Origin of the sequence: Puia sp. (assembly GCF_035546395.1) — a bacterium.
Classification (GTDB): Bacteria; Bacteroidota; Bacteroidia; order Chitinophagales; family Chitinophagaceae; genus Puia.
Genome location: NZ_DASZXR010000008.1, coordinates 1 through 57,671, shown reverse-complemented (window position 1 = coordinate 57,671; position 57,671 = coordinate 1). Strand labels below are relative to the sequence as shown.

Genomic DNA, 57,671 nt, shown 5'->3' with positions numbered 1-57,671 from the left:
CACGACCCGCCAGCCGCCGCGCCAACTCATCCTTCGCCGCCCCCAACGCCTGCGCCTTCAAAGCAGCCACCGTATCTTTCAGCACCCGCTTCGCACTATCCGCCTTCGCCTGGGCAAAACTCACCGCCTGCTGCTTCAATGCATCGGCCATATTCCCCGCAGCGCCTTTCAGATCGGTCTTCAACTGGGGGTTGGTTAGGGTGCCTCCCAACCGTAGATCCAGGTTCACCGTCTCCCCCGGACTAATGTTCACCCCTTTGGACGCAGCCTGCGACGCAAGGTTATTGATGAGTGCATTGCCAGCGCCACCCAACAGGCTCCTCGGCAGCTTCATATTTATCGCATAGTCTATCGACTCATCGATCCCATGCATCCCCCCTACCTGCATATCGATATCCTTCACCTTGACATGAAAGGGCTTCACCAGCACCTTCCCATTGGCAAACTCAAAGCTATTCCTGATGTCCTGCAACGCCACTTCCTTGAGCTCGCTGACATTCAACGTCGAGGCGATCTTGTCCAACGGTGGGAAATGACCAATCAGCCCCTGCAGAATTTCCAGGTTCCCGCCTCCCGTCAGGCTATTCAGCTCCGGCTTCAGGTCCTTCCCCAGGTTGCCCTTCACCGTCAGGCTCGAACTAAGCGTCCCCGAGATGAATTTGCCTATCGGCGCCAACTTCTGCACGGTGTTGAACGCGTTAAACGTCTTCTGCACCTCCAGCTTCTGAACGTCATAACTGAAGCTTATCGCCGGATTTGTTTTGTTCTCCTTCGTCGAATACGACCCGCTCATCGCAATCGTCCCATCCAATGCCTGCATCCGAATATCCTTCAGCGTCACCGTCTCATCCTTTACCAGCAGCACCCCCGTCACATTATTGTAGTCGGTCTTGTCATAATGCACCTGGTCCACCGCCGCATTCAGGGTGAAGTCGATGTTCGCCGGTACGAGAAATACACCCCTCTGGCCGCTCCCCGCCGTCCCAGACGCCGCGCCCGGAGCAGACGCCGCCGTCGCACCCGCAGCCGCCGAATCCGCGGGCATCCATTTATTCAAATCGATCTTATCCGCCTTCACCGTCAACACCCCACCAAGGGTTCCACTCTTCAGCGCATAGCCCAGCAAATTCGACAACGACCCCTCCGCCGAAAAATTCGTCTGCTGAACCTTCCCGCTCATTTCGCTGAGCGCCACATTTGCCGGATTCCACCGCAACATTGCCTTATGGATCTCCACCCCGTCCGAATAAGCCTTCGACCGGTAGCCCAGGTCCGCCAACGCAATCGTCCCGGCCGCAAAAAAGCCCTCCAACTGCTGCTTTTGCGCCGCGACCACGCTCCCCCGCACCTGCACATCCGCGTCGACGATCCCCTTCAGCAAAGTCCCGGGCTCCAACTTGACCAGCTGAGTTACCCGCGACAGATCCAGCTTCCCTTTCGCCGCCGCATCGATATACCGGCTGGTCATCGGGTTCTTGAGCAGCAGCCGGAAGTCAAAGGGCGCCCCCGCCATCTCGAGATGACCCTGCCGGAGATCGACCACCGTGTGATCCGTTATCCCATCGGGATTGTCCACCTGTAATTGTAAGTTGATGTTCTGCACCGCCTGGGGCAGGTCCGGATACTGAAAGAAACCATCCTTCACCTCCATCCGGACATGATAGGCAGGTATCTGCGAAGGACTATACGTCCCTTTCACCGATCCCTCCAACGCAGCCTGTCCCCTGGTCTTGATGGCCCCGAAATCCTTCTTGTAGATGGACGGCACCAGGGACAGCAAATTCTTAAACTCCGCCGAAGGCATCTTGAACCGGATATCCATCGCATACGTGCTGTCATTCACCAGTTGGAACGATCCATCGCTGGACAGTTGCAACGCGTTGACAGTGACGCCATCGGTTCGCCAACCGAATTTCATCGCCTTCGCATCCACCTGGATATCGGCGCCGATATTCACCGCATTATCGTTGAGATAGGGTACGCCCCCATAGCTAAAGCTCACCGCCCCGGCCTTCGTGTCGGTGGATAGCGTGAACAGGTCGGCGGTAAAGTCCCCGCTACCGCTATGATCCAGGTGCGCAACCGTCGTATGGATATCCCCGCCGGCATCATCATAGCTGAGATAGCCGTCGCGGATCGTGTACCGCTGCAACTCCATTTTGAACGCTCCGCCACCTCCCTCGCCGCCAGCCTTAGCCGTCGTGTCAGGCTTTGTGATGAGATAATTGGCCTGGCCGTCCTTCATAACCATCAGGTGGATCCGCGGCTGATCGAGCAGAATAGAATGGATTGTCATGTTCGAGCCCCTGATCACACTCATCAGATCCACGGCCACGTCGATGTCCTTCACCGCCGCAAGGGTATCACCCTCGAAAACGCCGGTGCCCGTGACCCGGAGATCGCTCAAGGCCAGGGATACGCGGGGGAAATGGCGAAAGAACGACAAGTCGAGGTCCCCGAAATCGACCTTTGCCGTAAGCCGGTCGTTGATCTGTTGCTTGACGATCTGGACGATCTTTCCTTTGAACAGGAAGGGGGCGAGAAAAAGGATCAGCAAGAGCACGGCCAGGCAGATCCCGGTGATTTTCAGGAGGCGTTTCATCATATAGGTCAGTTGAGTACTGCAATTTAATAACGCAAACTCAACTCCACCAACTTCTGCTCCGTATAATGCGCGCCGCCGCCAGCCGGGTCTTACTGCCTTAGCCTCAGCCAGGTCTCCGAATGTATTTACTTGGTTGTCAAAGTATTATACAAAATTAGCGACTGACAATCCGTGCCCCAATCTTAAATCAAACATTTAGGCACTAATTTCGTTGTTATAGTATCGAACTTGTACTATTTTGCAAAAAAACAACAAAATAACCTATGTTGCTGGAATTTAGGGTGGCAAACTATCGCTCAATCGGCGAAGAACAGGTCCTCAGTTTTGTTCCGGCACCGAAACAACGGGAATATCCGGAAAACATCCTGTCGGCTGCGAAATACAATTTGCTCAACGCCATAGGAATCTATGGAAACAACGCCAGTGGCAAGAGCAATCTGCTGCTTTCCATCAGTCTGCTGGACAAGCTGGTGCATTTGTCAGCCCGAACGTCATCAACCACTCCACTTCCCTTTGATCCTTTTTTACTCCGGGAAGGCTGGACCGAAAAACCTACCCGATTGGAAATTTCGTTCATTCTCGAGGCAAACCGGTATCGGTATGGGTTGGAATTTAATAAAAATGAAGTCCTCCATGAATGGCTCTATCGCAAAGGAACGGGGCGTGAAGTCGAACTATTCGAACGCAAAAATGACGTGATCGATGTCTCATCAGGGTTTAACGGGAGCCCCAAATTGATCGATGCTGCTATTGAAGCAACGCGCAACAACGCGTTGTTTCTTTCGATCTGCGATATGTTGAATATAAGTGAAGCCAAGTCGATTTTTGGCTGGTTCAGGAAGCTGAACATGTTTAACGGACTGAATACGGAGGAATTGATGATCGATACGGCTAGCCTGCTCGACGTCGATCCGTACAAGGAACTCATCCGGAACTACTTTTTGCATTTGAATATCGGCATCGAGGATTTCGCAATGGTGACCAAGGAATTCGATCCGGCCGATCTCCCCCCAGGCCTTTCTGAAAACCAACGAAATGCCTGGATCGAGCGGTTACAAGGAAAGAAAGGCTTCAATATCATGGCTGCGCATCGGTATTACGATCGCGGCGGCCAGCCGACCGAGGCCAAAATCAATTGGATGCTGGATAAGAATGAGTCATCGGGAACGACTAAGGCGTTTCAGATCAGTGGTCCCATTTTTTGGACGCTTGTCAACGGTGGCGTGTTGATTATCGATGAGATCGAGGCAAAACTGCACCCGCTTATGACGCTGGACATCATCAACTTGTTCCTGAATAAAGACACCAATCCCAATCAGGCGCAACTGATCTTTGCCACACACGATACCAATCTGCTGTCTTCCTCCAAACTGCGGCGCGATCAGATCTATTTTGCCAAAAAGAACCGGTGGGAGTCAACCGAGATTTATTCTCTGTCGGACATCTTTTATGCTGGTTCAAACGACCCGGAAAAGCTGGAAAAAGAACGACCGGACCGGGACAAAGAAAAAAGATATATGGAAGGTCGTTACGAAGCGGTACCGGAATTCGGGACCCTTGATCCGATTAAACCACTTCTTCAGAAATGGCACGAAAGGGCAAATTAGCTTCCGCTCCAAGGGACGAGGAAGAAAGGCCGGTACGCCTGCGCAGGTATCGCTATCTGCTTCTGATCGTTTGTGAGGACCAGAAGACTGAAAAGCATTACTTTGAAGGGTTCAAGCCTCTCTTCCCCGAACGCACGATCTACCAGCGAACGGTCGGAACCGGCCTCGACCCCAAAGGGGTAGTCGAGCGGGCGCTTACCGAAAGAGAAGCACTGCAGGAAGAGGCAGGTAAAGAGGTTGACAAGACCTGGGTAGTCTTTGACAAAGACGACGCAGATATCAGCGTCGGTAGGCGGGCCCGGTATGAAACGGCACTCGCCCTTGCAAGAGAGAGCAACCTCACCCTGGCGGACAGCAACGAATGTTTCGAGGTCTGGCCGCTGCTACACTTTCAGGATATCCCCGGAGATAAGCCGATCCCGAGACAGCAGGTATATCAGTTGATCCAGGACGCAGTGCGCTTGCATCCCGATTACGGCGAATATACCTATCTTCATGGCAGTACGGAGATCCTGGATATTTTGGTACGGATCGGCGACGAAAGGCTGGCCATCGAGCGTGCAAAGGCTTTACTGGTCCATCATAATCAGAAGCCAAGGATCGAATGTAATCCCAGCACTCAGGTACATCTACTTGTGGAAGACCTTCGCGCCTGGATTGCCTATTATTCTTACATACCGGACAACTCCTGATTCATGCCAACTACTGATCGTCAGCGAGTCGTATTGGATCCATGTTCACCCACGTGCAGGGAGACTTCGCAAGATAGGCAGTTGTCAAGTAATACTTGACAGCTCAGCAGAAAGGAGAAAAGAAACGGGGCGACCCTAAAGCCTGCCCCGTGCCAAATGCCTTCCAGCAAAAATGCTTCAATTCAACCTCTTCTCCAACCTTTGCAAATACCCTGTCCAACCCATCGAACAAGCCTCATAACACTCCACCTCCGGCACCAAGCCCTCATGCACAAAAGTCACCACCGTCTTCTTCCCGTCAGAAACAGTAAACCCAAACCTTGTCCCCTCCCATTCCTCCGGCTGATCCAAAAAGCTAAGATTGGCCTTCGTCACCAACCAGGTCACCTTCTTCCCCGGAACCAGTTCCACCACCTTCTGCTCCGTATAATGCGCGCCGCCGCCGGCCGCAAAGGAAAAGCTATCGTTCACCTTCTCGCTCTTCCCCTCAATCGTCTCTTCGTAGAGACCGCTCCACCACTGCGGTATCTGCAACAACAATCCGAAGACCTCTTCCGGCCGCTTGCCCGTCTCAAAACTGTACGTGAAATTTTTGTTTGCCATGATTCAATGTTTAATGCAGCAAAGCTACTCCCGATTCCCACTCCCCGCAGGGGGCGAAATGGACATTCCAGTGGGATAATTTGGACAGCCGGGTACCGGCGGGCAACAAGCCCGCCGGTACCATGCACATTACATCTTAAGAGAAAGATTCCGCAGTCCTACGCACTGCCGTCACCTTTGCGACAGAGTAGGAAAAATCCGCCGGTATCCCTATTTTTAACCGGACTATTAAACCCCTTCTCATGTTTTTCCGTAAAAAGCTCGACTACGACCAACTTTTCGCAAAGTACCTGGACTCCGACTTCGTCCTATTTCCCGTCGCCGAAAACCCGCCTTCAAAAAGCGACTTAACGAATTTCGAAAAGCAGTTTTCCATATCCCTCCCTGGCGAATTCAGAGACCTTTACAATTCGCGGCTTGGCGGGGTATATATTGAAGTTAAAGAAACCATCTGGCCAAGGCCCAAAGCCTATGAAGCAGGCCCATTCTGGTCGTTCCTCTACGCACTGCATGTATACAGCTTCTCAGCCGACAGCCCGGAATGGCTGAACATCCACAGACAAGCCGAAGCATTCACAAAAAACGTAAACCCCAATTACGTCCCCTTCCTAAAGATCGTCGGCGACGCTGACGTCTACTGCTTCGACAAAAGCGGCTCCATCTTCCAATGGGATCATGAACTCGACCAATTCAACAAGATCGAAAAATCCTTCAACCAACTACTCGAATACGAAATAGCCGAACTCAAGCGGCGCAAAGGCCAAAAAAAAGCCGGCAAGCCATAAGCCCGCCGGCGCAAACGCCATAGCGCAAAAAGATCTAAAGACTCAACGCCACCTTCCCAAACAACCTCATCCCATTGAATCCCATCTGCACCGAATCCCAGGGCCCGCCACTCTCATTATCCTCCGCCCAACCCTTCGCGAGCGGATTCACCCCCAGATTCGGATGCACGTTGAACAAATTATCCGCCCCCACAAAGATGGAAACCTTCTTCGAAAACTTCCAGGAGAAGTAGACATCCGTCACCACCTTCCCCCCAAAATCAAACCGCTCCGGCACCAACACATTCTGATCGGCATCCGTCGGCACCTGCGGGTTGATCCCCGTCTGGTTCGGATTATCATCCGTCGCCGATCCAAATCCCAACAATGTGATCTTCCCAAAATACGTCAAATGCGCCCCGGCCCCAAACTTCCCATGCGTGTAGTCGCCGGACAACGCAAACTTCACCTTCGGCGCCGACGCGATCAAAAAGGCCCGCTCCCGATCGCTAAAGAATGTCTTCCGGTTCAACTCCGTCCCATTCAACGCATCCGGCACATGCACCGCATCGATATTCATATCCTGCACATTCCCCGCCAGCAACAAATGCAACCCATTACCACCACCCCAACGCGTGGAATAATCCGCCACCACATCCAATCCATAATTCGTCGTATTCACGGCGTTGGCGAAAAACTGCACGGTCGTCACCTGCGAAGGTATCTGCGACGTAAACGAAGCCGGCAATGTCGTATCATATCTCGAGAACAACCCCGACAACACGATTCGGTTCTTCACCTTCACCAAATACCCATCGACAGTGAAGGTAAGCCCCCGGCCTGCCTTCCAGCTGAATCCCGCCGAAGCATTCACCGAAGTCTCCTGCTTCAACTCGGGGATCCCGGCCGCCCGGGTAATTGGATCATCGTTGGAAGCAATCCGCGACTGGATCAGCTGCCCGCCGCTAAACGAGGTCAACGTATTCGAAAAATAAATTTGCTGCAGCGATGGCGCCCGGTAGCCCGTCGAAATAGAGCCGCGAATGTTGAAGTCCGGCGTGATCTTGTACCGCGTCGCCAGCTTGAACGTCGCCACTGACCCGAAGTCCGAATAATGTTCAAACCGTACCGCTCCATCCAGCAGCCACTCCCGCGTCACATTCAACTCCGCATCGGCATACAACCCGAGGTTCGACCGCGTCTTCGCCTTCACATCCGCGGGACTGAAACCCGGGAAACCCTGCGACCCCGACGCCGGGGTGCGTAACGAATCACCGGCCCCATCGCCGACCAAATTTTGGTAAACGACCCCGGAAGAATCATAGCTCCCATAACTTCCATATTCCCCCTTATAAATAGCATACCGCTCAAACCGGTATTCGGCGCCCAAACCCAGGTTCAACCCCTCGGCCACCGTCTTAAAGCTCCGGTTAAAATCCAAATTCACCGTATTCTGCAAAAAGTTGAACCCGCCATCGTCAAAATGATTCGGCGTGTTGGATCCCACATTGGACGCGTTGAAGGTCTTGTCGCCGTAGTAATGGAAGTCGTTTCGACCCAAAGTATTGGACAGATCCCAACCCCAGCCGTCCCCAACATCGCCACGAAGCCCCAGGGCGATCGACGCATCCTGCACATGGGTCTGGATATGCGGGTTGAAATAGGTCTCTCCATCATTCGCGACGCGCAGGATGCCGGGCGAAGGGATCAGGTTGCCATTGGCATCCACCGGGAACCGCTCCGGCTTGGCGCTATAGTTCCGGGAGTAAGCATACGCATCGGATGACTTATAATTAAACCCGCCAAACGAATAGAAGGTCGTTCCGCGGGAAGCATTCAACGGCACCTCCATATTATACATTACCCCCCCGGTGGTCAGCGAAGCATCGCCAAAAGCCCGCCGGCCGGTGTTCAAAAAAGGCAGCGCATTCTTGTCCGTCTGCCAATTGGCCGTGTCCACCTGGCGATAGGTCTTTCCCTGCTTGAGGAACTCGGCCCCCACGTTGATAAAACCCCCGTTGCGACCCAGGGCCCACCCGTTGTTCAGGGAAGCCGTCACCGTATTCCCATCGATCGCCGGACCCGAATAATATTGATTGCCCGCATTGAACTTCCGGGCGTTGAATTTATAGTCATCATACCCGCTCCAACCCGCATTCACGGCCAGGTGCCCCACGTCCTTCTTGAGAATGATGTTGATGACGCCCGCGATGGCGTCCGACCCATACTGCGCCGAAGCGCCGTCCCGCAGGATCTCGATCCGATCGACGGAGGATTCGGGAAAGGAATTCAGATCGACCCCCGAGTTGCCCCGGCCGCGCGTGCCGAACAGGGTGACAAAGGAAGTCTGATGCCGGCGTTTCCCGTTGATAAGGACCAGCGTCTGATCCGGTCCCAGGCCGCGCAGAGTACCCAGATCGACATGATCTGCGCCGTCCGCACCGCTCTGTTTATTGTAATTGAAGGAAGGCGCCGCCACATTCAGAATGGAAGTAAGATCCATCTTCGCCGTCGGCATATCCACCTGGTTCACCTTTATGACATCCACCGGCACCGGCGTTTCCAACTTCGCCCTGGGCGCCCCACGCGTCCCGACGAATACTATCTCCGACAACTCAGAAGATGCATTGACCAAACCAACCGTCAGCTCCGTCCGGCCCCGCACCGGCACCGATTGCATACTATAGCCGATCAGGGTGATCTCCAACACATCATCGGCCTTCGCGGTGATCTTAAAGGTCCCATCATTGCCCGTCGAGGTCCCGACGCCCGACGACTTCACTTTCACCGAAGCCCCGGCAAGCGGTCCCCCGTCGCGGGAGTCGACAACTTTACCCGTAATAGTGGATTGAGCATGCAAGCAATAGGAAATCAATAGCAATACGAGGAGCAGGAGGGTGTTTCTCATACAAGCTGGTTTTGGTTATAGGGAAGATAACGATAAAAAAAGGGCTAAACAAATCAAGATTGCCCCAATATCGTCCGCGCCTGCCGCAATTCCTCCCGGTTACACCCCACCGTATCCGCTATAGTTATCAATGCCCGGAAATAACCTTTAGCCTTTTCCTTATCCCCTGCCTTCCAGGCCGCCAGCCCTGCGCCATACACCCCATTGAATCGCCGCGGATGTCCCCGCAGATCCGCCTCGTACTGTCTCAACGCCTCGCCTGGCCTTTCGGCCGCCAACAAAAGGTCCGCCAACAATTCCCGCGCCGGGATCATCTCGCAGGGCGTCACCGGGTGTTTCTCCGTCGAATCCTCCAGGTCCGCGGCCATCAGCATCGCCGCCACCGCATCCCGCACCCTTCCCGCACTGAACGCCATCCACGCCTCGACCGCCTTTTGTTGTATCTGCACCTGACCCGCCTTATACGCATCTTTCCCGGCGAGGAGCCGGTCATGTATCCGCCCCAACGCCGCCAGCTCGGCAGCAGCGCTATCCAGCCGGCCCGTATGCGCCGCCCCCAGCCCCCGCGCAAAATGCACGATGGCCTCCTGCCAGGGATAGTCCTTCCAGGGAAAACCTTTGGGCCCCACGGCCAGGCTCCCGCCGGGGTCCGCATCCTGCCGTAACGCCGAACCCGCAGCCAGACCCGCACCCGATCCCGCGCGAGGCTCCGGATCCCGCTGCACCGTCAACCGCGCCGCAGCCGCCCAATCCCGCCGCTCGAGCACATAACGGACAGGGATCGCCGCAAACGCATAGGCCACCTTAAAATTCAGGGGATACACCGTATCGATCGTCGCCAGGTAGTCCCGCAGTTGCAGCGCCAGGCTGTCCTGTCCCCGCTGCAGGTATGCATAGACCAGGTAATCCAGGCCATGCAATTCTTCATCCCAATGACCGCGTATACCCGCCGCCTGTGCATAGCACTTCGCCGCGTCGACCGAAACCAGGTTGCTGCGGATGTCCTCGTCCCAAAGTCCCAGCCGCGTAAAAATATGGGAGGGCATATGCAGGGCATGAGCCGAAGAAGGCGCCACCTCGGCATATCGTTTCGCCACCGGCAAAGCCAGTTCCGCCAGCTCTGGATAGTCGTACGTGTGTATGATATAATGGATGATTCCCGGATGGTCGGGCATCTGCCGGTACAGGTTGGTCAATATCGCGCCGGCCTTGCGCTGTTTGCTCCGTCCCTTATCCGCCGGGTCCGCCGCCGCCGTCAGCGCCAGCGTATACAGGATCACCGCCTCCTTATCGTCGGGATAGGCGTGGTATAAGGTATCCATCGCCTGCTCCCATCGGAGACAGCGTTTTGCATTCTCTACCTTCTCCCATTCGCCGTAAAATGCCTGCATCGCGCGGATATAGTCCCGCTCCCGGGGCGTTACCCCGTTAATGCCCGCCGCGATGGCCAGCGCCCGCGAACCTTTTTTCAGTTCGGCTACCGTGGGCGGCGCCCACAAAGGATGAAAATTGCTCATGGCCACACCCCAGTACGCCATGGCGCAGGCCGGCTCACGGGCAATGATACCCGCAAACACCTTCTCCGCCTCATCGTATTCGAAAGAATGCAGCAGCGCCATCCCCTGGTTGAAGGCCGCGGCTTCCGTGGGGGTCGAAATGGCAAATACGACCGTGCCGAACTCCTTTTCGGGAGGCCCGCAACTTATCAACTTCCCCTCCTTCAACTGCAATTCCCGGATCATCGCTACCGAAGGGATCGAATGAGCATCCTTACAAGATAACGGGAACAGAAGAAGGAGGATTGACAGTTGCCGAAGGGTCAGTTTGAAGGCCGGGATCGCCATGTATTAAAGTTACGTTTCTTTTATGTTGGATGCGATAGTGCCCGCGACGCCGATCAGTAAGCGGCTCACCGGCAATTATCAATTTATTGGGTATTTAATTTTCAAATTAGTTATTTATTTGGCTACACACTAGTCAATAATATAGATATATATATGTTTATTTATCAATAATTTATATTACTTTCAAAAGTTATGGACAAATATAATTTCCTATTTCTGTCCATATGTACCTCAAAATATACCTTTGTGGACAATTATACATTTCAATCTTGTCCACAACTTCATGGCGCAAACCATCATCGGCAGGGAAGCTGAAAAGCAAATTTTGCAGGGGCAACTGACCTCTGGTGAAGCTGAAATGATCGCGATCCTGGGTCGTCGCCGGGTTGGCAAAACATTTCTCGTCAGGAATTTCTATGAGAAATACCTGGTGTTCGAATTGACGGGGATACATGAGGCGAGCCTTGAAACGCAGCTGCTTAATTTCACAAACGCACTTCAACAAGCAACAAAATCCTCAATTCCGCCGGCAGCTCCGCGCAATTGGATACAAGCCTTTTCGTTTCTCACTGAATTCCTCAAAACAAAGCTACAAAGGGAACCCGTGGCTGTATTGTTCGACGAGTTACCCTGGATCCATACCCCAAAATCGGGGTTCCTATCCGCTTTTGGCCATTGGTGGAACACCTGGGCATCCATTCAGCCGCAGTTGAAAGTCGTTATCTGTGGGTCTGCCGCCTCCTGGATGATACATAATATCATCAACGACCGGGGAGGTCTGCACAACAGGGTAAGCCGGACCATCCGGCTGCATCCTTTCAACCTCAAAGAAACCGAGGACTATCTCAATAGTCGCGGTATCATCCTGGATCAATACCAGATCCTTCAGCTTTATATGGCAATGGGTGGTATCCCTCAGTATTTAAAGCAGGTTGACAAAGGTGAAAGCACCAGCCATGTTATAGATAAACTCTTTTTTGATAAGAACGGGCTTTTAAAGGATGAGTTTCAGAACCTTTATCGCTCTCTGTTTGCAAATGCGTCCCACCACGAATCCATCGTCCGCGCCTTGTCAAAAAAAAACTCCGGCCTGACACGGGCTGAATTGATAACGGCATGCGGATTCGCCACCGGTGGAACAACTACCCGGTTATTTGAAGAATTGGAAGAGTCAGGATTTATTACGCAGTATATTCCTTTTGGCAAGACTTTGAGAGACGCCATCTATAAACTATCGGACGAATACTCCCTATTCTATTTGAAATTCATTGAAAACACCCGCACAAGCGGCGCCGGCGCCTGGCAGAGAATCGCAGCCGGCCAGTCCTACACCAGTTGGAGCGGTTATGCCTTTGAGGCCATTTGCCAGAAGCATCTTCGTCAATTGAAAAAGGCTCTGGGAATTGCCGGGGTGCACACAGAAGCCTCGGCATGGCAATACTCACCGAAAAATGAAGGAAAAAAAGGAGCCCAGATCGACCTGCTCCTCGACCGGCAGGACCACTGCATTAATCTTTGCGAGATGAAATTCAGCAAAGACGAATTCAGGATCGACAAGGCCTACGCCGGTGAACTCGAGAACAAAATAAGGTCGTTCGTCAGCCAGGCAAAAACGAAGAAAACAATCTTCCCTACGATGATCACGCCGTACGGCGTCGTGAAGAACGAATATTACACCAGGCTCATACAGTCCGAGGTGCTGATGAAGGACTTGTTCACGCCATAAAAGGGAAATAGCGACAGCCCCCTACTCCACCTTTCCCAGTATCTCCGTGATCCGCCGCATACACTGGATCATCTCTTCGCACTCCGCCGCCGGCAGCTTTTCCAGCATCTGCCGCACAAATTCATTGGTCATTTGATTATGCTTCTCGAACTCCCGCCGCCCAAGCGCCGTCAGGTGCAGCTGATACGACCGCGCATCCGCCGCCGAAACCCTCTTGGTCAGGTATTTCGCCCGCTCAAACCGGAGGATGATCTTACTCAGATAACTCTTATCGATATGCAACAACGGCACGATCTCTCCGGCCGTGATGCCATCCTTCATCGAAATAGCCTGCAACACCCGCGTCTCCGGCAGGGTCAGGTCGCCATCCATCCACTTGCGGTTCAACACCCCGATCATCGCCGTATACCACCGGTTAAAGGCCCGCATTTCGCTGATATGAGACTCTTTCATACCGGAAAAATAGGTCAAAACTAATTAGTGGACAAATTCCACTAATTTTGTATTTTTGAGTATGACACCGAAAACGCACCCCAATCGCGAAGCCGGTCCATCGAAAGACCTCGAATTCCGGATAATGACCGCCGCTGACCTCGACACCATCGCCCCGCTGGCCAACAAATTACATCCTCACCTGGACCTCGCCACCGTCCGCGCCTCGATGGCGGAAATGTTCGAATTTCCCACCTATCACTGCTTTTGCCTCTTCCAGGCGGGCCGCCCCATCGCCCTGTCCAATGGATGGATCACCGTTCGTATCTATTCGGGAAAACAATTGGAAGTCGACAATGTCGTCGTCGACCCCGACCTCCGCTCGCAAGGCGTCGGAAAATTCTTCTTCGCTCACATCCAGGAATGGGCGCACAAAAACGGCTGCCACACGATCGAACTCAACACTTTCGTCCAGAACAGCAAATCCCACAAATTCTATTTCAACGAGGGATACAAGATACTCGGGTTCCACTTCCAGAAGATCCTCTAGCTATTGGCATTCGGGCGCAGGTACAGCTCGTCCTTCTGAAAGTCCACGATCAGGTCATAGCGCCGGAGCAGCCCGTTGCCGAAACAATTGACCGGGAACCCAACCGGCTGTTGCGCCCCCATCAGCATCGCCGGGACCTGCGTCGCAACGAATCCATTCAACCGCACCGCCGGAATGGTCACTTTTCGCATGGTGAAGTTCCGGCCCCTGGGATCGCGCACCACCTGCGTCCCCGTCACCGGCAAATCCGCAGGGAAATGATTTTGCACCGCCCAGCTGCTATCCACGAGCAGGCCCTGGTCTGATCCGGTGTCGAGCAGGAAATCGCCGGAATACTCTTTCCCGCCGATGAGAAAGGTTCCCGCCGCGCAGGGAAAGCTCCGGATAAAATCCAACTTCGATCGCTTATAGCCTTTCACTCCTCGCGGCATCCGGGGATGGATCACCATTATCCCCCGCTCGTAATTCAGCTCCACCACCTTACCCTCGAATACATCCCATCCGATCCGGCCGTCCATCTCGTGCGCCGTCACGTCCGTCGCGGCGATCACCGGGTCATGCCAGGTCAGGGTCCCCATCCGCAGCGTCGAGACCTCGTTCAGCTTCCGGTAGTTGGGTTTCGCAGAGCCGGCCAATACCTCCTCGCGGTTGGGCAACAGGGCGGTCCGATGCAGGATCGCGTCTTTTGTCAGGTGGAGGCCGAAGGCGCTCAGATCGAAGTGCATGCTGACGGTGTCGTGGCCGTCGATGATTGCCCTGACGGCGATGGCGCTGTAGGCCGTCAGTTTGAAGGGGATGGTGTCTGGCTTTGCCGGCGACGCGCCACCACCCGCCGCCAGCACCGGCGAAATAGAACTCTCAATCCGCGTAAAGCACGAATCCTTCCCCTGGTAAACGATCACAAAATCAAAGCGGCTGCCAGGTGTAACCCTGACCCGGATCGAATCTACGTCCGTATAAAAAGTCACATACTTCGCTTCCCTCATCCGGTCGGCGGAATACGTGTCCGGCCGCAAGGCCGGATTCAAACTCCAGGTGTCCTTGTCAAAAAAGGCGCCGTCCCGGATGGAAACGCTTTTGGAATTCGCGCGAATAACGGGAAGGGATAACTGCGCCGAAGCGCGCGCAACAAAAAACCAGCACAGGAGGAGGGCTAAGAATTTCATAAAGCTAATATAAGCACAAAACATTCTATTGTTTTAGTGCAAACGCGATCACTATTCAACTCTATAAAAATTCAGCTCCGGCAAGGGTGGCACACACCTATTTGTCAGCGGAAGTCGCTTCCACCACATATTGGCAGGCGTTATGATCAAAAAATAAAATAAACCTATAAGTTGATTTTATGAAATTAGTTCCTATATTTGCACCATGTACCGATGAGGGACTCTGGTCAATTTGGCTGGATGGCCGGACTCAAAGTGAATTTGAAAGATTCTTCAGTTGTGTATCCAGAATGCAGTGGCTGTACGAATTCTTCGAACAGAATGAGGCAGATCTCGCCAGCGGTTTTTTTGGTGAAATCTCTATCGACACCGCCATACTCTGGACATTGGCCGAAGCGAAGGATTTTGAAAATGCGATTTTTACGCATGCACAGCGGGGTTCGGCGGGTAATCCAATTAACCTCCAGCACCTTTTTAAACCATTGAACAATTTCGAGTATACGATAGCCGCGCACCAAAAAAGCAAGGCCCGGATCGACAAAGGCTGGTTACGGCTGTACGCAATCCGGTTGGCTGAAAATTGCTACCTGGTAACCGGTGGGGCCATTAAACTGACTCGTGATATGAAGAGGGCCCATTTGCAGAATGAACTCAAGAAATTGGAACTCGCTAAGCGATATCTTCATGACAATTTAATATTGTTTCCGGAAGATTTAAACACCTACAACAATGAATAACCTAAACGAAAAGCTAGCCAGGTTGGCAGCAAAGGAGCCATCAACCTGGCTAGCCGACGCGGAGTACCGTCTCGCAAATCACGAATGGCTTATGAAATCGGGTGCCATCGCCGTGCGGATATTAGGAACCCTCAAAGCACAAGGTCTTTCCCAAAAAGAATTAGCCGAACGCGTAGGCGTCTCCCCGCAACAGATCAGCAAAATTGTAAATGGTCACGAGAATCTGACGTTGGAAACCATCTGCAAGTTGGAGGCGGCACTAGGTATCCAGTTGATAAACTTGCCGACCGGCGACGACAGTCGCCCGCTGAAAAAGAAAAATCCGGCGGCTTAGACACTCGATCGCCAGGAGAAACCCGCCGAAAAAACAGCCTCAAAACTGAAAATAAATAAACGCATTCCCACTCTCCTGGCTCATGATCAGCAGGATCACCATCACCCCCCAAAGCACCCCCACCACCCACCAGGGCAGCCGGTAAAGAATATCCACCAGCTTCCAGTCCCGCAGCCGCCAATGCAGTATCAATAGCCCCAAAACGATCACCCCCACTTTCCACATATCCAACGTAGCCAGCAACGGCTTCCCCTCATGAACCAACCCCACCATACTGCTCAGCATCGCCCCCGCGCCTTCAAACGTCGTCGCCCTGAAAAACACCCAGGTGATATTGATCAGTAAGAAGGTGAACAACACATACGGCAACCCACCCAGCGGCAATTTTTTCCCCGCCGCCGCCGGCGCCGGCTTTGGCAGCACACCGCCCGTCGCCGAAGAAGGAGCTTCCCCGGCAGGCGCCGCCACGACGATCAGCGGCTCCGGCTTCCGCCGGCCGGTATAGAGCCGCTCGATGCACAAATAAAGCCCGTGCAACCCACCCCACACCACAAAAGTCCAGTTGGCCCCATGCCAAAGCCCACCCAGCAGCATCGTCACCATCAGGTTGATATAAGTGCGAATACTACCCTTTCGGTTACCCCCCAACGGGATATAAAGATAGTCCCGCAGCCAGGCCGAAAGAGTGATATGCCATCTTCGCCAGAAATCGGAAAAACCGATGGCCCCATACGGCCACCGGAAATTGACCGGCAGCACGAAGCCAAGGCAGAGCGCCACCCCGATCGCACAGGTGGAATAGCCCGCGAAATCCAGGAAGATCTGTCCCGCAAACGCCAGGGTACCCATCCAGGCATCCAAAGCGGGCATCGGCCCCCGCGCACCAAACACCGTATTCGCCGGAGTCGCCAGCATCGCGTCGGCCAGCGTGACCTTCATGAACAGCCCCAACGACAACAGGAACAAGCCTTCCATCATCTGCCGCTTGTTGGCCCGTCTCGGGGTCAGGAATTGCGGTACCAGCTGCGGCGGTCGCACGATCGGCCCTGCCACCAGGTGCGGGAAGAAGGTCACGAAGAGCGAAAAATCCAACAACGACTTCACCGGTTGGCTCTCCTTCCTGAACATATCTATCGTATAACACAGCGTCGTAAACGTATAGAACGAAATACCCGCCGGTAGGATGATATTGGGCTTCGCCGGATGATAGTCGACCCCGAACATATTCATCAGGTGCACAAAATTCTCGAGTAAAAAGGCGCCGTACTTGAAGAAGCAAAGCATTCCCAGGTTGCCGATAAGACTGATCACCAGCAGCAACCGTTTCTTATGGATGTTGGTTTGCGTATACAACGCCCGGCCCACGAAATAGTCCACCACCGTCGACAACCAAAGAAGCAGGATGAACGGCGGATTCCAGGCGGCATAAAAAATATAGCTGGCCAGCAGCAGGTTTATCTTCTTCACCTTCCACGAAAAGGGAAGATTGTGCAACAGCAGCACGATCCCGAAGAAGAGGATGAAAATGTAGGAGTTGAAGACCATATAGGTGTTTGTAGAGGTTAGAGAAGGGGTTTACGTACAAACGATTCCGGCAATCGGCGGATCAGCGCCTTCGTATACAGCACCGCATCCGCCGGCGACAAATGCGACCATTCCGGGCAGATGAAATGATCGGTCGCCGGATCGTCCGCATAGTGCACTCCGCTGCTATGCGTGGCATCCAACAAAGCCTGCCAGAACATCGCCCGCGGCATCGCCATCTTCTCCACCCGCTCCAACATCCCACTCGAAGGCGGCCGCACAAAGCAGACATCCCCACCCCGCGCCCGGATCTTATCCACCGCCGCCACCGTCCGTTGGATAATGGCCAGCCTCGTCGCTTCCGCCCCGGTCGTATCCGGCGGCCGGCTGATCATGAAGCTCCAGATACCCTTCACCTGGTTCTGTATATTGGTGTCCGCCACAAACACCGGCGCCATCTTATCCTGCCGGTCAAAGCTCACCCGCTGAAAGCTCCAGGGAAAAACAAGGTCCGCATAGACGTAAGGCCGGTTAGCGATCTGCCACTCCGCCATCAGCCCGTTCAGCGAGAGAAAGTCCTTGTCCAGGAAAACGAGCTGCGACTCGAGCGCGTGGTTGAGCTCGAAACTGGCGCGTTGGGCGGGCGTCCGGCCCCTATAATAATCTATATACTGTTTCTGCTCCCGCCGCACCGGCGAATTATCCCCGGCAAAGAAGACAAATTCCATCGCGTCGCAGACTACCTTCCCCGCGAATTTGGGGTCCGCCGCGAGATCCTCCAGGATCGGCAGGGGCGAGTTCCCCTCCATCGCCAGCTGCACCGCATTCCGGCCCGTCATCGCTTTCCAGGTGTCGATATCCAGGTCGTATTTGATCCGCGAACTGCCGATGAATACCGTCGTCCGATCCGGCGACTCATACACTTTGGCCCGTTTGTCCGCCCACAGCTCCTTGCCCTCATCGTAAGAGATGGCAAATCCCCTGCTTCGCAGATGCAGCTCCCAGGCCACGAAAAAAATGGCGACCATGCCGGCCATAAGAATAGCCGCTTTCGAAAGCGTTTTCATGCTTTTTGTTTGTTAGTGAAGAATAAAGAAGGGCCGTCCGGATGACGCAATGCAAAGCGATCCGCAATGCATGGCGGTGCCGGTGATCAAAACCGGAGTCGGTAGCACAAAGTGTGAGTCGGAAAGGTCAGATATTGCGTGAAAGCCGTAGCCAGAGATAGGCAGGAAAGGTTTTCTGAGCTAGACAGGGGGTAAGGTACAAAAACCTTTCTTCAAGTCAATAAGGGAAAGAAGGGATTTTTTGACTCCTTCGCCTTTTCGGGATAATCCGCGATCATGTTCGTCCCTTCGCTCGGGTCCCGGGCCAGGTTGAACAACTCCTTCGCCGGCGATTGCCCGGCATTCGTGATCCTGCCCCACTGGTAGCCGGTACCTCCCGGCATTTCCAATCCCCCTGCCGTACGGCCTCGCAGGCCCAGATGCCACTTACCGATCATCGCCGTCGAATACCCCATCTCCTTCAGCATCTCCGCCAACGTCGCCTCCTGCGGCGGAATGCCGGGCGGCGAGCCCGGCCCGATCGAAGTCGGCAGGTGCATGCGAGAAGCATATCGCCCCGTCGGCAGTGAAGCCCGCGAAGGCGTACAGGAAGGACCCGGAACGACATAATTCGTGGCCTGGAAGCCGCCAGGCAAGCCGGCTCTTGTGTAAGCAACAGGTAAACAAACAGTTGCATTGAAGAATAAAATATCAACAAACAAGTATAAATTAATACTTAATTTCCGTAATTTTATACTATGGCGAAAAACCGACAAAAAGACGATCCAGGTCGTGTCAAAACTAAAACGGGCAACTCCAGGCTTCACCCCGGTAACAGCGAACGCGCTTTGGAGGTGAAAGAAAGCGAACTCGAAGAATATGTTGTCCGCTCGGTGAGGCGTATGCAGACCGCGCCGGCAACTCATATCGGAGGCCGTCGGGGCCGGGTTGTAGCAAACGGTGAATCCCTTGAATTCAGCGAGGGAGACTCCGCGTCCAGGGGGCTGGCGCTGGTCGTCGCCATGCCGGAAACCCATTTGACCTCATTTGAAAAAATAGATCTGATCCGGCAGGGGATCCCCAAAAAGTCACTCGAGTATTTCAAGCAGAAGTCGGGCCTCGACTATGACCAGCTGGCGAACCTGCTGTCGGTGGCCAGGGCGACACTGATCAATAAAAAGGCCAATGAAAAGTTCAATCAGGCGCTCAGCGAACGCATCCTCCGGCTGGCGGATATCTATTCCCAGGGATATGATGTGTTCGGAGACCTGGAGCACTTCAACACCTGGATATTCCGCCCGAACCGCTCACTCGGGGGCAAAGCTCCCTACGACTTGCTGGACAACGACTATGGGCGGGAAGAGGTCGGCAACCTCATTGGCCGGATCGACGCCGGCGTCTATTCATAAATTTTTTGCATGATCGTCTACCGAATCGGCCGGACCAGGTATGCAAACGATCTGACCGGTGAAGGCGCGCGGTTGTTCGGCGGCCGTTGGAATCACAAAGGCGTCCCTTGTCTGTATACGTCCGCCAGCCGGGCGCTCGCACTGCTGGAATATACGGTGAACGTTAACGTGGATGATATTCCGCGCGCCCTCAGCTTCACGACCCTCGAGATCCCCGATGACTCCATACACGAAGTGGCCGTGAGCCATCTCCCGGGCGACTGGCGGGCAGTCCCTTCGCCGGTATCCACCAAAGCGTTCGGAACCGCCTGGCTTTCTTCCCAGGCGCAAGGCGTATGGCGGGTACCCTCAACCGTTATTCCATCGGAGTTCAATTATTTGCTGAACCCTCTACATCCCGGGATCAGCGCGGCAAAGATCCTGGCAGTCGATGATTTTGTCTACGATGTCCGGATCAAGATGGTGTGACCGGCATTCGCCGCGTACCGACTGCTGACTTTATTCATTATATAGGCCAAAGACTTCCAAAATGAGATACCCGATCGCCGTCCTCCTCTTAATAACCTCTTTCACTGCGAACGCCCAACGCCCGGCCGACAACGCCGGCGACCGCCTTCGCCACCGTGTCGACTCGATCGTCGAAGCCGCCATCCGCGCGGACCTTATCCCCGGCGCCGTTGTCCAGATCCAAAAGGATGGCAAGATCGTTTACTCCAAAGCCTACGGCCTCTCCCAGAAATACGATTTCGACCATCAGCCCCTGCCTGACCCGCCCGCCGCCAATACGGCCACCCTCTACGACCTCGCCTCGCTGACGAAGGTGATCGGCACTACGACCTCACTGATGTTGCTGGCCGATCAAGGCAAGATCGGCGTAGACGATCCCGTCAGCAAATATCTGCCGGGCTTCGACACGGGCGCAAAGGCCGCCATCACCCTCCGCCACCTCCTCACCCACAGCTCGGGCATGTACGAATGGTACCCGCTCTTCTATTACTCCGCCCACCGTGACTCTACGGTGCGATTCATCGAAGCATTGCCCCTGCGCTATCCCGTCGGCCGCCAGCGGAAATACAGCGACCTGGGGTTTACGCTGCTCGGCGCCGTCGTCGAAAAGGTCTCGGGTATGCCGCTCGACCAGTTCGAAAAACAATACGTCTTCCAACCCCTGGGCATGGTTCATACCACGTACAATCCGCTCAAGAATGGCCGCACCGGCAACATCGCCGCCACCTCCCTCGGCAACCCCTATGAAATGCGGATGGTGCACGACCCTTCCCTGGGATTTGCGGTACCCGGACTCGACCCCAATTCCTGGAATGGATGGCGCCACTACGTCTTGAAAGGGGAAGTCAACGATGGCAATGCCTGGTATGCCGGCGAAGGCATCTCCGGCGCCGCCGGTCTGTTCTCGACCGTGGGCGATATCCAACAACTCGCCGACATGCTGCTGAACAAGGGAACCGTCGGCCGCCGCCGATTTCTTTCCGCCAGGACGATCGACTCCTTTCTCACCCCCGACACCTTTCACAATGGCCTGGGCTGGATGATGGACCCGGAAAATGCGTTTATGAAGAAAGCGCCGGCCGGCAGCTTCGGCCACACCGGCTTCACCGGTACCAGTATCGCGGTCGTGCCGCGGGAACATTTGTCGGTGATCATTCTGATCAATCGCCAGAATGTGGGGCTGCAACCCAACGGCGTCTACTATAATCCCAACCCGATCCGCGCGGGCGTGTTCGAGGCGGCGATGGATTGGTGCCGGGGTTCATCCACCGTTGCTTTACTCCACACAGCGGAACCCTAAATGCTCCAGCCCACTGTCCTCGCTACGAATTCTATTGAATGACAATCAACCTATTACCAATCTTGCTTTGCCAAAAAAAAGGTCTAATTTTGTAGTTAGCATGACAAAGCTCACCCGTTATACAAGTTTTCAGGAATTAAAGGCGAGTGAGGATATCCTTCCGCCGCAAACCAGCAACTCCAGGCGCGAATTGGAGATGAAGGAATTGCTGTCTATGTTGAAAGATAATTCGTCGCCTTTGAGAAATGCCGATCCCAATGAAAATTTGAACGAATCAAATCGTGGAAAATAAGATAATTGACGGCGTAGCCGCGATTTGCAAAATTCTCAACACACACCTTGTAGAATATTTGATCATCGGTGGTGCGGCAGTTGCGCTTCATGGATTCTACCGATTATCACATGATTTGTCTGGCCGACCGATGGAAAAGCCCGACCTTGATTTTTGGTACAATCCAACATACGATAACTATTACAGCCTGCTGAAAGCCTTGCATGATCTTGGCTTGGACGTTACTGAATTTGTGGAGGAAATTTCCCCCGAGCCCAAACGGTCATTCTTTAAGCTTGAAACGGATAACTATAAAATCGATTTCTTACCTGAAGTCCTGGGATTGTCAAAATTTAGGTCATCATTTGACATCGCAATAGGCACCCGAATCCGAGAGGTCGAGATTCGATACCTGAACTACGATGATCTGATTACAAGCAAAAAAGCCGTTGACCGGGCGAAAGATATTGAGGACTTGGAACAATTGAAGTTAAGAAGGGGCAATCGGTAGTCCTTCCGCATCCTACTCCACACAGCGGAACCCTAAATGCTCCAGCCCACTGTCCTCGCTACTCTTCATGCGCCGGCTCACGCGGTAACCCGTGCAATAGGATTCATTACACAGGAAGCTCCCGCCGCGGATGACCCGCTTCTTCGCATACGGTTCCTCCGGATCATAACTCGTAGCCGGCCCCTTCGGCCCTACCGTCGTCTTCCCCGCTAAGGTTTGATAGTAGTCATTGCGATAATAGTCTGCACACCATTCCCATACATTCCCCGCCATATCCACCAACCCGTACCCATTCGGCGCAAAGCTGCCCACCGGCGCCGAATAATAGGACTTATCAATCATTTTATTTTTATCCGGAAAATGCCCCTCCCAGAAGTTCCCTCTCGGCACATGCGCATCCCGCGCCTCGGGGTGGCCGTCAACCGCACCGGTGTCGCCATCCGGTCGCTCATTTCCCCAAGGGTAAATATTATTGCGAAGCCCACCCCTCGCCGCGAACGCCCATTCCGCTTCCGTCGGCAGCCGCTTGTGCACCCAACGGCAATACGCCACCGCATCAAACCACGACACATGCATGACAGGATAATTTTCTTTGCCGGCGATCGATGACCCCGGTCCATGCGGGTGCCGCCAGTTCGCCCCCTTCTTCCACTCCCACCACTGGCTGTAATCGTTCAGATCCACCGGATGATCCGGCGGCGCAAACACCAATGACGCCGGCACCAACAGGCTCTCGTCGGGCTTCGGCGTTCCCGGCGGCAGCTGCTGCTTCAATTCATTCCAGTCCGGCTTCTTCTCGGCCGTCATCACATATCCCGTCGCCGCCACAAACGCGGCGAATTGTCTGTTCGTCACCTCGGTGCGATCCATCCAAAAACCCGCCGATCGGATCAGACTTTTCCGCCATATTCGGCAAAATTTTTGCTTATAAATGTACAAACGCCCAACCATGAAACAGCTTGCCCTTCTCCTCACCGTATCTACCTCACTGACCCTCACCGCAATAACCGCCGCCTTCGCCCAGGGCAACAGCCGGGTCTACATCATGAAAAAGGATGGGAAACTGACTGAGGTCGTAAATGGCAAACAAGAGGCCGTCACCCACGACGTCATCCTCCCCAATCATGCCACCGTGCATCCCGATGGCAGGGTCGATGATATAGATGGCAACGCCAAAACCTTGAACGAGGGAGAATACATCAGTTTCGTCGACGGCCGTATCCGGAAGCTATCCGCCAGTCCCGCCGCCGTTCCAGCGACGACGACAACAAAGCACGTCACACCCACAACAACGAAAAAGCCCGCGAGCAAATCATAGGATCTACCCCCTATACAGCTTCCGATACTGACTGGGCCGCGCCCCATACTTATTCCGGAAACTCGTCGCAAAATACTCGACACTGCTGAACCCGCTTTCATACGCCACCTCCGTCACCGGTGCGGCCCCATTCTTCAGCAATATCTCGCCATGCTTCAGGCGCAATTGCAACAGGTACTGATGCGGCGTATACGCCGTCATCCGCTTGAAGATGCGCAGGAAATGATAGGGACTCATACAACAATGCGAAGAAAGATCCTGTAGCGAGATATCCTCGCGGAAATGTTCATTCAGATAGTCCTTGCCCCGTTCTATCGCTCCCAGCTGGTTGCCGCCCGGCAGCTCGTTGTCGCCCACCATTTCGGTGCGGTTGGTTGCAAGGGCCACAACCTGGCCGAACAGTTCCATCGCGAGCACATCGACCGCCAGCTTCCCCGCATGCGCCAGCTGCCGCAGCAACTGGTAGTGTAAATAATCCACCTCGGCCGTCGCCCGCATCATCACCGAACAAAAATTGTCATTGGCGAAAAGGAAAAGGCCCCGCAGCCGAAGGTCATCGAGATACCGCTCATAAAAGCTGCTGGCGAAATTGAAGATGGTGCAGCCGCCCGCCGCGGGCCGCAAGCCGTATTCGTAACCGGGCTTGTCGATCACCACGTAGCCCGAATGCATGGTATAGCTTTGCCGCGAGATGTCAAAAAGAAAGGCTCCCTGGTAGACATAAAGAATGCAAAGACAATCGTTGAACCCCCGGGCCATCCTCCGGTCCGGCAGATCGTAGGTCCAATTCTTGATCTCGCATAAACCCGATTCATACAGGACCCCTGATTGCAAATGATTCGATATGAGTTTTTCTCTCTGGATCATCCCACGACAAAGCTGTTGTTCTCTCATGGCGACAGCAAAAGTCCACCAGACCCCGACCGGGCCGGCAACCCGCAGATGGTCAAATTTAGTCGCCGCCCGGCGCCGTCACCTGCAATAAATTGCTTTTCTGTGGCTCACCCCAATACCGCATCCCGCGTCAACGTCTCCGCATCCACATGCAGCACCCGCTGAAAAATGCCCTTTATCACCGGCACGACCTCGTGCCGATTCACCGTTTCCGGATCGCGCCGTGCCCGACGATAATAGTGCAATGCGAATCTGCGCGCAACCTCGCCTACCGTCCCATTCGTAAATTGATTAGCAAACCTCCACGCCACCCTGTTGAGGATCAGACAAACTCCTAGCCCCGCCAAACCATATCGCCAATTGATAAAAATGCCCAGAAAGGCGAGCAAATAACAACCAAACACTCCCCATCCAACACCCCGCCTCAGATCCAACAACCCCATCCCGACCCCCAGCTCCTGTTGCAGCTCCCGGACCTTCCGCTGACGACCTGCAGCAGGAAACAAGGAATCCATCCTCGTAGCCGGTGTGATTCCCGCCATGTCTTTCTTCAACACCTTTCCGATCGCCATCCTCAATTTGTAAAATCCCTGCTGCGCCGTACACCCATCCCGATGCTGCCTCCCCAATGCAGCCATCACTACATCACAATATTCCCCAAATGTCTTCGCATCCTGCAACGCAATAAGTTCGTACTCGATCTCAAGGCTCGCCTGCACAGCCTCTATTGCCTCTCCTATATCCGCCGGGTCGCAGTTGATGAGTTCTATTTTTTTAGGCAGTTTCATACTATTTCACGACTTTCTTCAACACCCCCACCGCCTCCTCCAGCTCCTTCTCATTCATCGACGCAAACCCCAGCCGCACCGCATTCTCCCGCCGCTTCGGATCGTGCCAGTAGTCCTCCCCATTCCCCATCCCCACTCCCAACCGCGCCGCCGCCGCCTGGATCTCCCGCATCGGCATCCCGTGGAAATGCGTGTAAATAGCAAACCCGCCGCTGGGCTCGCAGAACCCCACCCGCGAACCCAATTCCGATCGCAACAACCCACAAAGCCTGTCCCGCCGTTCATGGTAAATTTTATTCGCCTTCTTCAAATGCCGGTCGATATCTCCGTTCCGCAACAGATTCGCCATCGCCTCCTCCATCAGCAATTCACCCTGCCGGTCGATGAGCCGCCGCAGGCGCGTCGCCTGTTCGATCAAATTCACCGGCGCCACCAGGAAGCCAATCCGGATCGCCGGGGCGATAATCTTCGAAAAACTCCCGATGTAAATGACGTTCCCGCAGGTATCCACACTCGCCAGCGGCAGGATCGGGCTCGCGGCATATTGAAAATCGAAATCGTAGTCGTCCTCCAGGATAGCAAAGGAATACCGCCGCGCCAACGCCAGCAAATGCTGCCGCCTTTCGGGACAAAGCGCCACCGACGTCGGCATATGATGGTGCGGGATCACATACAGCATCCGGATCTTCCGGCGCTTGCAGAGCTTCTCCACCGCGTCGATGTCCAGCCCGTCATCGTCGACAGGCACCCATTGCAGCTCGGCGCCCGCAGCCCGGAACACCTCCGAAGCACCGACATACCCGGGGTCCCCAACCACCACCGCGTCCCCCTTCTTCAACAACAGCTGGCTCAGGATATACATCCCCATCTGCGCCCCCTTGGTGATCAGGATATTCGCGGGCGACACCGCCAGCCCCCGGGTCACGTTTAAAAATCTTGCGAGTTCGTTGCGAAGGTTCACCGATCCCTGCTCGGGCCCGTAGCTGAGGAACCTTGCCGTAAATCTATAATTCCCAAATCGGCGATACTCCCGTATCAGCATATCCACCGGCGCCAACCGCGTATCGGGCAGTCCTTCCGAAAAAACCAGCCGTTCTGTCTTCGGAACAAAAAATCGATCATACAGGAACTCCGTCACCTCCACCGGAAAGTCCGTCTTCTGCGGATAGGCCCGCACCGTCTTGATCGGCGGCACCGACAGGCTCAGCTTGATGCCCGTCCCCGCGCCCCCCGGCAAGCCATGACCGGGACCATGCCCCACGCCGGAGCCGCCGGCCCCCGGACCCCCGAAGTCGCCAAGCCCAAAATCGTCACCTGCGGAGCCGGCATCCCAACCGCCACTCCCATCGCCCTCACGCTGCAGCCGCTGCGGCCGCATCACCGGCAGCTCCTTGGCAACAAAAAGCCCCCGCCGCGGCAGCGACTCCGCCCAGCCCTGGGCCTGCAGCTCGTCAAAGGCCGCCACCACCGTCTTGCGGTGGATGTCAAAGGTTTCCGCCAGCTTCCGGCTGCTCGGCAAGGCGGCGCCCGGCTTGAGATGACCCTGCCGGATAAGACTCACGATGCCGTTGGCTAATTGTTGGTAGACAGGCTCCGGCAGCTCCTTGTCAATGCGCACGAGATTTTGAATAACGATCATATTGCGTGGTGGGCGGCTCCGTTTCGTCGCCGCTGGACTAGCTCTTTTATCGATTCTGGACTATAAATATACCTCAAAGCTCGGCTAATTTTACAGGAGAAATACGCGGACATATGAATAACGCATCCCAAAACACCCATCGCTCCGGCGGCCTTCTCCTCATCCTCGCCTTCGCCGCCGTGTATCTCATCTGGGGAACCACCTATCTCGCCATCCGCTACGGTCTCCTCGGCATCCCGCCGTTCCTGCTCATCGCACTGCGATACATCTTCGCGGCCATCATTCTCTTCGTTGGGTGCCTCGTCGCCCGACTGCCCCTGCCCAACCGGTATAACACCCGGGTGCTCAGCATCAGCGGTCTGCTCCTGCTCGTCGGCGGCATCGGCTCCGTCGTACTGGGCGAGCAATACATCAACTCCGGCAACACCGCCGTCATCATCGCCACCTCGCCGTTGCTATTCCTTTTGGTCGATCGCAAGAACTGGAAAAGTTACACGCCCACAAAGCTCGCCGGCCTGCTGCTCGGCTTCTTCGGTGTCTTCCTCTTCTCCCGCCTGAACGGGGGCGAAACCTCCCATGATCCCGTCCATCGCTGGGACACCCTCAAAGGCACCGGCCTCGTCTTCCTCAGCACCCTCTTCTGGGTCTCCGGCACCCTCTATGCCCGGAAGCAAAAGGACAATCACGCTTCACCCGTCGCCAACACCGCCGTTCAACATCTTGCCGCCGCGGCCGCCTGCTGCTTCATCGCCATCATGAAAGGCGAATGGCAGAGCTTCCATCCCGCCGCCGTGCCGGTCGCCGCCTGGAACGGCCTGGCCTATCTCGTCGTCATGGGCTCCATTGTCGCCTTCATGGCCTTCATGTGGCTCGTCAAGGTGCAGCCCCCGGCCATCGTCAGCACGTATACGTACGTCAATCCCGTCGTTGCCGTATTCGCGGGCTGGATCATCGCCGGCGAACAAGTCGGCCTTGCCCAATTGGGTGCGTTGATTTTGGTATTGGGGGGTGTGTTGCTTGTTCAGGCGAAGAGCCTGCCCTTGCTCCATCGCTTCCGGCGGCAACCGCGATGTGAAGCCGGGAGCTGATATTAGGGTTTCCCCCTAGACAATTTTGGATGCAATTGGCAAACTCCGATAAAATTGACATCGATTCCCACCCTCTTAACATCCCACTATATTAAAAAAAAACTCAATTTTAATGAGGCCCTCCCCATAAACCCTGTTGGCCAAACAGCCGCCATTGCTTTCGTATGTGGAAACTTTATACTATTAGTATCCTCCTCCTCTCCGGAACCCTGTCGACGGTGAACGCCGGCGCGCAGGATATCGCACCCACCGGTAACCTCAGCCGCCTCTTACGCCAATACAACACTGCCGGCACCGACACCGGCCGCATCAACGCCCTCTTACGACTCAGCAACTGGTACCTTACGAGGGCCGGGGACGACCGCAACATCCTCGACAGCGCAACACTCCTGGCCAACCAGGCCGCTGCCCTCAGTCATCGCTGTAGTTATTCGCACGGTTATGAAGAGGCGGGCTTCCTTCTCGCCAAGACCGCCTTCAAGGAAAAGGATTGGTCCGGACTTCGCCGGCTCGCAGACCTCTGCCATGACAGCATCCGCGTCCGGCTGGCGCTGACCGTCATGAATGCCCATCATGTTCTCAAAGAGGTTTCCCCCGAGGACAATGACTCCGCCCATGCCTTTTCCAAACATATCCTCCTCACGCCCGCCCCAAACCGGTCTCCACTCCAGCAACGGCTGCTCCTCCTCCGCCTCGCCATCTATTATAGCAGCCGCGATGACAGCGCCGCCGGCACCGCCCCGACCCTCAGCGGCATCGACTTCACAAAAGACGACTGGCACAGATCCCTTCGGCGCTGGCTCAGTTTCCATCTCCGCGCCGACTCCCTCGCCGCCGCCGCTCTCACCGGACTGCCGCAGCCCGACCCGGCAGACAGCGCCGCCCTATACACCATCCAACGCGCCGCCGCCTGGGCCACCGCCTACGAGGCCGGCATCCACTGGTTTGACAGTGAACTCGCCATCGCCGAAAAAGAATACCTCATCGCCATCGATCTCGACCGCAAGTCCCCCATCGTCGAAGGCTGGCCCTATTTCACCATCATCGAATTCTATCTCTCCAACGGCAACGCCAGCAAGGCCCTGTCCTACGGCCTCGAAGCCGTCAGCCGCCTGCAATACACCGGCAACCCGACACTCGAATTCGAGCCATACTGGTGTCTCGGCCAGGTCAATGACGAACTCAACAAGCCCGTCGTCGCCCGAACCTATTACGACAGCGTCCTGGCGATTTTCGACAAGCGCAACCAGAACCCGGATGCCTGGCTTTTCAAAAGCGTCACCCAATCTTATCTCAAGGAGAACAACCCCGCCGCCGGGCTCGAATGGCTCCGCGCCCACGTCGTTCGCGGCGACATGGGCGAGCTGACCTACCGCCAGCTGGTCAACCAATGCTTCGGCGACTGCTACTTCGCACTCGGCCAATATACCCGGGCCGAACCACTCTATATGGACTGCTACAATCTCGGCAGCCGGATCAACCGCTATAACCAGACCCTCGCCGCCTTTGTTCTTGGGAAACTGTATATCCAGACAAAACAATACGACAAGGCCCGTACCTATCTCAAGCCGCTGCTCCAGCCCGCGGACTATTTCATGGTCCCGCTGTATGTGCAGCGCGACGTTCATCTGTTGTTGTATACCGCCGACAGCGCCACCGGCGACTATCTCTCCGCCATGCGACATCTTCGCACGCACCAGGCCCTCAACGACTCGCTTTTCAACATCGCCCGCAATAGCCAGATCCAGGAACTGGCGTTCAAGTACGAGACGGAACGAAAAGACCGCGAGCTCCGCCTCCAACAGGAGCATATCCGGCTGCTGCAGAACCAGGCGCAGCTCCAACACGCTACCCTCAGCCAGGTACGCACCCTTCGCAACACCCTCATCTGGGGCAGCCTCATGCTCGTTCTGTTGCTTGCCGTCTTGTACAACCGCTACCGCATCAAGCAGAAAAATCACCGGCTCCTGCGAAGCAAACAGCTGGCCCTCAACGACAGCAACCGCGAGCTCCAGCGACTCAACAGCCACCAGCAAAAGCTCCTCGCCGAACGCGAATGGCTCATCAACGAGGTGCATCACCGCGTAAAAACGAACTTGCAGATAGTCACCAGTCTGCTCAATATGCAGGTCGGGTATTTGAACGACGAGTTCACCCTTCACGCCTTCGGAGAGATCGGCTCGCGCATCCGCACCCTCAGCCTCATTCACCAGCGGCTCTACCGGGAAGAGGGGAATCTAACGATGATCAATATGCGGGATTACATCTACGAGCTCGCCGCCTACCTTCTCGACGCCTCCGACCGGCCCGAGATCACGATCAACCAGCGGATCGATCCCATCGAGCTCAATATCACCCAATGCGTTCCCGTGGGCCTGATCCTCAACGAGGCCATCACCAACGCGTTGCGCTTCGCCTTTCCCGCCGGCGCCCATCCCCCCGATCCCTTCGCCGCCGGCCGTTCAGGCGCCCCGGACACCGCCGGCGTCATCGACATCACCATGCACCAGTCCGCCGATGGCCGCATCACCCTCATCATCGCCGACAACGGAATCGGCCTACCCCCCGACTTTGACCCCCAACGCGATTCGGCCATGGGTCTCCAGCTGATCAAAACGCTGGGTGAACAGCTCGACGGCGAAGCCATCATCGAAAGCCGCCGGCCAGCCACCGGCCGCCCCACGACCGACGGTCGAGGCCTCCGCATCACGATCGTCTTCCAACGCCAGGAAAGCGATCTCCCCGCGCTCTGACGGGCAAGTCAATGGATCAACGCCGCCGCCCCCAACTCCCACCGGTAAGTCCTGCGCCCACCTCCATCCTTTTCCCCGGCAAGACGATCGTCGCCGAACTATTCGGCGGCACGACCACCTCCACCGTAACCCCCCTTTTCTCCCGCCGCCAGGCGCAACGGATGAACCCATACGGCCCCCGATGCCGGGCCTCGAAATGATCCAGCCCCGCCACAAAATGCGGCTCGACGATCACATGCCGGAACCCCGGTTCCGCCGGGTCGGGCCGGATGCCGCCAAGACCTTTGTACAGCCAGGCGCCGATCTGCCCGAACATGATATGGTTCATCGAAATATCGCTTTTCGCATCGATCGGCCAGTTCTCATACAGCGTCGTGGCCCCGTTCACTATCCACCAACCCCAGGACGGATAGGTTTCCTGCGCCGCCAGCCGGTAGGCCGTCCCGGCATATCCGTTCTCACTCAGCGCATCGAGGATCGCCTTTGTGCCCAGCAGTCCTACATCAAGGTGGTAGCCGTCCGCCGCCACCCGTCGCACCAGCGCCGCCGCGGCCCTCGCCTGGATGCTGTCCGGAACGATACCCCAGTATAGGGGAACGCCCAACTGCGTCTGCGACCCCTCGTCATAAATCCCCGGAGAAGAATGCCAGTACTTCGCCGTAAAGGCCGCCCGGATCTTCTCCGCCAGCGCCAAATACCGTTGATGATCCGCCGTCCGCCCAAACAGCGCCGCCGCCTTCGCGAGGATCATCACATCGGCATAGTAGTAACAGGTGGAAGTCAACTCCACCGGCGTCTTTGTCTTCACCGGTATCCAGTCGCCAAGCCCCCAACTGGTCAGGCCGCCGGGGTATCCTTCGTCGATGTGCTCTACATATCGCCGGATATTGTCATAGCAGCGGGACAACGCCGTGGTGTCCCCGTAAAAAAGATACAGGTTCCAGGGGATGATCGCGATGGTGCTCGTCCAGTCGGGACCGTTTCCCCATTCGTAACCCCATCCATCCGTGGGGATGATGGAGGGTAGAACGCCATTCGGCTGCTGCTCGTCGCGGTGATCCGCCATCCATTTCTCATAGACCGTGATGCCGTCAAAATTGTAAAGACCCGTCTCCGAAGCGATTGCCGCATCGCCGGTCCACCCATTCTTCTCCCGCTGCGGGCAATCGGTGGGATAACCGAAAAGATTGGACAGGTAAGAATTGTTCGTCGCCTCCCAGATCTTGTCCAACGTCGGGTTGCCCGACGCCACACTGCCGGCCGCCGGGACATCGCTATGCAGGAAGCTGGCTTCGACGGAGGCAGGCGTCAACACAGCCGGCCGGCTGAGAAACACCTCCACATACTGGAAGCCCTTGTACCCGAACCGGGGATGGAACCGTTGCACGCCGTCAGCCTTACCCAGCACGTAAATATCCGTCTGGAACGGATCGCTGTCGTCGGTGGGCCGGTAGTGTACGTTGATGTTCGATTGATCCACATGTCCATCCGCCGAAAGCCGTTCCCCGTGCACCATCCGTACCACCGTTCCGGCTTCGCCGGCAATCGCGATGGAACTTACCCCGGCGATATTCCGGCCCATATCGTAAACATAGTCCGTATCGCTGATCCTGGTGAACTTCCTGGCCTGCAACACCACGGCCGCACGAATAGGCGCCATCGCCTGAGCGACGATCGTTTCGGCTGGCGCCGAGCGCCAGACCACTTCCTTCCAGGCCGTATCGTTGAATCCCACCGTATTCCATCCCGGCAACTCCTTGCGGGCATCATAATGCTCGCCGGTATAGATGCTGTTGAACACCACCGGGCTCAACGCCGTCTTCCAATTCTTGCCGGTGGTTACCGTCTCGACGCTTCCATCGGCATAGGTCAGCCGAAGATCCATGCAAAAGGCCGGGCGGTTACGCCAGGGCGCCTTGTCGAAATGCCATACCGCCGTCGACTGATGATTGTACCAACCATTCCCCAGCAGCACGCCCAGGCAATTGCGTCCTTCTTGCAGGTCGGCCGTGACATCATAGGTAACATAGAGCAGCCGCCGGTCGAACCGGGTATACATCGGGTCGAGACGATGGTCGCCGACTGGCCGGCCGTTTATCGACAGTTCATACAAACCCGCTACCGCGATATAAGCCCGGGCCGATACTATCCGCTTCCCCACCGAAAACTCCGTCCGGAAATAAGGGGCGGGCTTAACGGTCCTATCGTTGCCGTCGCTGATCCAGCCGCCGCGCCAGTTCCGCCGGTCCATCATCCCCATTTCAAAGCTCCCCATCGCCGGGGCGGAAGCCAGCCCCGCCGAGTCGCCAAGCACCACCCGCCAGTAATATTTCGTGAAGGGACGCAACCCCGCGCCGGTATAAACGACGAGTTGCGCATCCGAAGGAACGGTTCCCGTCTGCCAGGCATCCCCGCTGCCCGCCATCACCCGCACCGAATCCGTGCCTACCACCAGGCGATACCAGGTTTGCCGGGCGCCCTGGCGCGGGTCGTCCATCTCCCAGGACAGCCGCGGCGCCGGCGCATCGATGCCGAGTGGATCGGTCAGGTACTCACATTGTAAATGGGTGGGACGGCAATCGGCGGCGCCGGCGCGGAAGCCGCCGGCCAACAGGAGGGGGAGCAGGATCTTTTTCAGCATGCACCAAAGATATCATTTAAAGAAATCCAGCAGATCCTTCTGCACCTGCGCCGTATTCTCCTGCACCACCCAATGCCCCGACCCCGCGATCCTCGACTCGCTCACCTTCTCCGCCACCAGCCGGCAATGTTCCGCCAGGTAACCCGCGGCTGAATATTCGCCGCCCAATGCCAGCACCGGCATCTTCAGCTTGTGTTGCATGAAGCGCTTGTTGTCTTCCGCATCCTGGTTAAAGGCGGCAAACCAATGAAAGGCTCCCGTGGTCGATCCGCGCACCGTATACGCCCGCACAAATTCCGCCGTCTCCGCGGCCGTAAAGGCATCGTTTTTATGCCCCACCACCGGCCAGAAATTCCGGAGGAACAACCCCTCCCTTCCGGCCACCAGCTGCCCGCTGGCGCCCCAGCCAAAGAACCCAAACCACCATGCCGATCCCCTTACCTGGCTCCATACCGGCTCGATCCCCGGCAGCAACGCATCCATCAGCGCCAGCTTCTTCACCTCGTCCCCATACTGTGCCGCATAGGCGTACGCCACCATCAGCCCGATATCATGCCCCGCCAGATCGATCTTCCGATAGCCCAGCTTCGCCATCAGGGCATGGATATCCGCCGCCAGCGTCTTTTTGTCATAGCCCGCCAGCGAGGCGCCCGAAACAGCGGCCCCCGCGGCAGCCCCCGAGCCGCCCCGCGCTGACCCGGCACCCGCCCCATCGATCCCCGGCTTCCCCGACTCCCCCAACCCCGGAAGGTCCGGCGCAATCACCGTAAAATGCTTCCCGAACTCCGGCAACAGCCGGTTCCACATATACCAATTCTGCCCAAACCCATGCAACAACAACAGCGGTTCACCCGACCCGCCGGTGACATAATGGATTCGAATGCCATTCACCGTCGCATACGCATGCCTGAAACCCGCCGGCGGCGCAGCCGGCGCCTGTGCCTGCACGGAAATGCAAAGGCCCATCGCCAAAAGTCCGGTAACCATCCGCAAACAAAACAATAGTCTCATAAAAACAATATTTAAAAAATGAAGAGATCAATTTGTCCTTACCCAATCCAGGATATAGGTCGCCACCTCGGCCCACCCGGGCTGTAGCAGCACTCCATGATTACGCCCCGGGAACACCTTATAGTCCGTCACCGAGCCGGATCCGCCGTATCGCCGGTAATTGGCATAATTCAGCTTCGCCGGTATCGTATGGTCCGCCTCGCCCGCCACCAGCAGCAGCGGCCCCCGGGTCTGCCGGAAATCCACATGCGCCGCAGATCCGATCGTATCCCGCACCACCCGCTTGGACTCGGGGATGGCCAGGCAATATTCCTTCTCCTGCCATTCCTGCGGCATCCCATTGGCAAATGCGTATTGCCATTGCCGGAAGCTCATCATAAAGGTTTTGGATGCCGGGGTAAAAAAGCCCAGCGCAGGCCAGCCCGCCCGCAGAAAGGAAAGCGAGAAGACGAACACGCCCTGCGGCGGCACGGAGTGTATCGCCACCGCCTTCGATGCAAGCCCGCGGGCCAGCAACTGCTGTGCGATCAGCCCGCCGATCGAATGCCCGATGACTATCGGCCGCTCGGTCATCCGCATCACCAGGTCCGCAAAATAGCCCGTTAGCCGCGCCAGCCGCATGGCCGCCACCTCCCGGTCGGGATGCCGGCTGCGCAGCACATCCGGCGGCGCGTCCTTGTTGGGCCACGGAGGTGTCAGCACGGAATAGCCCTGGCGCTCGAAGAATTTCACCCACTCCTCCCAGCAGGAATGATGCAGAAATGCGCCGGTCAAAAAAACAATGGTTCTCGAATCTTGCCTGTTCATATACGGGATCGTTTCCCATCTCTCTTCAAAGGATATTCCGTAAATCCAAGCGACTATCAATCAGCCCCTTATTCGTCGTCCGGCGCGGACGTCCGACGGCATATCGTTGTATGACGAAGACAGGAGACGTTTCGTCGTCTCCACTCTCCCGGGTTTTGCTTATATTGGGCTGAAACCAAGACGGTTCCGTTCCCCCCACATTCCGGTACGATAAATGGAGACATCCAACAAGCAGCGCCTGCCCATGAGCATCCTTTCGCCAATAATGCCCCCTGCCGCCTTCATCGGCGTCGCCGCCTTGCTCCTGCTCTCCGGTGCAACCGCTTCCGCGCAAACTTCCGGCAAGCCGATCGCCCAGGTCCCCCAAACCGCCGGCAAGGCCACCCCATCAACCACCCCCGCCCAATACCTCCAAAACAGCCGCCAGGCGCAGGATAACAACAACTACGCCGAAGCAAAGGCCTACGCGCAAAAAGCCGTCGAAGGCTTCACCGCCCTCGACCAACCCGACTCCCTCGGCGAAGCCTTCGTCATGCTGTGGTCCGCCTCCGCCCTCAGCAACATGCCCTTTGCCGACCGGATCCCTCTGCTCGAAAAAGCAGCCGCGGCCTTCGAAAAAGCAGGCAACCGGAAGCGCAAAGCCGACTGCCTCAAGGAAATGGCCGATCTGCAGCAACTGACCGGCAACTATTCCGCCGCCTTCGTCACGCTGCAAAACGCCCTGCAACTCTACCAGTCCGTCAATTACCCCCGGCTGCAAGGCGTGTACGATCTGCTTTGCTCCATCTCCGGTTATTTCGCCGAGTACGACGAGGGCGTCCGGTACGGACTCCTGGCCATCCGCTCCGCCGAAAACACGCAGGACACCAGCCTGTCGCTCTGCACCTTCTACAACCATCTCGGCACCGCCTATTATGGAATGCGGGACTATGAAAAAGGCCTGCAATACTATATGAAAAGCCTCGACGTCGCCCGGAAATACAACTCCGAAGACGGCATCGTCACCCTGTCGTTCAACACGGTGATCCTGCTCACCGCCTGGGGAAGACCCCGCCAGGCGCTGGATTTTTTCACGGGCATACTCAACCGCTATCCCGGCTTCTTCGCCCCCTACACGATCGATGTCGACAGGAACTTACTGGCCGTTACCGACCGGCTGGACCTGCCCGGCAAGTCCTCCGCCTACGCCGCAGCCGTGGAAAAAGCCCTGGCCCGGAAAGATCTCGATTTCGATCGCCAGGCCCAGGGGTATTTTAACCTGGTGTTCCACTATCTCAAGCGGCATCAATACGCCAAAGCAGACTACTGGCTTTTACAATACAACGATTTCATCCAACCCATGAAAAATGCCACCTATACCCGCCAGAACCAGCTCCTGCATTTCATGGTCGACTCGGCGGAAGGAAAGCTCATCAGCGCCATCCGGCACTACCAGCAATTCAAACGGATGAGCGATACCGTCTTCAGCCAGGCCAGGAGCCGCCATGTCGAACAATACACCGCTCTTTACGAGACCGAAAAGAAGAACCGCAACATCCTTCTCCTCCAGCAACAATCCCAGGCCCAGCAGACCCAGCTTCGACAGGAACAATTCCTCAGCCGGGTCACTCTCGGCGGCATCGTCCTGCTGATCATCATCATCGGCTTACTGTACTATACCGTCCGGGTGAAACAACGCAGCAACCGGCTGCTGAAGGTCCAGCGTGCCGAGATCGATCGGAAGAACCACTCGCTCCAACGGCTGGTGACCGAAAAGGACTGGCTCGTAAAAGAGATCCACCATCGCGTCAAGAACAATCTCCATATGGTCGTCGGCCTCCTTGCCAGCCAGGCCGAATACCTCAAAGGAGAGGAAGCCTATGACGCCATCACCGAAAGCCAGCATCGCATCCAGGCCATGTCGCTCATCCATCAGAAACTGTACAACACCGAAAACCTTTCCTCCATCGACATGCCCCACTATGTCCACGAACTCGTCGACTACCTCGAAAGTTCCTTCGATACCGTAAAAAGTATCCGGTTTGTCCTCGATATCGCAAAGGTATCCTTCCCCCTGGCTCACTCCATCCCCATTGGCCTGATCCTCAACGAGGCCATTACGAACGCCATCAAGTATGCTTTCCCCGATGGCCGGAAAGGACAGATCACGATCCAACTGCAACATTCGCTGCCGGGCGCATCCTATCGCCTGATCATCCGCGATGACGGCATCGGCATCCCCGAAGACCGCCGCCGGAAGTCCTCCCTCGGTCTTTCCCTCATCGAAGGACTCAGCAGGGATATCCGCGGTCAGCTCGGCATCATCAATGATAACGGCACTGTAATTTCGCTAACCTTTCCCGTCGCCCCCGCGACGATAACCAGCTAAGAACAAGGACATGCAGCAAAAACCCGAGATTCTCATCGTCGAAGATCAGTTTGTGGAAGCCAACCACCTTCGGCTCATGCTTACCCGCGCCGGTTATCCCGTTTGCGGCATCGCCCGCAGCGTGGAGGATGCGCGGGAGATCATCGCCGTTCGCGTACCCGGTCTCGTTCTGCTGGACATCTTTCTTTCGGGCGAGGGAACGGGCATCGAACTGGCCGGAGAGCTGCGCCAGGCGCAGATCCCCTTTATCTATCTCTCCGCCAACTCCGGCGAAGAGACCCTCAACGCGGCCAAGGCCACACAACCCTACGGATTCCTGGTAAAACCTTTCCGGGAAAAAGACCTGCTCGTGACCATGGCCATCGCCCGCCATCACGAGGAATCCGGTCTTCAATCCCAGATACGGAAGGAGACCCTGTTCCGTCAACAGGTCCGGCGCCTGCCGGAAGAATGTGACGATCCGGAGAGATGCGTACTCCAGCTGGCAAGGGCGCTGCAACCCCTTGTCCCTTTCGATTACTTTATGACCCGGTTTCCCACCGGGGGGGAAGACGGCGGTTCCGCCTGGTTGCGCATTGGATTCGATGAATACCAGATGATCGGCGACGAGGAGATGCAAACCATCACCCGCCTGAAGGCTCATGAGATCCGGCGCTTCCGGCAGGAGATGCCTGCGGATCCCGCGATCGTCCTGGCCACCGGCGACGCCTTCAGAGGACGGTGCCGGCATGGCAACATCGAAAAACTCATCGCCGATACCTTCGGAATGCAGGCGCAATTGTTGCTGCCGGTCCCCTTGCTCATCTCCGGCCGGGGTCACTGCCTCTTCTCCTTTTTCAGCCGCCAGCCGCAGGGGTTCACACAGGAGCACGTTGCCATTGGCGAGCGCCTGCAGGAATCCCTTATTTACACTGTCGAGAAATTGCTTCCCGCCAATGGCAGTCCGATCGCCGGCGGCGGCGCCTCTCGCCACAGCACGCCAAAAGATGCCGCCGCGACCGCCAAAAAAAACGCCGCGAAGACGGGTTTTGAAGGCATCATCGGCCGCAGCCCACTGCTGCTCACCGTCTTCGACCACGTCGCCCAGGTCGCCCCCACCGACACTTCCGTGCTCATCACCGGGGAAAGCGGAACGGGAAAAGAAAGCATCGCCGAGGCCATCCACCGCCTTTCGCCCCGCCGCAATGCCCCGCTGATAAAAGTCAACTGTGCGGCCCTGCCCGGCAGCCTCGCAGAATCCGAACTCTTCGGCCACGAGCGAGGCGCCTTCACAGGCGCCATCGATCGTCGTATCGGGCGCTTCGAACAAGCCCACCACGGCACCCTCTTCCTCGACGAGGTCGGTGACATGCCCCTCGAGATCCAGGCCAAACTTTTAAGGGCCCTGCAAGAGCAGGTCGTCGAACGTCTCGGCGCCTCCGCGTCCATCCGCGTCGATACCCGCATCATCGCCGCCACCAACCGCAACCTCGAAAAAGAGGTCGCCGCCGGCCGCTTCCGCCTCGATCTCTATTACCGGCTCAATGTCTTCCCCATCCATCTTCCGCCCCTGCGGCAACGGCCGGAAGACATCATCGCCCTCACCCGGCATTTTCTCGACAAGTACAGCCGCAAGTCGGGCAAGCCGGTGACCCATGTCTCCAATGCCGCGCTCCAACGGCTGCTGGCCTACTGCTGGCCCGGTAACATCCGCGAGCTCGAGAACCTCATCCACCGCAGCGTGCTTCTCGCGCGAAGCGACGTACTGGAGGAAATCCCGCTACCCCTGCCCGTCAACGCGCAACAGCATGTCGGAGGCACCGATTGGCATACCAATACCATCCGGGAGAATGAACGGGCGCATATTCTTGCCGTCCTGCAAAAATGCAATGGCCGCATCCGCGGAAGCGGCGGCGCGGCGGAGCTCCTCGGCGTTCCACCGACAACGCTGGCGTCGAAGATGCAACGGCTGGGAATAAAGCGATCGCATTTCTAAATGGGCGTTGCGCCGCGCCGCCGGAGACCCAGCCACGACCAACGGCGTTCACCAGCTTACCGCATTTTTCAACCCTACGGTAAAACCGACCCTGAAACTGATGAAACCGACAACAAATGCTCCCCCTGTCTTATCAACTTTACAGGAAGATCATCCGGGGCCGAATGATGCGATATATCCTCCATATCTGCCTTCTGATGGGTAGCATCCTCCCGGCCAAAGCCCAGCTTTCGCCGGACCCATCGACGCATTCGCGGCAACCTGCCGCCGACTCGGCGCGCATTCGCCTCCTCCTCGAACAAAGCGTCTATTATCTCAATAAACCCGGCGACTATCCGGGTGATTTTGACAGCGCCCACCTGCTTGCCCGCCAGGCCGCCCAACTCAGCCGCCAAACCGGCAACGCCGGCGGACTCACGGCAGCCCTCTTCATCAACGACAGCCTTCCCAACGATGCAGCGACCCTCGACCGGGTCAAGACCCTGTTGCCTCCGCTCAGTGACAGCGGTCTCGTCCGCTTCCTGAACGAACTCGCCGGCCGGCGATTCAACGATCCCCGACGCACCCGGCACGATCTCGACATCGGCATAGCGGAATGCCACCAGATGCTCGCCATCGGCAAACGTATTTCCAGTCCCCGCATCCGCACCGAGATCTATATCAACGTCAGCGCCGGCTTTTTCATCAACCACGATACCGCCACGGGCAAAGCTGTCTGGCAGGAAGGATGGCCCTTCGCCCGGGCGGCAAACAACATCGAACGGGAGACGGACTACTTCTTCTGGCTCGTCTTTTATGCAGGCAGGTCCCCATCCACCGACAGCACCTCTATTTCGGCCATGCGGCAGCTAAGTGCCGATGCCCTCCGCCTCCTCCGACCTTCCGATCCGCCCTCCCTGTTCAAGAAAGTCTTCTATTACTTCACCGGTACCGGGAATCAATACTTTATACAGGGGCGGCCCTCCATGGCCATCGTTACCGAAGAGGAAGCCGCCGGGCTCAACCGCCGGTTGCATCAAACCTGGGCCAGCCCCGAAGCAACCCTGGCGAGTATGTATCAACGCCTGGGCGATATGGACAAGGCGCTGCAGCATGGCCTCGAAGCCGTTCGGGTCTCTGAGTCCCGCGGGCTTCCGCCCGTCGAGGCAAACGGCTACAATTCCCTGGGCCAGATCTATCTCTGGCTTGGCGACCTCGACAAAAGCCGCGACTACTATGAGAAAGCGATTCCGATACTGCTCGCCGATAACAAAGCCGTCAATGACGCTCCGGCCATTTGCAAACGCCTGGCCGGGATCTATATCCAGTTTGGCCGCCTGCAGGACGCCCTTCGGCTCATGGACACCGCCGCAAAGACCTGCCTGCTCGCCCGCCCCCGTGACCGGGAAATGATCGCCATGGGCTATGGCGACTGCTACTTCGCCATGCGGCAATATGAAAAGGCCGAACGCTATTATCTCACCGTGTTCGATTCCGCGAGCCAGCTGAACATCAGCGACCGGCTTCTGATCACCACCGCTGTCGCCAGGCTCTACAACGCCACTGGCCGCTACTCGAAAGCCCAACCCCTGCTCAGCTTCGCAACGGCAGACTCCAACCGCATCGCCAGCGATCTCAACTCGCGCAAAGACGCCTTCTTCCTCGCCTACCAGGCCGACAGCGCCCTGGGCAACTTCCGCACTGCCATCACTCATCTCCGGCAATACCAGCAGCTCAACGATTCACTCTCCAGCCAGGCAAAAAACCGGCAGCTCCGCGAAGCGACCACCCGTTATGAGACCGGCAAGAAGGACCAGAACATCGCCCGCCTCAACGCCGAAGCCCGGCTCCGCGAAGCCGACCTGAAGCAAAGCCGGCTCCTCCGCAACGGCCTTATCGCCGGCTCGGTCCTCCTCATCCTCCTGCTCGCCGTCATCTTCAACCGCTACCGGCTCAAACAACGCAGCAACACCCTGCTCCAGGCCCGCCAACTGGAACTCGATGAAAGCAACCACCGCCTTGTCGAGCTCAATGGCCGCCAGCAGCGCCTGCTGGATGAAAAGGAATGGCTCATGCGGGAGATACATCACCGTGTCAAGAACAATCTGCAGCTCGTCATCAGCCTCCTCAATATGCAATCCTCCACCCTTAAAGACGAGCTGGCCGTCAATGCCTTCGGCGATATCCGCTCCCGCATCCGCGCCATCTCCCTGATCCATCAGCGGCTGTATCAGGAAGGCCAGGACATCATGCGCATAGCGATGCCCGAGTATGTCGACGAACTCGCCGGTTTTCTCGAAGACAGCTTTAACCTGCGACAGCGCATCCGTTTCGAGACGGACATCGATGCGGTCGATCTGGACGTCGCCCAGTGCGTCCCCATCGGGCTGATCCTGAATGAAGCGGTCACCAATGCCATCAAGTATGCGTTTCCGCCGGCCGCTGATCGCGCCGATGCAAATGCAGGCGCCTGCCAAACCGTCACCGACACCAACGCCTTCACCCGGAATGGCTATCCCACCATTACGATCGCTTTAAAACGCGAAGCCGACAACCAGCTCCGCCTGCTCGTCGCCGACAACGGGATCGGCCTTCCCGCCGGCTTCGAACCCGCCGGCAGCGGGTCGATGGGTCTCCAACTGATCCGCATCCTCAGCACCCAACTCGAAGGTTGCCTCCAGATCACCAGCCGGCCCGGCGTCCACATCTCCGTCCTCTTCCCCCCCGATCCCCGCTATCCGAAATCGGACAACCACCACCGTCGTCAGCCAAACTCCGCCTCCGCTGTATGAAGAAATTTTTATTCCCCACCGCCCTTTGCCTCGCCGCCGCTACCTGCTTCGGTCAGCCATTACGCCCTGCCGACAGCGGCCGCACAGCGGCGCCATGGCCTGCCGCCTTCGATTCCCTCCGCCGTTCCCATGATATTTTCAGGGAGTTCGATTACTCCTATGGCAGGGTTGCCGAAGCCGCCAGGGATACCGCGCGGATCCCGGCGGCGCTGGCAATGCTCGACACCGCGATCGCCGACGGAGACCGGCTTCTGCCCGCGGCGTCCGACAGCATACGGCATCATTGCATCCAGACGCTTGCCTTTACCAGCGGGGTGCTCAACAGCTCCCGCCGGAAGACCGCCGCCATACAGGTCGCGCTACAGGGCATCCGGCTGAATGAAAAGCTGCATCAGCACAATGCCTTCCCCTACTTCGTGCTCTCCATCGTCTATTCCTCGCTCGGCAGGACGAGAGAGGGGCTCGCCGTCGCCTTCGACGGTCTCCGCACCGCTCAAAGCCCGCGGGGCCCGGCCGACGGCATGGGTTACCAGGCTGTTGTCAAAACCTACTACACCATCAAGGAATATCAAAAATGCCTCGACTATTTTTACGAGGCGTTGCCCTGGTTCCAAAAGGCGCCCGTCCTGTTCCTCAGTCCCATCGATTTCATCCGCAACGGCACCCTGGCCCATATGCGCCTGCACCAGCCGGAGAAGGCCCTGGCCCTCCTCAGGCAAATGCAATCCCTGTCCGACCGCACGACGCATTTCATGCAACAGGAGCCGTCCGGGTTTACCCTCCTGACAGCCGACTGCTACGCTGCCCTCGGAAAGATCGATTCCGCGGAGTATTTCTATCGCAAGACCCTGACCCAACTGCCGCAACCGGATTTCACCTTTGCAAAAGCCGGCGCCTATCTCGATATCGCAAACTTCGACGTGGACAACCGCCTGTATAAAAAGGCCGAACCGCTGCTGGACACCCTCACTGCCGGAAACAACCGCGGCATGACCAGTATCAACAATATGGAGCGGATCTGGTGGTTGAAATACCGCGTGGACAGCGCGTTGCACGACTATTCCGGTACGACGGCCGCCCTTCGCAACTACCTCGTTTTTCATGACTCCCTGACCAACATCGCCAAGAACAACCAGCTGACCGAAATGAATGTGCAGTTCGAAACGGAAAAAAAGAACCAGCACATCGCCGACCTCGAAAAACAAACCGTCCTCCAGTCCCGTCTCCAGCAAGCCACCGTGAAGCAGGCCCTTATCGTCCGCAACAGCCTCATCGCCGGCGCCACCCTGCTTGCCCTTCTCGCCGCCGGACTTTACAACCGCTGGCAGATCCGCCGCCGCATGTCCCTCCGGCTGGAAGATCTTTCCGCACGCCAACAGAGACTGCTCACCGAAAAGGAACGACTTCTCGGCGAAAAGGAATGGCTGCTCCGGGAGATCCACCACCGGGTGAAGAACAATTTGCAGATCGTCATCAGCCTGCTCAATATGCAGGCCGGCGAACTAAAGGATGAGATCGCCGTCAGCGCCTTCCACGAGATCGGCGCCCGCGTCAACACCATCTCCCTGGTTCATAAGAAGCTCTACCAGGAGGGCCAGGACATGACCACCATCGATATGCAGGAATATGTCCGCGAGCTTGTAGGCTTTCTTCGGGAGAGCCTCGCCGCAAGGCACAAGATCGCTTTCGACCTCGACATCCAGCAACTGGTCCTCGATGCCTCCCAATGCATACCTCTCGGGCTCATCCTCAACGAGGCCATCACCAATGCGATAAAATATGCCTTCCCCGGCGGATCCGGCGGTTCGCCCACCATCTGCATTTCCTTGAAGGAAGCACCCGAATCCTGTATCACCCTCCAAATTGCCGACAATGGGGTAGGTCTCCCCGCCGGCTTCGATGCGGCGGGCTCCAAATCCCTTGGGCTCCAGTTGATCCACACCCTCAGCCTCCAGCTCGAAGGAGAGCTGGTGATTGCAAACCTCCCCGGCAGGCGGCTCTATCCAACCACTGATCCCGGCGCCGCCGGGTCTCAGGGTCTTCTGATCCGGCTCTGCTTTCCCTGGTTGGAACCGATGACGAAGAACGGCCCGGGTACCGATAACGAAATAAGGAGAATATCCGCATCTTTATGACATGAAGATCCCGCCGATCCTCTTCATCCTGGGGCTCACCGCCCTCGCCGTCCACGGACAAAGCCCGCCGGGCCCGCCGTCCCATCCGCCATCCCCTGACAACACCCAGGGCAGGTATCCCACCTCCTTCGAATTCCATCGGCCCATCCTTCGCGGGCGGATGGCCACCGCCAAAACCTATGCGGCATTCGTCGAGCGGCTTTTGACCGTGAAGGAAAAAAAAGAGGTTGTCCGGCTCGCGGTTCAGTATTTTCAGGCTGTTCGCCGGTCCGGCGATATCGTCGCCGAAAATATCTTTGTCAATACGCTTTCCGATCTGGCGCCCATCGATACCACGCTCGTTCCTTTGACAACGCTGATGGTGGACAGATTGGTCGCCGATAATGACAGTCTGTTGCCACAGCTCCCGGCCATCGCACAGCGAGGCGCCATCAACCAATTTGCCGAGACCATCACCAACTTTATTTACGCCCAGCGACCCGATCTCGTGATCCGGTACGAGTCCATCGCAATCCGGCAGAACCAGCGCTTGCGTCAGCATGCGACATTCCCTTATCAAAATCTGTCTTTCTTCTATGTCATCCAGGGTAAAACGAAGGAAGCCCTCGCTCTCGGCATCGACGCCATGCGCGTCGCGGAAACGCCTGCCGGCCCCGTCGACGGAGTAGGCTATGAGACCGTTGCCCGGGCCTGGTTCTCGACTGGGGATCTCGAAAAATGCCTGGAGAATACCGGCAAGGCGCTTGCCCTTTATTTTCAAAACCCGCTCGCCCTCGAATACCCCGGGGCGCTTGTCTTCCGGAATGTCAGGATCCTGTTGCAACAACAAAAGCCCGCGGAGGCCCTCCGCCTGTTACGGTCCGTCAATACCCCTTCCCTCTCTTCGCAGGTGAACGATGGCGACAGGGCGTTCTTTGCCGTTTCCACGGCGGAAGTGTTTCATGCGTTGGGCCAAAACGATTCGGCGGAGCGATATTATAAAAAGATGTTTACGCTGCTGCCCCGCTTGCCTTTTGTTACTCCCTACCAGAAGGTTGTCCCCTACCTCAGTCTTGCGACGTTTTATACCGAGACCCACCGGTACGCCCGGGCCGGGGTCCTCCTGGACACCCTGTTGAGCCCTCGTTTGAAGGGTGTGACCGCAGCCTCCTACCTCGAAAATTGCTGGCTCCTGCGTTACCAGGTGGACAGTGCGCGACGGGACTATATTGGCGCCGTCGCTGCATTGCGGCAATACCAGTTATTGCACGACTCTCTCACCAACTACCGATTGAACAAGGAGGTCGCCGACCTGGGCATCCGGGCCGAGACGGAAAAGAAGAACCAGCATATCACCGATCTGGAAAAGCAAAACGCTCTCCAGGCCCGCCTTCAGCAAGCCACCGAAAAGCAGGACCGCATCGTCCGCAACAGCCTCATCGCCGGCGCCGCCCTCCTTGCCCTGCTCGCCGCCGGCCTCTATAACCGCTGGCAGACCCGCCGCCGGATGTCCCTCCGCCTCGAAAAGATCTCCATTCGCCAGCAAAAGCTGCTCGGCGAGAAAGAACACCTGCTTGGCGAAAAGGAGCGGCTCCTCGGCGAGAAGGAATGGCTGCTCCGTGAGATCCACCACCGGGTGAAGAACAATTTGCAGATCATCATCAGCCTGCTCAATATGCAGGCCGGCGAACTAAAGGATGAGATCGCCGTCAGCGCCTTCCATGAGATCGGCGCCCGTGTCAACACCATCTCCCTGGTGCATAAAAAACTCTACCAGGAGGGCCAGGACATGACCACCATCGATATGCAGGAATATATCCGCGAGCTTGTCGGTTTTCTTCGGGAAAGCCTGGCCGCAAGGCACAAGATCGTTTTCGACCTCGACATCCAGCAACTGGTCCTCGATGTCTCCCAATGCATACCCCTCGGGCTCATCCTCAACGAGGCCATCACCAATGCGATAAAATATGCCTTCCCCGGCGGATCCGCCGTTTCACCCACCATCTGCATTTCCCTGAAGGAAGCACCCGAATCCTGTATCACCCTCCAAATTGCCGACAATGGGGTAGGTCTCCCCGCCGGCTTCGATGCGGCGGGCTCCAAATCACTTGGGCTCCAGTTGATCCACACCCTCAGCCTCCAGCTCGAAGGAGAGCTGGTGATTGCAAACCTCCCCGGCAGGCGGCTCTATCCAACCACTGATCCCGGCGCCGCCGGGTCTCACGGTCTTCTGATCCGGCTCTGCTTTCCCTGGTTGGAACCAATGACGAAGAACAATGCCCGTGCGGACAACTACCCAGTTTCCCGGAATTAGGTGAAGAAGTCCCCCATAGTTGATCTGGAACTCTAGTTCCCAATGTATCTTCGCTGTTCCCCCCAAACCCGCCGCCCCGCCTCTGCTACCTGCCTTCCTGCCTCCGCCGATGAGAAGTTGGCTAAACATATCATCCCTGGAGTTCGCCGCCGGCGCCCTGCTGGTAGGCGTCCTTACCGGTATTTTCTGCGAACGCTATCGCAGCCGCCGGAGATTGGCCGGCCGACTCGAAAAACTCATGCACCGGCAGGATAAATTATTGATGGAAAAGGAGTGGCTCCTCCGCGAGATCCATCATCGGATAAAGAACAATTTGCAGATCATCATCAGCCTGCTGCACATGCAGTCGGTCCGGATGAAAGACGAGAGCGCCATCGGCGCCTTCGAGGACATCGGCGCCCGCGTCAACACCATCTCGCTTGTACACAAAAAGCTGTACCTGGAAAGCTCCGACAGGGTCACCATCCGCATGCGCGATTATGTCCTCGATCTCGTCGAATACGTGCGCGACAGCCTCTGCGCCCACCGGTTCATCGCCTTTCATCTCGATATCGCCGACCTCTCCCTCGACGTTTCGCAGGTCATCCCCCTCGGGCTCATCCTCAATGAGGCCATCACCAATGCCGTCAAGTACGCCTTCCCCGACAATGAGGCTTCCGCCCGAACGTCCGGCTCCTTCATTCCCGCCGAAGCCCATCGTCCCGGCCCGGCCGCCGCCCCACCCACCATCCGCATCTCCCTGCACGAGCAACCCATCGGCCTCAACCCACCCCACCCGCACCAGCGCACCGCCGGCCCGGCGACGGCCACCCTCATCCTCCGCATCACCGACAACGGCATCGGCCTGCCGCCCGGCTTCGACGCCAGCCGATGCGGCACTCTCGGCATCCAGCTGATCCAAACCCTCACCGCCCAGCTGGACGGAACCTTCCACCTCACCAGCGCCCCCGGTGTGGACCTAACGATTACGTTCACCCGCCACTCCAACCCTCTCCACGAGCCCGCCCCGCTGTCTGGTCACCACTTCGCCCAATAAGGATGTCCGCGGCACTCCCCGATCGCAACCCCTGGCGATGGCAACTCCCTGCCGGCCGCCAATCCAGGCCTGCCACAAGCGCGGCAAAATCCAATAAAAGACCTATTTTCGCCCGCAAATCCCGTTTATGGTCGTCAATCTTAGTGAGCAGTATTCCCTGCTGTCCGACTGGATCAGCGAAATCCGCGACGTCGACATCCAGAAGGACAGGATGCGATTCCGCCGCAACCTCGAACGCATCGGCGAAGTGGCTGCTTTCGAGATCAGTAAGACCCTCCCATTCCTGGAAAAAGAGGTGCAGACCCCGCTCGGCATCGCCGTCGTCAAGGTGCTGAAGGAACAGCCCGTCATCACCACGATCCTTCGCGCCGGATTGCCCCTGCACCAGGGATTGCTCAGCTTCTTCGACAAGGCCGACAACGGCTTCATCTCCGCCTATCGCAAGCACAAGCGCGACGGCAGTTTCGAGATCAGCCTCGATTATGTCTCCTGCCCCGAGCTCGAGGGCCGGGTCGTCATCGTCTCGGACCCGATGCTCGCCACCGGCGCCTCGCTCGTCAAGACCATCCAATATTTGCGCGAAGAGGGCCATCCCGCCGAGATCCATGTCGTCGTCGCCATCGCCTGCACCGTCGGCATCGAATTCGTCCTCAGGTCCGAGCCCAATTGTAAGATATGGTGCGGCGCCATCGACGACGAGCTCACGGCCAAGGGATACATCGTCCCCGGCCTCGGCGACGCAGGCGACCTCGCCTTTGGATCGAAGGTGCAGATGTAAGCGCGCGCCCACAACTTTAACTTTCCAATCTCCGCCTTTTTTGTTATTTTTTCGGTCGATTTGCCGCTTTCCACCCAACCGTGTGATTGCTTTTCCCGTCTTTATTTTATTCGTGGTGCAGTCGTTAATGCATAACTGTTTATGAAGCGTTTAGAGAACCTTACAATCCGCAGGACCGCCGCCGCCGCCGGCGCGTCGGTCCCAAAAAACCCGAGCAGCCCGACCCTCCGCCGCTGGCCCCTCTTTTCAGCACTGATCCTCAGCCTTTTATGTAGCATGCCGGCTGCAAGGGCCCAGGACCCGGGATTCTCCCAGTTCTTCGCCTCCCCGCTCACGCTCAACCCCGCCCTCACCGGCAAGTTCAATGGCGTCGTCCGCGTGGCCGGCAACTACCGCAACCAATGGCCTACCATCAATAATGCCTTCATCACGTCGACCATTTCCGTCGACGCGCCGATCCTCACGGGCCGGCTCCCCGAAAATGACACCTGGGGCATCGGCCTGATGGCCATGACCGACAAGACCGCCAGCGGCATCCTCAACGCCAATTACGTCTCGTTCTCCACAGCGTACCACAAAGCCCTCGACCTCGACGGCTATCATTCCCTCGGCGTCGGCTTCCAGGGCACCTACGGCAACCAGTCCCTCGATGGCACCCGCCTCACCTTCGAAGACGGTCTTCAACTCGACGGCACCTGGCTCCGATCGCCGTCCGAAGCCATCAACTCCCAATTTGTCAGCGTCCATTTCTTCGACGCCAACCTGGGACTCTTGTACAATGCCTCCACCAACGGGAATAATAATTTCTACATCGGCGCCTCTGCCTATCACCTCAACCATCCCAAGGTCTCCTTCCTCGGAGTGGATACGATAAATATTCCCACGCGGGTGACTGTGCACGGCGGCGGCTTCTTCCCCATCGCCGGCTCGCCCAGCACCATCTATGTCAGTGCACTGGCCAGTCAGCAGGCCGGCGCCCGTCAGTATGTAATTGGTGGCGCCTGGTCCGTCGCCGCCTCCACCGACGAGACAAACCCCGTCAATTTCTACGCGGGCCTCTGGGGACGTTTCACCAATAATACCACGGACGCCCTCATCCCATACGTGGGCCTCGACTATAGCGACTTCAGCCTCGGCCTCACCTATGACGTCAACATTTCGAGCCTCCAAACGGCATCGCAAAGCCGCGGCGGCATCGAGATCTCGCTTATTTATATCAAGAAGAAAAGTAACGGCCAGCACGGCATTCCCTGCCCGAGGTTCTAGATGAAGGCGCCCAGGGCCGGGAATCCGCAATCCATAACGCACACCCCAATCAGCCGCCCCCCCGCGCCCCCCTTTTACCCTCCAGGGGCAGAATCCCCGCTTTTTTACCACCCTGGGGTCTAATTTGAGCGCCGGTCGCAATAATTCCGGTAGGCGCGCAGTTACTTCCATAGGGCTTCCTAACCCGATCCAATATTGTAACAACGTGAACTACCTCAAGACCCGTACCGCCATCATGGCCGTATTGCTGTGCCCCACCCTCTTCGCCCGGGCGCAAAACACCCTCGACAAAGCTGGGCTGGGAGCCGGCGTCAACGCCAGCGCAGCGTACAGCTTCCGCCGCCTCAGTTCGTCCTACGGCGGCAAATCCATCAACATCCGCCGCAGCAGCGACAACGCCACCCAGGACATCGGTTTCACCGCAGGTGGCGAACTCGACACTGCATCGCTGATCAGCTTCGTCGGCGCCAACAGCGGCTATATCACCACCTGGTATGATCAAAGCGGCAACGGCGTCAACCTCACCCAGTCCACCGCCGGCAACCAGCCCGTTCTCGTCAACGCCGGCATCATCAACCGCGAGAACGCCAGACCCTTTGCCCGCTTCTGGGGCTTCCCGCATGTCGGCTACAACTCCCTCGTCCTGCCTTCGGCCATGACCACCGTCGGCCATGTGTCCAGCGTCATGAAATTCGCCACGGGCGGCTACGGGTTCCTCCTCTCTTCCTCCGGATCGTATAACTGGCACTCCAATCCCGGCGTCAATCTGTTCTACACCTTCGCTTCGACATCCGTTCAGAACGCCGCCGCCTGGTCCAACGGCTCCTCCTATAGCCCCCTGGCCATGCCCTGGCCCGCTTCCCTCAGCCTCGAAGAGGTGGAACCACAAACCCCGTCGAGCGGCACCGGCTGGGACAACATCGGGATGGATCGGGGCGTCTGCTGCCACGTCATCTCCGGCGGCGGCGGATATAGCGAACTCCTCCTCTTCGCCGCGGCGCTCCCCACCGCCAGCCGGCTGGCGCTTGAAACCAACCAGCTCTCCTATTTCGGTCTCGTCACCCTTCCCGTCACCGGTCTCAGCTTCACCGCCCGGGCCGATAACGGCAAAGCCTATCTTTCCTGGCAGACCGCCACCGAGCACAACTCCCGCGACTTCACCGTCGACCATAGCACCGACGGCTATTCGTGGACCCCGCTCGCCACCCTGCCCGCGGCCGGCAACAGCTCCACGCCCCGGGACTACCGGTATATCGATTATTCACCCCAGCCGGGCGATAACTACTATCGCATCGCGCGCACGGACGACGACGGCAAAACGGAATACAGCCCCGTGGCGGCCGTTCGATGCACCACAGCGGGTCAGACCCCGGCCTTCCAGCTGCTGCAAAACCCGGTATCCGCCGCGCGATTATCCCTTCGGGTGAATATCCCCGTCACGCTATCGATCCTCAGCATGGATGGAAAAGCCGTCTGGAAAGGTCGGTTGGATGCCGGCGTCCGCGAGATCGATCTCGACGGCTGCCCGAAAGGCCTGTATCTGGTCAGTGCGGGGGGCACGACCGTCCAGTTGGTCCTAAAGTAAACGCAGGGCCCCAACCATGCAGCCGGTCGTCAACCGGGGCCGGCCCCTTTGGGCCCGCTCACATAAGGATTCCCCTTGATAAAAAGCCGGTACGGCAGCGCCGCATCCTCCCCCGCATAATCCACCCCGATCCTCGGCGTCGCCACGATCCCGCCGCGTTTCACCCGGTATCCATCATCGCCGATAAAAATGGTATTGCCCCGCAGGGAGGTCCCCGTGTGCGAGGTATGAAGCCCCAGCGCCCGCGAGAGATTGCCCGGCCCGCGCGTGAGAGTATGGTCTAATTTCTTCTTACCGGTGCGCCGAAGCATCACCGGTATCCCCTCCATTGGGTCCAGCGCCCGGACCAGCACCGCATGCGGAACGTCGCGCTTGTTCGTCACCACGTTGAACAGGTGGTGGATGCCGTAGATCAGGTATACATAGGCGACCCCTCCGGGTCCGAACATCACCTCCGTCCGGCCCGTCCTCCGCCCCGACCAGGCATGACTCGCCCGGTCCACGACACCGTTATACGCTTCCACTTCCACGATGCGCCCCGAGGTCCGCCCGCCGTCGAAGTTCGTCACAAGCACCTTCCCCAGCAGGTCCCGCGCCACCGCCAGGACGCCCGGCCGATCGTAAAAGGAATCCGGAAGGATAGCCAGTGGCGCCGGCATCGCCTCCTTCTCCCCCTGTCCGCCGCGCGGCGTCTTCTTTTGTTGGTTCGTCATAAATCCGTAGGTTTGGCAGATAGTAACCCTTATCCGCTGCCCGGCCCGACAAATAAACAAAAATCGCCTCTTTTGCTGAAAGAAATTATCATAGCCTTCCAGTCTTATGTAAAAGCCCACCAGTTCATCACCAAGCATAAGCTGTGGAAGTGGATCATCATCCCGGGAGCACTCTATACGATCCTCTTCATCATCGGCATGTATTTCTTTCTCGGCCTCTCCGGCGACGCCGTCGCCTGGCTGAGCCATTTCATCGGCATCGACCGCTTCCTCCAGCACCGGCAAAGCGCAGCCCTCAGCTTCCTGTTCATCATGGGCGGCAGCATGGTGCACGTGGTGCTCGTCTTCTTCTTTTTCTCGCTGTTCAAATATCTGTTCCTCATCATCGGCTCGCCGCTGTTTGCGTATCTGAGTCAACAGACGGAAGCCCTCATCACCGGCAAGGACTTCCAATTCCAATTGAACCGCGAACTCTGGGCCGATCTCCGGCGTGCCAATCGGCTCGCCCTCCGCAACGCCTTCTGGCAATCCGTATACATCGTTTGCATCCTCATCCTCGCCTTCATCCCCCTCATCGGCTGGATCACCCCCGTCATCGCCATCTTCATCGAGTGCTATTATTACGGTTTCTCGATGTGCGACTACAGCGGCCAGCGGCACAACCTCCCCGCCGCCGCCAGCATCGCCTATATCAGCAACCACAAGGGCCTCGCCATCGGCAACGGCATGGTTTTCTATGGGATGCACTTCGTCCCCATCGTCGGATGGGTCCTCGCCCCCGCCTATGCCGTCATCGCCGCCACGATCAGTCTCTATCACCAAAATCTCGAGTAGGATGGCCGCCAATACTCCCCCCCGCAAGGAAGAGGCCCCCGATGCAAGCGCTCCCGGCAAGGGCGCACCTGTCGGAGCCCCGGCAGGCTCCAACCCCGTGCCCCGCACCAGCAATCCCTCGCCCACGAGCCCCCGAAGCCCCGGTCCCACCCTCTACCTCATCCCCTGCTGGCTCGAAGAGCACATCACGGCCCCCCTCCCCGCGTATATCCTCGAGGCCGTAAAGCAATGCACCGTCTTTTTCGTGGAGAACGAACGCAGCGCCCGCCGCTACCTCAAGGCGCTATGGAAAGAAATGGTCATCGATGAGTATGAATGGTACCCGATCCACAAAGCGGAAGAGGAGGTAAAGAACGTCTTCCGTCAAAAGTTGAAAGAAGGCAAGACCATCGGTGTCATCAGCGAGGCCGGCTGTCCCGGCATCGCCGATCCCGGGCAGATCCTCACCGAAGCCGCACACCAGGCCGGCGCCACCGTGCGGCCCCTCGTAGGTCCCAGTTCGATCCTGCTCGCGCTGATGGCCAGCGGCCTCAACGGCCAGCAGTTCCGATTCACCGGCTACGTCCCCGTCGACAACGCCGCCCGCGCCAGGGCGCTAAAAGAGTTGGAAACCGAGTCCCAGCGGCTGAATTGTACGATGCTTTTTATTGAGACCCCCTATCGGAACAATCAATTGCTCGAGTCGATCCTCGCCAACTGCCGCCCCTCCACCCGCCTCTGCATCGCCGCCAACCTCACCGGTCCCGCCGAATACATCCGCACGTTGACCATCGCCGATTGGCGCAAGCTGGCGCCCGCTGCAACCTCCGCCACAAATTCCGCCGCAAAGCCCGGCGCCCCGGGCCAGGCAGATGCAACCGCACGCCCCGACCTCCACAAGCAGCCCACCATCTTCGCCATGCTCGCCTGATGCGCCTGCGGGCTTTCGCCAAGACTGCGCCCCTGGCCCATTTTCTAATCATTGGCCTTCGGCCGGGGCCTCTGGCCCTCAAGGGGCTTTCGGTCCAGGAATCCCTGCCCCTAACGGATCGACACCACGCTATCCACCACAAACTTACTCACCCCCCGCCAGGGCAGCGCCCCCAGGTATTCATGGTAATGCAGTTGTACTTCTTTCCCGCTGGCCAGCTCCAGCTTTTTGGCCACCGCTTCGTTCTCGATGCTGAAAGTAAACTCGTTGCTCTGCAACACGGGCTTGTTCTGGAAGCCGGCGAGGATCACCTCCCCTTCATACGTCTTCCAGATATAGCCCTTATATACGACATAGTTGAGCGTCCCCGCCTTGACGCCTTCGCCAAAGGGCCGCTCGTACCGGAAATAGAACCAGACGATCGCCGCCAACACGATCACCACCACCGCAATGCCGAGAAATTTTTTCATATTCAGGAATTATCCGAAAGTCAGGCAGTCGCCGAACCGCAGCGCCACGGACCGCAGCGCCGCGGACCGCAGCCCGCCGGGGCGCATACCCTCCGGCGGGAGACCCTAAAACCCATATTTATCCACCAGGTAGATCAGCGCCGCCATATTCACCGCTCCCAGCTCCAACTCGCGCTTGTTGACATTTTCAAGCACATCGTTCCGCGCATGATGGTAGTCGAAATAGCGCTGCGAGTCCGGCCGCAGCTCGCCGACCACCGCACCCAGCTGCGGTCCCAGCGGGTTCACGTCGCTGCCGCCGCCGCCCTTCTCGAACTCATAGACCCCATAAGGCTTCAGCAGATGGATCCAGGGTTGAATGGCCGCCAGCTTCTCTTCGGAAAGCGACAGCGTAAACCCCCGCGGCGTAAACCCGCCCGCATCGCTTTCAAGACCCAGGATATGCTTCTCCCCATTCGTCTTCGCCGCTGCCGCATAGGCCCGCCCGCCGCGGCCGCCGTTCTCTTCGTTGGCAAACAGCACCACGCGAATGCTATGCCTCGGCTTATAGCCGATCGCCTTCAGCGCCCGCAGCACCTCGATCGATTGCACGCAACCCGCCCCGTCGTCCATCGCCCCCTCTGCCGGGTCCCAGCTATCCAGGTGACCGCCGACCGTGATATATTCATCAGGGAATTCCGATCCCCGGATCTCGCCAATGACATTGTGGGCAAGCGTATCGGGCAGCATCTTCGCATTCGTGCGGAGATACACCTTTGCGTTCTGCCCGCCAAAGGTTTCCAACAGGTCGGCCAGCCGGTCCGCATCCTTCAACCCCACCGCCGCGGCGGGTATCTTCTGGCTGCTATCGGTATACATCAGCGCCCCCGTATGGGGGTTGTTGTCCACAGATTCACTCATGCTTCGCACCAGCACCGCCAGCGCCCCATACTTCGCCGCCCTGCTCGCGCCCATCGCGCGATATCTCACCGCATCGCCATAGGCCTGGAAGGTCTCGACAAAATGGGGGTTGAATTTATAATTGTAGAAGACGATCTTGCCCTTCACCTCGTCTTTCCGCTGCTCCAGCTCGTCGAAATTGTGGACCAGCATCACCGGCGCCGTGATCCCTTTGGGCCCCGTGCCCACCGAGTTCCCCAGCGCGAGGATATCGAGGCTTCCCCGGGTCGCCATCGTGCCTCCCGTTGCCGCCGCACCTTTCCCGGCCGCCGCAGCCCCCGCGCCATGAACCGTCCAATACGCCTCATCCTTCCCACCCCGGGTCCAGTGCGGCACCATGCACTCCTGCAACCAGACCTTGTCCGCCCGGGCATCGCCCAACGCCGCCTGTCCCCATTTCTCCGCCTTATAATAACCGGCGCTGCCGGAAAGCCGCTGTCCCACGGTCTTGGTCAGCGTTCGCAGATCGCCATAGGTCTTGCCGTCCATAAAGATGGTATCCGCCAGCCGCCGGATCAGCGCCGAATCATCGGCCGTCTGCCCCACCGCGGCTACCGCCGCTGTAACAAATAAAAAGATGAGTAAGCTGCGACTCAACAATTTAGGGTGCATCGATGTTAATTTGCGGCTAAGATAGGTCTCCGCGGGCTTAAACCAAAAAATAAGCCCGCTCCGACCATCATCTAAAGATGGGCCTTCGGCCAGGCCATCTGGGATGGCCTTAAAAATTCCTTTACCTTAGCGAACCGCAAAATTTATCCCATGCGCATCGGAATTGTCTGTTATCCTACTTTCGGCGGCAGCGGCGTCCTCGCCACAGAACTAGGCAAAGCCCTGGCCGACAAAGGTCACCAGGTGCATTTTATCACGTATCAACAACCCGTGCGCCTCAACGAGTTCAACGCGAACATCTTCTACCACGAGGTCCGCGTCACCAATTACCCGTTGTTCGACTATCCCCCGTATGAGACGGCCCTGGCAAGCGCGATGGTGGATGTCATCATCAATCACCAGCTGGACCTATTACATGTGCATTACGCCATCCCCCACGCCTCCGCCGCCTATATGGCCAAAAAGATCGTCGAGGCCCAGGGCCGCTATATCCCCGTCATCACCACCCTCCACGGCACCGACATCACCCTCGTAGGCCGGGACAAAACGTTCGCCCCCGTCGTCGCCTTCTCGATCAACCAAAGCGACGCCATCACGGCCGTCTCCCAGAACCTTCGCGATGAGACATTCCGATCGTTCGCCATCGAAAAGGAAATAAGGGTCATCCACAACTTCGTCGACACGCACCGGTTTCACCGCAAACCCATCGACGCCTTCCGCCGCGTCATCGCCCCCAACGGGGAGAGAATTCTCCTCCATGCCTCGAATTTCAGAAAGATCAAGCGCGTCCAGGACATCGTCCGCATCTTCGAGATCGTCCGCAAGGAGATCCCCAGCAAGCTCCTCTTCGTCGGCGACGGCCCCGAGCGTTCCGGCGCCGAAAGCCTCTGCCGCGAGCTCGATATCTGTGATGACGCCCGTTTTGTAGGCAAACAGGAGCAGATGGAAGAGATCCTGGCCGTTGCCGATCTCTTCCTCCTCACGTCGGAATATGAAAGCTTTGGACTCGCAGCCCTCGAAGCAATGGCTGCCGGGGTACCCGTCGTCAGTACGAATGCGGGCGGGCTGCCGGAGATCCAGGTCCAGGGCGAGACGGGCTATCTCGATGACGTCGGCGACATCCGCGGGATGAGCGAGCACGCCATCCGCATCCTCGAGAACGATGAGGTGCTGAAGACCTTCAAGGCCAATGCCACCGCCCACGCAAAAAATTTTGATATCCACCGGATCGTCCCGCAATACGAGGCGCTGTACAATAGGTTTTTGACCTTAGCCTGACGCCGCATAGCGGCGTCGCGCGAAGCGCCATCATCGGCCCCGCCAGGTTGCGAAGCAACCGGTGCCACCCTCGGGGGCTGCCGCTGCAATCCCTGGCGCAAGCCGGGCGTGGGCGTCGATGGGGCGTTCGGCGGTGCGGTTCCGGGTTGGTAACCCGCGACTGCTGTACCGATTGCTTCGCAATCTAGTAGGGCCGATGTTGGCGCTTCGCGCACCGCCGCTGTGCGGCGGTT

The 57,671-nt window shown here is 57.4% G+C and carries 46 protein-coding genes (1 of these 46 running past the window's edge); 27 read left to right on the top strand and 19 right to left on the bottom strand.

The window, feature by feature from the left end; translation table 11 throughout:
- Positions 1-2,605: the 5' portion of an AsmA-like C-terminal region-containing protein gene (locus VHE34_RS08700; protein ID WP_325586792.1), read on the bottom strand. It extends 143 nt beyond the left edge of the window; the window shows 2,605 of its 2,748 coding nt (coding positions 1-2,605); it begins with the start codon at positions 2,603-2,605; the stop codon falls past the left edge of the window.
- A gap of 263 nt (positions 2,606-2,868) precedes the next feature.
- Here VHE34_RS08700 and VHE34_RS08695 point away from each other — a divergent pair, with 263 nt between their 5' ends.
- Together VHE34_RS08695 and VHE34_RS08690 are read left to right on the top strand one after the other, a co-directional pair.
- Positions 2,869-4,212: an ATP-binding protein gene (locus VHE34_RS08695; RefSeq protein ID WP_325586790.1), complete on the top strand. Its 1,344-nt coding sequence runs from the start codon at positions 2,869-2,871 to the stop codon at positions 4,210-4,212.
- A complete protein-coding gene (locus VHE34_RS08690) occupies positions 4,191-4,904 on the top strand; it encodes an RloB family protein (RefSeq protein ID WP_325586788.1) in 714 nt (237 codons plus the stop codon). The genes VHE34_RS08695 and VHE34_RS08690 overlap by 22 nt, the downstream gene beginning before the upstream one ends.
- A 177-nt stretch (positions 4,905-5,081) precedes the next feature.
- On the opposite strand, the gene VHE34_RS08685 is transcribed toward VHE34_RS08690, so the two are convergent.
- Positions 5,082-5,507, bottom strand: a complete 426-nt coding sequence (locus VHE34_RS08685) for an SRPBCC domain-containing protein (protein ID WP_325586786.1) — start codon at positions 5,505-5,507, stop codon at positions 5,082-5,084.
- 242 nt (positions 5,508-5,749) lie between these two features.
- Here VHE34_RS08685 and VHE34_RS08680 point away from each other — a divergent pair, with 242 nt between their 5' ends.
- Positions 5,750-6,292 (top strand): SMI1/KNR4 family protein, encoded by a 543-nt coding sequence (locus tag VHE34_RS08680; RefSeq protein WP_325586784.1) that lies wholly within the window; start codon positions 5,750-5,752, stop codon positions 6,290-6,292.
- A gap of 34 nt (positions 6,293-6,326) precedes the next feature.
- Here VHE34_RS08680 and VHE34_RS08675 read toward each other — a convergent pair whose 3' ends face one another.
- Both VHE34_RS08675 and VHE34_RS08670 read right to left on the bottom strand, forming a co-directional pair.
- Complete coding sequence (locus VHE34_RS08675; RefSeq protein ID WP_325586782.1) at positions 6,327-9,179, bottom strand: TonB-dependent receptor; 2,853 nt, start codon at positions 9,177-9,179, stop codon at positions 6,327-6,329.
- 53 nt (positions 9,180-9,232) lie between these two features.
- On the bottom strand, positions 9,233-11,023 hold the full coding sequence (locus tag VHE34_RS08670; protein WP_325586780.1) for a hypothetical protein: 1,791 nt from the start codon (positions 11,021-11,023) through the stop codon (positions 9,233-9,235).
- 244 nt (positions 11,024-11,267) lie between these two features.
- Here VHE34_RS08670 and VHE34_RS08665 point away from each other — a divergent pair, with 244 nt between their 5' ends.
- Complete coding sequence (locus VHE34_RS08665) at positions 11,268-12,749, top strand: AAA family ATPase (protein ID WP_325586778.1); 1,482 nt, start codon at positions 11,268-11,270, stop codon at positions 12,747-12,749.
- Positions 12,750-12,770: 21 nt separating this feature from the next.
- Here the strand turns inward: VHE34_RS08665 and VHE34_RS08660 are convergent, their stop codons facing one another.
- Positions 12,771-13,202 carry a MarR family winged helix-turn-helix transcriptional regulator gene (locus tag VHE34_RS08660; protein WP_325586776.1) on the bottom strand — a complete coding sequence of 144 codons (432 nt, stop codon included), beginning with the start codon at positions 13,200-13,202 and terminating at the stop codon, positions 12,771-12,773.
- 61 nt (positions 13,203-13,263) lie between these two features.
- Here VHE34_RS08660 and VHE34_RS08655 point away from each other — a divergent pair, with 61 nt between their 5' ends.
- The gene (locus tag VHE34_RS08655; protein WP_325586774.1) at positions 13,264-13,731 is read left to right on the top strand and encodes a GNAT family N-acetyltransferase; all 468 of its coding nucleotides are present in this window, start codon (positions 13,264-13,266) and stop codon (positions 13,729-13,731) included.
- Here VHE34_RS08655 and VHE34_RS08650 read toward each other — a convergent pair.
- Positions 13,728-14,897, bottom strand: a complete 1,170-nt coding sequence (locus tag VHE34_RS08650; RefSeq protein ID WP_325586772.1) for a hypothetical protein — start codon at positions 14,895-14,897, stop codon at positions 13,728-13,730. The genes VHE34_RS08655 and VHE34_RS08650 overlap by 4 nt on opposite strands.
- A 179-nt stretch (positions 14,898-15,076) precedes the next feature.
- Here VHE34_RS08650 and VHE34_RS08645 point away from each other — a divergent pair, with 179 nt between their 5' ends.
- Positions 15,077-15,634 (top strand): hypothetical protein, encoded by a 558-nt coding sequence (locus tag VHE34_RS08645; RefSeq protein ID WP_325586770.1) that lies wholly within the window; start codon positions 15,077-15,079, stop codon positions 15,632-15,634.
- Complete coding sequence (locus VHE34_RS08640) at positions 15,627-15,968, top strand: helix-turn-helix transcriptional regulator (protein ID WP_325586768.1); 342 nt, start codon at positions 15,627-15,629, stop codon at positions 15,966-15,968. The genes VHE34_RS08645 and VHE34_RS08640 overlap by 8 nt, the downstream gene beginning before the upstream one ends.
- Positions 15,969-16,007: 39 nt before the next feature.
- On the opposite strand, the gene VHE34_RS08635 is transcribed toward VHE34_RS08640, so the two are convergent.
- The 3 genes from VHE34_RS08635 to VHE34_RS08625 all read right to left on the bottom strand — a co-directional run bounded on the left by VHE34_RS08635 (position 16,008) and on the right by VHE34_RS08625 (position 19,365).
- On the bottom strand, positions 16,008-17,513 hold the full coding sequence (locus VHE34_RS08635) for an MBOAT family O-acyltransferase (protein ID WP_325586766.1): 1,506 nt from the start codon (positions 17,511-17,513) through the stop codon (positions 16,008-16,010).
- 17 nt (positions 17,514-17,530) lie between these two features.
- Positions 17,531-18,559 carry a hypothetical protein gene (locus tag VHE34_RS08630; protein ID WP_325586764.1) on the bottom strand — a complete coding sequence of 343 codons (1,029 nt, stop codon included), beginning with the start codon at positions 18,557-18,559 and terminating at the stop codon, positions 17,531-17,533.
- Positions 18,560-18,771: 212 nt separating this feature from the next.
- Entirely contained in the window at positions 18,772-19,365 is a 594-nt protein-coding gene (locus VHE34_RS08625) for a sulfatase-like hydrolase/transferase (RefSeq protein WP_325586761.1), read from the bottom strand.
- Here VHE34_RS08625 and parS point away from each other — a divergent pair.
- From parS to VHE34_RS08600, 5 genes are all read left to right on the top strand, one after another.
- A complete protein-coding gene (gene parS, locus VHE34_RS08620) occupies positions 19,297-19,947 on the top strand; it encodes a type II toxin-antitoxin system Xre/ParS family antitoxin (RefSeq protein ID WP_325586759.1) in 651 nt (216 codons plus the stop codon). The two genes, VHE34_RS08625 and parS, sit on opposite strands and share 69 nt — an antisense overlap.
- A gap of 9 nt (positions 19,948-19,956) precedes the next feature.
- On the top strand, positions 19,957-20,415 hold the full coding sequence (locus VHE34_RS08615) for an RES family NAD+ phosphorylase (RefSeq protein WP_325586757.1): 459 nt from the start codon (positions 19,957-19,959) through the stop codon (positions 20,413-20,415).
- A gap of 61 nt (positions 20,416-20,476) precedes the next feature.
- Complete coding sequence (locus tag VHE34_RS08610) at positions 20,477-21,754, top strand: serine hydrolase domain-containing protein (protein ID WP_325586755.1); 1,278 nt, start codon at positions 20,477-20,479, stop codon at positions 21,752-21,754.
- A gap of 100 nt (positions 21,755-21,854) precedes the next feature.
- Positions 21,855-22,046 carry a hypothetical protein gene (locus VHE34_RS08605; protein WP_325586753.1) on the top strand — a complete coding sequence of 64 codons (192 nt, stop codon included), beginning with the start codon at positions 21,855-21,857 and terminating at the stop codon, positions 22,044-22,046.
- On the top strand, positions 22,036-22,536 hold the full coding sequence (locus VHE34_RS08600) for a hypothetical protein (protein ID WP_325586751.1): 501 nt from the start codon (positions 22,036-22,038) through the stop codon (positions 22,534-22,536). Before VHE34_RS08605 ends, VHE34_RS08600 begins: the two co-directional genes overlap by 11 nt.
- 12 nt (positions 22,537-22,548) lie before the next feature.
- Here the strand turns inward: VHE34_RS08600 and VHE34_RS08595 are convergent, their stop codons facing one another.
- The gene (locus VHE34_RS08595; protein ID WP_414709861.1) at positions 22,549-23,406 is read right to left on the bottom strand and encodes a formylglycine-generating enzyme family protein; all 858 of its coding nucleotides are present in this window, start codon (positions 23,404-23,406) and stop codon (positions 22,549-22,551) included.
- Between the two features lie 79 nt (positions 23,407-23,485).
- Between VHE34_RS08595 and VHE34_RS08590 the strand changes: the two genes are divergently transcribed.
- Positions 23,486-23,854: a DUF6799 domain-containing protein gene (locus VHE34_RS08590; protein WP_325586747.1), complete on the top strand. Its 369-nt coding sequence runs from the start codon at positions 23,486-23,488 to the stop codon at positions 23,852-23,854.
- Between the two features lie 3 nt (positions 23,855-23,857).
- Here the strand turns inward: VHE34_RS08590 and VHE34_RS08585 are convergent, their stop codons facing one another.
- The 3 genes from VHE34_RS08585 to VHE34_RS08575 form a co-directional block, all read right to left on the bottom strand.
- The gene (locus VHE34_RS08585; protein WP_325586745.1) at positions 23,858-24,688 is read right to left on the bottom strand and encodes an AraC family transcriptional regulator; all 831 of its coding nucleotides are present in this window, start codon (positions 24,686-24,688) and stop codon (positions 23,858-23,860) included.
- 167 nt (positions 24,689-24,855) lie between these two features.
- The gene (locus VHE34_RS08580; RefSeq protein ID WP_325586743.1) at positions 24,856-25,536 is read right to left on the bottom strand and encodes a hypothetical protein; all 681 of its coding nucleotides are present in this window, start codon (positions 25,534-25,536) and stop codon (positions 24,856-24,858) included.
- Between the two features lies 1 nt (position 25,537).
- Positions 25,538-27,175, bottom strand: coding sequence for a PLP-dependent aminotransferase family protein (locus tag VHE34_RS08575; RefSeq protein WP_325586741.1), 1,638 nt, complete (start codon positions 27,173-27,175; stop codon positions 25,538-25,540).
- A gap of 113 nt (positions 27,176-27,288) precedes the next feature.
- On the opposite strand from VHE34_RS08575, the gene VHE34_RS08570 reads away from it, so the two are divergent.
- A complete protein-coding gene (locus tag VHE34_RS08570) occupies positions 27,289-28,263 on the top strand; it encodes an EamA family transporter (RefSeq protein WP_325586739.1) in 975 nt (324 codons plus the stop codon).
- Between the two features lie 164 nt (positions 28,264-28,427).
- Positions 28,428-31,016: a sensor histidine kinase gene (locus tag VHE34_RS08565; protein ID WP_325586737.1), complete on the top strand. Its 2,589-nt coding sequence runs from the start codon at positions 28,428-28,430 to the stop codon at positions 31,014-31,016.
- Positions 31,017-31,032: 16 nt separating this feature from the next.
- On the opposite strand, the gene VHE34_RS08560 is transcribed toward VHE34_RS08565, so the two are convergent.
- The 3 genes from VHE34_RS08560 to VHE34_RS08550 are packed head-to-tail and all read right to left on the bottom strand — an operon-like array spanning position 31,033 to position 35,475.
- Positions 31,033-33,657, bottom strand: coding sequence for an alpha-L-rhamnosidase (locus VHE34_RS08560; RefSeq protein WP_325586735.1), 2,625 nt, complete (start codon positions 33,655-33,657; stop codon positions 31,033-31,035).
- A 12-nt stretch (positions 33,658-33,669) separates the two neighbouring features.
- Positions 33,670-34,668 carry an alpha/beta hydrolase gene (locus VHE34_RS08555; RefSeq protein WP_325586733.1) on the bottom strand — a complete coding sequence of 333 codons (999 nt, stop codon included), beginning with the start codon at positions 34,666-34,668 and terminating at the stop codon, positions 33,670-33,672.
- Between the two features lie 27 nt (positions 34,669-34,695).
- Positions 34,696-35,475 (bottom strand): alpha/beta hydrolase, encoded by a 780-nt coding sequence (locus VHE34_RS08550; protein ID WP_325586731.1) that lies wholly within the window; start codon positions 35,473-35,475, stop codon positions 34,696-34,698.
- 214 nt (positions 35,476-35,689) lie between these two features.
- Between VHE34_RS08550 and VHE34_RS08545 the strand changes: the two genes are divergently transcribed.
- The 9 genes from VHE34_RS08545 (at position 35,690) to VHE34_RS08505 (ending at position 51,682) form a co-directional block, all read left to right on the top strand.
- Positions 35,690-37,843, top strand: a complete 2,154-nt coding sequence (locus tag VHE34_RS08545; RefSeq protein ID WP_325586729.1) for a histidine kinase dimerization/phosphoacceptor domain -containing protein — start codon at positions 35,690-35,692, stop codon at positions 37,841-37,843.
- A 10-nt stretch (positions 37,844-37,853) separates the two neighbouring features.
- The gene (locus tag VHE34_RS08540; protein ID WP_325586727.1) at positions 37,854-39,818 is read left to right on the top strand and encodes a sigma 54-interacting response regulator; all 1,965 of its coding nucleotides are present in this window, start codon (positions 37,854-37,856) and stop codon (positions 39,816-39,818) included.
- A 116-nt stretch (positions 39,819-39,934) separates the two neighbouring features.
- Positions 39,935-42,589, top strand: coding sequence for a histidine kinase dimerization/phosphoacceptor domain -containing protein (locus VHE34_RS08535; RefSeq protein ID WP_325586725.1), 2,655 nt, complete (start codon positions 39,935-39,937; stop codon positions 42,587-42,589).
- Entirely contained in the window at positions 42,586-44,724 is a 2,139-nt protein-coding gene (locus VHE34_RS08530; protein WP_325586723.1) for a tetratricopeptide repeat-containing sensor histidine kinase, read from the top strand. The genes VHE34_RS08535 and VHE34_RS08530 overlap by 4 nt, the downstream gene beginning before the upstream one ends.
- A gap of 1 nt (position 44,725) precedes the next feature.
- Positions 44,726-47,017 (top strand): sensor histidine kinase, encoded by a 2,292-nt coding sequence (locus VHE34_RS08525; RefSeq protein WP_325586721.1) that lies wholly within the window; start codon positions 44,726-44,728, stop codon positions 47,015-47,017.
- Between the two features lie 109 nt (positions 47,018-47,126).
- Positions 47,127-48,053 (top strand): sensor histidine kinase, encoded by a 927-nt coding sequence (locus VHE34_RS08520; protein WP_325586719.1) that lies wholly within the window; start codon positions 47,127-47,129, stop codon positions 48,051-48,053.
- 127 nt (positions 48,054-48,180) lie between these two features.
- Positions 48,181-48,831: a uracil phosphoribosyltransferase gene (upp, locus tag VHE34_RS08515; protein ID WP_325586717.1), complete on the top strand. Its 651-nt coding sequence runs from the start codon at positions 48,181-48,183 to the stop codon at positions 48,829-48,831.
- Positions 48,832-48,972: 141 nt separating this feature from the next.
- The gene (locus tag VHE34_RS08510; RefSeq protein ID WP_325586715.1) at positions 48,973-50,097 is read left to right on the top strand and encodes a PorP/SprF family type IX secretion system membrane protein; all 1,125 of its coding nucleotides are present in this window, start codon (positions 48,973-48,975) and stop codon (positions 50,095-50,097) included.
- Positions 50,098-50,302: 205 nt separating this feature from the next.
- Positions 50,303-51,682: an arabinofuranosidase catalytic domain-containing protein gene (locus tag VHE34_RS08505; RefSeq protein ID WP_325586712.1), complete on the top strand. Its 1,380-nt coding sequence runs from the start codon at positions 50,303-50,305 to the stop codon at positions 51,680-51,682.
- Between the two features lie 29 nt (positions 51,683-51,711).
- Here the strand turns inward: VHE34_RS08505 and VHE34_RS08500 are convergent, their stop codons facing one another.
- The gene (locus VHE34_RS08500) at positions 51,712-52,395 is read right to left on the bottom strand and encodes a DNA-3-methyladenine glycosylase (RefSeq protein ID WP_325586710.1); all 684 of its coding nucleotides are present in this window, start codon (positions 52,393-52,395) and stop codon (positions 51,712-51,714) included.
- 72 nt (positions 52,396-52,467) lie between these two features.
- On the opposite strand from VHE34_RS08500, the gene VHE34_RS08495 reads away from it, so the two are divergent.
- Positions 52,468-53,229 (top strand): EI24 domain-containing protein, encoded by a 762-nt coding sequence (locus VHE34_RS08495; RefSeq protein WP_325586708.1) that lies wholly within the window; start codon positions 52,468-52,470, stop codon positions 53,227-53,229.
- Position 53,230: 1 nt separating this feature from the next.
- Positions 53,231-54,139 carry an SAM-dependent methyltransferase gene (locus VHE34_RS08490; protein ID WP_325586706.1) on the top strand — a complete coding sequence of 303 codons (909 nt, stop codon included), beginning with the start codon at positions 53,231-53,233 and terminating at the stop codon, positions 54,137-54,139.
- A 110-nt stretch (positions 54,140-54,249) separates the two neighbouring features.
- On the opposite strand, the gene VHE34_RS08485 is transcribed toward VHE34_RS08490, so the two are convergent.
- Complete coding sequence (locus tag VHE34_RS08485) at positions 54,250-54,609, bottom strand: hypothetical protein (RefSeq protein ID WP_325586704.1); 360 nt, start codon at positions 54,607-54,609, stop codon at positions 54,250-54,252.
- 105 nt (positions 54,610-54,714) lie between these two features.
- A complete protein-coding gene (locus VHE34_RS08480; protein ID WP_325586702.1) occupies positions 54,715-56,160 on the bottom strand; it encodes a M20/M25/M40 family metallo-hydrolase in 1,446 nt (481 codons plus the stop codon).
- A gap of 150 nt (positions 56,161-56,310) precedes the next feature.
- Here VHE34_RS08480 and bshA point away from each other — a divergent pair, with 150 nt between their 5' ends.
- Positions 56,311-57,438, top strand: coding sequence for an N-acetyl-alpha-D-glucosaminyl L-malate synthase BshA (gene bshA, locus VHE34_RS08475; RefSeq protein WP_325586700.1), 1,128 nt, complete (start codon positions 56,311-56,313; stop codon positions 57,436-57,438).
- Positions 57,439-57,671: the final 233 nt, after the last annotated feature.

Excerpts from the sequence above, each read along its gene's own strand:
- VHE34_RS08695 (WP_325586790.1), top strand. The coding sequence starts at position 2,869 with ATGTTGCTGGAATTTAGGGTGGCAAACTATCGCTCAATCGGCGAAGAA.
- VHE34_RS08690 (WP_325586788.1), top strand. The coding sequence starts at position 4,191 with ATGGCACGAAAGGGCAAATTAGCTTCCGCTCCAAGGGACGAGGAAGAA.
- VHE34_RS08685 (WP_325586786.1), bottom strand. The coding sequence starts at position 5,507 with ATGGCAAACAAAAATTTCACGTACAGTTTTGAGACGGGCAAGCGGCCG.
- VHE34_RS08680 (WP_325586784.1), top strand. The coding sequence starts at position 5,750 with ATGTTTTTCCGTAAAAAGCTCGACTACGACCAACTTTTCGCAAAGTAC.
- VHE34_RS08675 (WP_325586782.1), bottom strand. The coding sequence starts at position 9,179 with ATGAGAAACACCCTCCTGCTCCTCGTATTGCTATTGATTTCCTATTGC.
- VHE34_RS08670 (WP_325586780.1), bottom strand. The coding sequence starts at position 11,023 with ATGGCGATCCCGGCCTTCAAACTGACCCTTCGGCAACTGTCAATCCTC.
- VHE34_RS08660 (WP_325586776.1), bottom strand. The coding sequence starts at position 13,202 with ATGAAAGAGTCTCATATCAGCGAAATGCGGGCCTTTAACCGGTGGTAT.
- VHE34_RS08655 (WP_325586774.1), top strand. The coding sequence starts at position 13,264 with ATGACACCGAAAACGCACCCCAATCGCGAAGCCGGTCCATCGAAAGAC.
- VHE34_RS08650 (WP_325586772.1), bottom strand. The coding sequence starts at position 14,897 with ATGAAATTCTTAGCCCTCCTCCTGTGCTGGTTTTTTGTTGCGCGCGCT.
- VHE34_RS08645 (WP_325586770.1), top strand. The coding sequence starts at position 15,077 with ATGAAATTAGTTCCTATATTTGCACCATGTACCGATGAGGGACTCTGG.
- VHE34_RS08640 (WP_325586768.1), top strand. The coding sequence starts at position 15,627 with ATGAATAACCTAAACGAAAAGCTAGCCAGGTTGGCAGCAAAGGAGCCA.
- VHE34_RS08635 (WP_325586766.1), bottom strand. The coding sequence starts at position 17,513 with ATGGTCTTCAACTCCTACATTTTCATCCTCTTCTTCGGGATCGTGCTG.
- VHE34_RS08630 (WP_325586764.1), bottom strand. The coding sequence starts at position 18,559 with ATGAAAACGCTTTCGAAAGCGGCTATTCTTATGGCCGGCATGGTCGCC.
- parS (WP_325586759.1), top strand. The coding sequence starts at position 19,297 with ATGGCGAAAAACCGACAAAAAGACGATCCAGGTCGTGTCAAAACTAAA.
- VHE34_RS08615 (WP_325586757.1), top strand. The coding sequence starts at position 19,957 with ATGATCGTCTACCGAATCGGCCGGACCAGGTATGCAAACGATCTGACC.
- VHE34_RS08610 (WP_325586755.1), top strand. The coding sequence starts at position 20,477 with ATGAGATACCCGATCGCCGTCCTCCTCTTAATAACCTCTTTCACTGCG.
- VHE34_RS08605 (WP_325586753.1), top strand. The coding sequence starts at position 21,855 with ATGACAAAGCTCACCCGTTATACAAGTTTTCAGGAATTAAAGGCGAGT.
- VHE34_RS08595 (WP_414709861.1), bottom strand. The coding sequence starts at position 23,406 with ATGGATCGCACCGAGGTGACGAACAGACAATTCGCCGCGTTTGTGGCG.
- VHE34_RS08590 (WP_325586747.1), top strand. The coding sequence starts at position 23,486 with ATGAAACAGCTTGCCCTTCTCCTCACCGTATCTACCTCACTGACCCTC.
- VHE34_RS08580 (WP_325586743.1), bottom strand. The coding sequence starts at position 25,536 with ATGAAACTGCCTAAAAAAATAGAACTCATCAACTGCGACCCGGCGGAT.
- VHE34_RS08575 (WP_325586741.1), bottom strand. The coding sequence starts at position 27,175 with ATGATCGTTATTCAAAATCTCGTGCGCATTGACAAGGAGCTGCCGGAG.
- VHE34_RS08570 (WP_325586739.1), top strand. The coding sequence starts at position 27,289 with ATGAATAACGCATCCCAAAACACCCATCGCTCCGGCGGCCTTCTCCTC.
- VHE34_RS08565 (WP_325586737.1), top strand. The coding sequence starts at position 28,428 with ATGTGGAAACTTTATACTATTAGTATCCTCCTCCTCTCCGGAACCCTG.
- VHE34_RS08560 (WP_325586735.1), bottom strand. The coding sequence starts at position 33,657 with ATGCTGAAAAAGATCCTGCTCCCCCTCCTGTTGGCCGGCGGCTTCCGC.
- VHE34_RS08555 (WP_325586733.1), bottom strand. The coding sequence starts at position 34,668 with ATGAGACTATTGTTTTGTTTGCGGATGGTTACCGGACTTTTGGCGATG.
- VHE34_RS08550 (WP_325586731.1), bottom strand. The coding sequence starts at position 35,475 with ATGAACAGGCAAGATTCGAGAACCATTGTTTTTTTGACCGGCGCATTT.
- VHE34_RS08545 (WP_325586729.1), top strand. The coding sequence starts at position 35,690 with ATGGAGACATCCAACAAGCAGCGCCTGCCCATGAGCATCCTTTCGCCA.
- VHE34_RS08540 (WP_325586727.1), top strand. The coding sequence starts at position 37,854 with ATGCAGCAAAAACCCGAGATTCTCATCGTCGAAGATCAGTTTGTGGAA.
- VHE34_RS08535 (WP_325586725.1), top strand. The coding sequence starts at position 39,935 with ATGCTCCCCCTGTCTTATCAACTTTACAGGAAGATCATCCGGGGCCGA.
- VHE34_RS08530 (WP_325586723.1), top strand. The coding sequence starts at position 42,586 with ATGAAGAAATTTTTATTCCCCACCGCCCTTTGCCTCGCCGCCGCTACC.
- VHE34_RS08525 (WP_325586721.1), top strand. The coding sequence starts at position 44,726 with ATGAAGATCCCGCCGATCCTCTTCATCCTGGGGCTCACCGCCCTCGCC.
- VHE34_RS08520 (WP_325586719.1), top strand. The coding sequence starts at position 47,127 with ATGAGAAGTTGGCTAAACATATCATCCCTGGAGTTCGCCGCCGGCGCC.
- upp (WP_325586717.1), top strand. The coding sequence starts at position 48,181 with ATGGTCGTCAATCTTAGTGAGCAGTATTCCCTGCTGTCCGACTGGATC.
- VHE34_RS08510 (WP_325586715.1), top strand. The coding sequence starts at position 48,973 with ATGAAGCGTTTAGAGAACCTTACAATCCGCAGGACCGCCGCCGCCGCC.
- VHE34_RS08500 (WP_325586710.1), bottom strand. The coding sequence starts at position 52,395 with ATGACGAACCAACAAAAGAAGACGCCGCGCGGCGGACAGGGGGAGAAG.
- VHE34_RS08490 (WP_325586706.1), top strand. The coding sequence starts at position 53,231 with ATGGCCGCCAATACTCCCCCCCGCAAGGAAGAGGCCCCCGATGCAAGC.
- VHE34_RS08485 (WP_325586704.1), bottom strand. The coding sequence starts at position 54,609 with ATGAAAAAATTTCTCGGCATTGCGGTGGTGGTGATCGTGTTGGCGGCG.
- VHE34_RS08480 (WP_325586702.1), bottom strand. The coding sequence starts at position 56,160 with ATGCACCCTAAATTGTTGAGTCGCAGCTTACTCATCTTTTTATTTGTT.
- bshA (WP_325586700.1), top strand. The coding sequence starts at position 56,311 with ATGCGCATCGGAATTGTCTGTTATCCTACTTTCGGCGGCAGCGGCGTC.